This window comes from Nonomuraea sp. KM88 (assembly GCF_052245635.1).
In the GTDB taxonomy this organism is placed as follows: Bacteria; Actinomycetota; Actinomycetes; order Streptosporangiales; family Streptosporangiaceae; genus Nonomuraea.
The window spans coordinates 729,929-787,599 of record NZ_JBQQCC010000001.1; the positions used below are offsets into that span (position 1 = coordinate 729,929).

The window sequence follows — 57,671 nt, forward strand, 5'->3', positions numbered from 1 at the left end:
GGTCAGGAAGCCGATGAGGCCGGCTCCCACCTCCATGCCGGCCTCCGGGTAGGCGTGGTAGGTGGCGAGCGCCCGGCCGTCCAGCCAGGTCACCTGGCCGGCGGAGCCCAGCCGGTTGTCGCGCACGATCGACGTGAGCGCCGCGTTGTGGCGCCGGTGGGGGTGCGCGGGGTCGCGCGGCAGGATCACCTCGCCGGGGCTCCACGACTCCAGGTCCGGCGAGCGGCTCAGCGCGGTCTGGTAGCCGGTCCCGTCGAAGCCGACGTACGTCATCAGGTACTCGCCGCCGTCGGAGCACACGAACGGGCAGTCCACGAAGAGGCTGTCGAAGCGGCCGGGCTCGCGCGACGGCTCGACCAGCAGCCGGCCGGCCTTGTACGGGGTCCTCACGCGCGCCGGGTCGTACGCGTTCGCCGTCTCGTTCCCCGTCCCGCTCATCGGCCCGCTCATCGGCCCGCCCCGAACGTCCAGCGTCCGGCGGGCACCTCGTAGGAGCGGCCGCCGAGCGCGACGGCCCCGTCGGGGGCGATGTGCCGGGGCAGGCCGAGGTCCGGCAGCCGCACCTCGGCCGACGAGCCGGGCGGGACCTCCACGTCGAGCGCGAACCCGCCGTCGCGCCGCTCCCACGACACCGCGACCCTCCCGTAGGGCGTCGCGGTGCCCGCCCGCACCGCCTTCAGGTCGCCGGGCGTGGCCGGCTCGATCAGCAGCCGGCGGAAGCCGTTCGAGCCGGGCGCCTGCCCGATGCCGCCGAGACCCCGGTAGAACCAGGAGTCGATCGCGCCGAGCATGTAGTGGTTCTGCGACAGCCCGCGCGTCGGACCGTCCCACGCCTCGGTGAGCGCCGTGGCGCCGTGCCTGACCTGGTAGCCGTAGCTCGGGTTGCTCGTGGAGACGGCGAACTCCCACAGCGCGTCGTGCCGTCCAGCCCGGGACAGCACCCGGAACAGCGCGGGCAGCACGACCTCGCCGACCGTGATGCCGCCGGCGCGCACGGCCTCGCTCACCTGGTCGAGCATCTGGGGGACGAGGTCGCCGGGCACGACGCCCATGTCGAGCGCCAGGACCTCCGACGCCTGGGTGGCCTTGCCGAACCCGCCGGAGAAGGCACGGGTGAACGCGGCCGCGATCCCCTCCGCCAGCGCGCCGTAACGCGCGGCGTCGTCGTCGCGGCCGAGCACGCCGGCGGCGCGCGCCATCGTGCGGGCGGCCTGCCAGTAGCCCCACGTCGACACCAGCGGCACGGGCGTGCCGGAGTCGGGGGCGAGCCAGTCGCCGAGCCCGTGGCCGAGGATGCCGTCCTCCGACCGCCCGGTGAGATAGTCCACGTAGCGGCGCATCGCGTCGTAGTGGCGCTCCATCGCCGACGTGTCGCCGTACCAGCGATAGAGCTGCCAGGGCACGCGCACCATCGCGCCGCCCCAGTTGGGGTCGTCCCTGAAGGGGCCGTCGAACACGACGTACTCGGGCGCGATGTCCGGCACCAGCCCGTCGCCGGTCTGCGCCTCGGCGATCGTGACCAGCAGCTCGCGATAGTAGGCGGCCACGTCGTAGTTGTAGGCCACGACGTCGAAGAGCAGGTGGGTCTGCTCCAGCCAGCCCAGCTTCTCCCGGTGCGGGCAGTCGGTCAGGACGCTGTACATGTTGCCCCGCACCGCGCGGTCGATGATCCGGTGGATGTCGTTGACCAGCGGGTCGGACGTCTCGAACACCCCGGTGGGCGTGTTGTCCGCGCGCAGCACCAGCGCCGCCACCGCCTCGGGTCCGACGTGCTCGGGCAGGCCCTGCACCTCGACGTAGCGGAAACCGTCGTAGCGGAAGCTCGGGTGCCAGGTCTGCGGGCCGTCCGTGGTGACGTACGTGTTGAAGATCGGCGCGCCCGTCGTGGGCTTCGACTGGACCACGCGGCCGAAGCCGTCGAGCTGGTCGCCCGGCAGCAGCCGCAGGTAGCGCCCGGCCGGGAGGTCGAGCCGGAGCTCGGCCCAGCCGGCGACGACCGTGCCGACGTCGAACACCGCCGTGCCGTCCTTGGCGACCAGCTTCTCCACGGCGGGCAGCGTCTCCGTGACCCGGATGGGCGGGCAGGCCCGCGCGCGCAGCGAGACGCCCGGCTCGTCCGGCACGGTCACCGGCTGCCAGCGCGAGCGGTCGGCGCCCGGCGTGTCCCACCCGGCGACGGCCAGGCGGGCGTCGTGGTCCTCGCCGCCGAACCAGTGCGAGCGCGTGGTCGGGCCCTCGGTGGCCAGCCAGTCAGGCCCGGTGCCGAACGTGCGCGACGACCCGTCGGCGTAGTCCACCTCCAGCTGCGCGATCGCCTTCGGCGCGCCCTTGGAGCCGTAGAACTTCATGTAGCGGTCCTGGTGCGGGTACACGTGCGCGATGCCGGGGCCCAGCGCGATCCCGACCGCGTTCGCGCCTTCGCGCAGCAGCGCCGTCACGTCGTGCGTCGCGTACGCCACCCGCCGGGTGAAGTCGGTGTACGCCGGCTCCAGCACGGCGTCCGTCACCGGCCGGCCGTTCACCGACGCCGCGTAGACGCCGAGCCCCGCGACGTGCAGCCGGGCCCGCGCGACCGGCCCCGCCACGGTGAACTCCCCGGCCAGCAGCGGCAGCGGGAGCCCTTCGCCGGCGCGCGGGTTGCCCGGGTCGTGCCAGCCGGGGTGGGTGATCCAGGAGGCCGTCCAGTCGTCCGCGTCGAGCAGCCCCGTCTCGAAGCGCGCGCCGGGGCTCCACGCGGACCACGCGCCGCCGGCGTCGCGGACCCGCACCCGCCAGTGCACGACGGCCCGGCTCGGCGGTTCGGCGCCGCCGTACGTCACGCGCTGCCCGGCGGACTCGACCTCGCCGGTGTCCCACAGGTCGGCCGCTCCCTCCGCGGTGCCCGCCTGCACGTGGTAGCCGGTCTGCGCGAGGGCGCCGGTCAGCTGCCAGCTCAGCGGGGGTCGGGTGATCTCGATGCCGAGAGGGTCGGTCAGGTCGCACGTTCGCAGGTTGCTCACCAAGACAGGGGCTCCTCAGGTGACTTTGATCATGTACGCGGCCGTGGTGGGCGGCTCCGGCGGCAGGTCGGCGTAGAGGGCGTCGGGGGCCAGCCGCCAGCCGACGGGGCCGTGGCCGAGCAGTTCCACGGCGGCGGGGCGGCGCTCCAGCAACCCCGCCGCGGTGCCCAGGCCGGCGATCCTCGCCGTACGGTCGTCCGGCCAGGCGAGCAGGGTGGCGTACACGGCCTCGCCCTTGCGGGTGAAGCGGATGTCGCCCGGCCGGTACGCGCGCTCGGCCTCGTTGTAGCCCTCGTAGCCCTTGACCTCGCCCAGTCCCGTCGTGCCCTCGCTCGCGCGCAGCCAGGGCGTGGTGCCGTAGACGCCCTCGCCGCAGACCCGCAGCCAGCCGCCCACCTCGGCCAGGAGCGCGCGGGCGCGGGCGTCGACGGTGCCGTCGGCGTGCTGGGGGATGTTCAGCAGCAGGCAGCCGTTCTTGCTGACCACGTCGATCAGCGTGTGGATGATCTGCTGCGGGGTCTTGCGCGGATGGAACAGCGGGCCGTCGTCGGCGCAGTCGAACCACTCGCCGTCGCTGGTGTCGAACTGCCACGGGTGGGGCTGGGCCTCGTCGAGCTGGCGGCGCTCGCAGTCCATGACCACCGCGGTGCGGTCGGCGTCCGGCACGTCCTTGATCGTCACGATGCCGCCGGTCGGGCAGGTGTTGTAGTAGCGGGCCAGCAGCTCCAGCCCGGCCGTGCTGACCGGCTCCGACTCCACCACGCTGCCCGCGTCGAACGGCAGCCGGCCGTCGTCGAGATAGACCAGGTCAGGACGGTAGCGGTCGAGCGCCTCGCCGACCCGGGCGTAGAAGCGCTCGGCGACGTGCGCGGGCGGCCGGGCTCCCGGGTCGTGCCGCTGCGGGTAGAGGGTCGCGGGATCGAGGCCGTCCCACCAGGTGCCGGCGCCGTCGGCCCTGGTCAGCGCCCCGTCGTACGGCTCGCCCGTCTCGGGGTCGTTCCCGTGCGCCACGTCGAGCCAGCGCCACGTCCAGTTGTGGTGGAAGCTGAGGCCGAAGGGCAGCCCGGCGGCGCGGGCGGCCCGCTCCCACGCGCCGACGATGTCACGGCGGGGGCCGACGCGGGCGGCGGTCCAGTCGTGCTGCCGGGAGTCCCACAGGTCGAAGTTGTCGCAGTGGGTGGCCAGGGCGACGAAGTAGCGGGCGCCGCTGGAGACGTACAGGTCGATCAGCTCGTCCGGGTCGAAGCGCTCGGCGCGCCACCGGTGGAACAGATCCTTGGCGCCGCCCCCGCCGGGACGGGTGGGGCCGAAGTGGGCGCGGTGGTGGGCGTGCTGGCGCCCGGCGCGCCCGCGTTCCCACGGCTCCGACCAGGGTTGCATGCCGTAGAGGTGGCGGGCGTACCAGTCGCCGGAGCGGGCCACGGACTGCGGGCCCCAGTGCGACCAGATGCCGAACTTCGCCTCACCGAACCACGCGGGCACGCTGTGGCCGCGCAACGACTGCCAGTCCGGCAGGAAACCGTTCATGTGATCACCCGTACGTCGAAGGGGGCCAGCCGGAGCGGGCCCGGTTCTATCGGTTGGCGCCGGCCGGTGACCTCGACGGCCGGCCGGGTCACCGTCACCGCGCGCTCGCGCTCCGACCAGTTGTGCGCGAACCACAGCCGCCGGCCGCGCGCGTTGACCGCGGTGCGCACGGTGACCTGCGGCTGCGCCCCGGCAGAGATGAGGGCGGGGGACGCCCCGGCGGTGACCCGCGCGGCGATGCGCCGGAACAGGGCCGCCGCCGGCTCCCTCCCGGGCAGGGTGCCGACATAGGTCACCGTGCCGCGCCCGGCGCGGTGCTCGGTGACGGCGGGCCAGCGGCCGAAGTGGTGGTGCTCGTAACGGGCCAGCTCCTCGGCGCCCTCCAGCTCCAGCGCGTCCGCCCAATGGCGGGCCACCCCCTGCTCCCCGAGCCCGCGCACGGGAACGGGGTCGAGCAGCGTCGAGTACTCCAGGTAGCGCACCCCGGCCAGCTCGCGCAGCGGCCCCGGCGCCACCTCGGCCCGCGCCCGCGCCTCCTCGTCGGCGTACCCGGTGCGGAAGGTCAGCACCAGGTGCCCGCCGTCGCGCACGTATGCGGCCAGCGCTTCCGCCGTCGCGTCGGACAGGCAGTAGAGGGCGGGCGCCACCACGACGGGGAAGCGCCGGGCCCCGAACTGTTCGGGCGTCACGAAGCCCGCCTGCAGCCCCGCGTCGCTCGCCCCTTGGTAGAACGCCGCGACGATCCGCTCGTAGGAGTCGCGGTCGGGGGTGCGCCCGTCGAGCGTGAGCGGCGGCTGGAACGCCACCGCCCACTTGCTGTCGGGAGAGTGGAGGAACCCGGCGTCGGCGTCGGGGGTGAGCCCGGCGAGGTCGTCGCCCGCCCGGTCGAGCTCCGCGCCCAGCGCCGCGATCTCGTCGTAGATCCGGCCCGGCGTCATGGAGTGCCCGAGGATGCCGCCCCAGTACGTCTCGGCGCCGTCGTGCAGCGTGTTCCAGTGCCAGTACGAGATCATCTCCGCGCCGCGCGCGACCAGCGCCCAGGCCGCCTGGCGGAGCTGGCCGTCGTAGGGCGTGACGTTGAGCTGGGATCCGGCGATCGACGAGGCGTTCGTCTCGGTGACCCAGTAGCGGCGCTGCTTGGAGCCGTACATGCGGTCGGCCGCCTGGAACAGCGCGTCGGGCCCGGCGGCGAACCAGCCGATCTCGGCGGGCCGGTCCTCGGCGTCGCGCGTCAGCGCGTCCTGCGCCAGGTAGTAGGCGTTCCCGCTGGTGACGGTCAGGTGCTCGGACAGCCGTACGTCGTCCAGGGCCGGCCGCTGGTAGGCCAGGCACGTGGTGAGCGCGCGGTCGCCGGGCACCAGCTCCCGCACGAGCTCGGCCTGCCAGGCGATGAACCGGGTGGTGAGCTCGGCCTGGAAGCGCCGCCACGCGAGGTCGTACGAAGGGGTGGTGTTGCCGTCGGGGCGCCAGAGCTCGGCCCAGTCGCCCACGCGGTGCGACCAGTACGCCAGCCCCCATTCCTCGTTCAGCCGTCCGGCGTCGCCGTACCGTTCGGCGAGCCAGGCCGTGAACCGCTCGAACACCGGCTCGTTGTGGATGAGGTGCAGTCCCGGCTCGTTGTCGAGCTGGATCCCGATCACGGCGGGGTGGCCGCCGTGCCGGCCGACGACGGCGCGGATGACGCGCTCGGCGTGGCGCAGGAAGGCCGGCGAGGTGAAGTCGACCTCCTGGCGCGCGCCCCACGGGATGCGGGCCCCGCCGGCGCGCACGATGGCCAGCTCGGGGTGCTTGCGCTGCAGCCAGGGCGGGATGGCGTACGTCGGGGTGCCCAGCAGCACGCCGATGCCGCGCTCGTGCGCCGCGTCCAGGACCGGCGTCAGCCAGTCGAGGTCGAACTCGCCGTCGCGGGGCTCCCAGGTGGACCAGACGGATTCGCCGACGCGGATGGTGTCGATCTTCGCCTGGGCCATCAGGTCGAGGTCGCGCTCGGGATCGGGGGCGCGGAGGTATTCGGGATAGTAGGCCGTGCCGAATCGGATGCCGGGGCTGCGGGTGGGGGGCGGTGGAGTCATGAGCTCCCCGAGGTCGTGACGGACCAATGGCGATCTTAAAACGATTTACCAGATGATATATTTATTCACGCCCTCATGTCAATGCCTTGAAGGTGCTTCGTTGCTGTCCCGTTTCCTGTGGCCCGTGTCCGGACGGCAGATCATCGAAGGCAAGAGAGGGATGGTGCCGGTGGAACGCCGCATATAGGCTTAAAACGTTTTGTCTCACGGAGGGACGTTCGGATGGTCGACTTCCACGAGGACCCCGGGCCCGGTTCCGGGCGGCGGGCGGCGCGCGCGGACTTCGTCTCCGACGCGCCGCGCCTGTCGCTCAACGGCCTGTGGCGCTTCCGCCTCTCGGGCACCGCCGCCGGAACGGGGCCCGCGCTGCCCGACCCGGCGCTCGACGACAGCGGCTGGGACACGATCAGGGTGCCGTCGCACTGGGTGCTGGAAGGGCACGACCGGCCCCTCTACACCAACACCGCCTACCCGTTCCCCATCGACCCGCCCCACCTGCCCGACGACAACCCGACCGGCGACTACCGGCTCCGCTTCGACCTGCCCCCGGATTGGCCCGCAGGCCGGACCGTGCTGCGGTTCCAGGGCGTCGACTCCTGCGGCACGGCGTGGCTCAACGGCGAACTGCTCGGGCACTCCAAGGGCAGCAGGCTGCCGTTCGAGTTCGACGTCACGGGGCTCGTGCGGGCCGGCGGCAACCTGCTCGCCGTACGCGTGCAGCGCTGGTCGTCCGGCAGCTACCTGGAAGACCAGGACATGTGGTGGCTGCCCGGCATCTTCCGCGACGTGGAGCTGCTGGCCAGACCCGAGGGCGGCGTCGACGACCTCACCGTCCGGGCCTCCTACGACGCCGCCACCGGCTCCGGCGCGCTCCTGGTCACCGCCGACGCCCCGGGCCTGGTCGAGATCCCCGAGCTCGGCATCGCCGTGCCCACGGGCGAAGAGGTCACGGTCGCGCACGTCGAGCCGTGGAGCGCCGAACACCCCCGCCTCTACCGCGGCACCCTGCGCGCCGCCGGCGAGACGATCGACCTGCCCGTAGGCTTCAGGACCGTCGAGATCGCCGGCGGCCGGCTGCTCGCCAACGGCAGGCCGGTGCTCTTCCGCGGCGTCAACCGGCACGAGCACGACCCCGTACGCGGCCGCTCGCTCGACCGCGTCACCATGATCCGCGACATCGAGCTGATGAAGCGGCACAACGTCAACGCCGTCCGCACCGCCCACTACCCGCCGCACCCCGAGTTCCTGCGGCTGTGCGACGAATACGGCCTGTGGGTCGTCGACGAGTGCGACATCGAGACGCACGGCTTCATCTACTCCGGCTGGGAGGGCAACCCGCCCGCCGAGCCGATGTGGCGCGACGCCCTGCTCGACCGCGCCCGGCGGATGGTCGAGCGCGACAAGAACCATCCCAGCGTGGTCATCTGGTCGCTCGGCAACGAGAGCGGGAGCGGGGCGGCGTTCGGCGACATCGAACGCTGGATCCGCGAGCGCGACCCCACCCGGCCGTTGCACTACGAGCGCGACCCGAGCTACCGCCACTCCGACTTCTACAGCCTGATGTACCCGTCACTCGACGACCTGGAGCGGATCGGGCAGCGCAAGGAGGAGACGCCGGACGGGGTGAGCGCGGAGTCGCCCGACGACGTGCGGCGGCGCGGGCTGCCGTTCCTGCTGTGCGAGTACGCCCACGCCATGGGCAACGGGCCCGGCTCGCTGGCGGACTACCAGACGATCCTGGAGTCGTACGAGCGGTTCTGCGGCGCGTTCGTGTGGGAGTGGATCGACCACGGGCTGGCCGGGACCGACGAGCACGGCCGCCCCTGCCACCGGCACGGCGGCGACATCGACTACCAGCCGAACGGCGGCCGCTACTGCCTGGACGGGCTGCTGTTCCCCGACCGCACGCCTTCGCCGGGCCTGGCCGAGCTGCGCGCGGCCATCGCGCCCGTGGGGATCGCGGTGGACACGGTCGCGGGCGAGGTGGCGGTCACCAACAAGCACGACCTGATCGACCTGGCCCACCTGTCGTTCCGCTGGTCCGCGGAGGTGGACGGCGAGCCCCGGGACGGCGGGACGCTCTCGGTGCCGCACTGCCCGGCCCGCGAGACGGTGCGCGTTCCCCTTCCCGCCGTGGAGATGGGCGCGGAGATGGGCGCGGAGATGGGCGCGGAGGGCGAGACCTGGCTCACCGTCGAGGCGTCGCTCGCCGCCCCGGCCCGCTGGGCGCCCGCCGGCCACGTCATCGCCTGGACCCAGGCCCGGCTCGGCAACGCCTCCCACCGCCGCCCGCCTCACGCCCGGTCCGCGAGCGTTCCCCCCTCCGCGGCCGGGGTGGTGGCCCTGGGCGGGGCCGCGTTCGACGCGAGGACCGGGCGGCTGATCGGGCTGGGCGACGCCGAGCTCGACGGGCCGGTGCTGGACGTGTGGCGGGCACCCACCGAGAACGACCGCGGCCAGGGCCCCAGGAACGCGCTCGCCGCCGACTGGGAGGCCGTCGGCCTCGACCGGTTCCTGCACCGCACCGCGAGCGTCGAACGCCCGGACGACCGCACGCTCGTGGTGCGCGGCCGCAGCGGCCCGGCCACCCGTACCCTGGGCTTCCGCACCACGTACACCTGGCGATGGGGCCATGGCGCGCTCCACCTGACGATCGAGGCCGAACCCGTCGGCGACTGGCACGACACCGCCTACGGCCACCTCACCGTCACCCCGCCGCGCATGGGCGCCAGGTTCGCCCTCCCCGGCGGCTACACCGACGTCGCGTGGTTCGGCCGCGGCCCCGGCGAGTCGTACGCCGACAGCCTGGCCGCCGCCCGCGTCGGCCGCTTCGCCCGGCCGATCGACGACCTGCAGACCCCGTACGTCTTCCCGCAGGAGAACGGCAACCACGTCGAGACCCGCTGGCTGGAACTGTCGGGCGACGGCCTGCCGGCGGTGCGCGTGGACGGCGAGCCGCACCTCGACTTCACCGCCCGCCGGTGGACCAGCGAGGCGCTGGCCGCCGCGCTCCACCCGCACGACCTGGCCGACTCCGGCCGGGTCTGGCTGAACCTGGACCACGGACAGCAGGGCCTCGGCAGCGCCTCCTGCGGCCCCGCCCTGCCCGAGCGGTACCGGCTGCCGGTCCGCCGCTTCACCTGGTCGATGACGCTGAGCTCCCCAGAGCCCTCGCGAAGGAGTTACCGATGACGTCGAAGTTCGACTTCTGCCCGTGGCTGTACTGGGACCACGCGACCGACGAGGACCGCCGCGCCCAGGAGGACCACCTGGCCGGGCTGCGCGCCAGGATCACCGTCGAGGCCGCGGAGAAGGTCTTCGTCTCCCCGCTGGCGGCCGTGCACGCCGACCGCCTGCGCATGGGCGACCACAGCTACATCGCCGCCCACGCCTACGTCACCGACACCCTCGTCATGGGCGACGACTGCACGCTCAACCCGTACGCCGTGGCGCGGGGCCGCGTCGTGTTCGGCGACGCCGTACGCGTGGGCGCCCACACGTCCCTGCTCGGCTTCAACCACGGCGTCGAGCCCGACCGGCCGGTGTTCCGCCAGCCGATCAGCTCGAAGGGCATCACCATCGGCGACGACGTGTGGATCGGCTCCAACGTCGTCGTCCTCGACGGGGTCACCATCGGCGCCCACGCCGTCGTCGGCGCGGGCGCGGTCGTCACCAAGGACGTGCCCGCCTGGGCCATGGTCGCCGGCAACCCGGCCCGCCCCATCCGCGACCGCCGCACGGGGTCACGTCCGGGGGACGACCTGGAAGGGCTGCTCGCCGCCTTCGCCGACCGTGCCAGGGACCAGGCGGAGGCGGTGCTGGCCCGCTGCTGGACGGGCGAGCGGTACGTCGACCGCCCGGACGCCCCGCCCACCGTACGCGCCTGGTGCGACGCCGTGGAGATCGCCGACCTGCTCCTCGGCGGCCCGCCGCCGGTGCCCGCGCGCGAGGAGATCGTCGCCTTCCTGCGCGACCGCCAGGACCCCGCCACCGGCCTGATCCCGGAGATCGGTGCCCCCAGCTCGCCGGAACGGGCGGGGGAGCCGGGAGGCGCCGGGCCGGAGCTGGAGGGTGTCACGGCCTACCACGTGCTCTGCGCCGGCTACGCGCTCGACCTGCTCGGCACCGGCTTCCGGCACCCCGTGCACGCCGTCCACGACCTCGCCGGCAAGGACCTGACCGCCGCGCTCGACGCCCTCGACTGGGACCGCGAGGCATGGACGTCGGGCTCGGTGGTGGACGCCGTCGGCACCGGCCTCTACCGCAACCTCGCCGGCTTCGGCCTGCGCGGCGACCTCGAGACCCTGTACGGCTGGCTGCTCACCCGCTGCCGGCAGGGCCACGGCATGTGGGGCGAACCGGACTCCGACGCCGGCTGGCTGATGGTGGTCAACGGCTTCTACCGGCTCACGAGGGGGACGTACGCGCAGTTCGGATTGCCGCTGCCCTACCCGGAACGGGCCGTCGACACCGTGCTCGCCCATGCCCGCGACCCCCGCTACTTCCACGGCGACACCGGCAACGCCTGCAACGTGCTCGACGTCATCCACCCGCTGTGGCTGGCGGGCAGGCAGACGGCGCACCGCCGCGAGGAGGGCGAGGCGTGGGCCCGGCGCCACCTGCGCCGCGCGCTGGGCGGCTGGCAGGACGGCGCGGGCCTCAGCTTCGCCCTCACCGGCGGCACCGGCGCGGCCCGCGTGCCCGGCCTGCAGGGCACGGAGATGTGGCTCGCCATCATCTGGCTGCTCGCCGACCACCTGGGCCTCTCCGGCGCCCTCGGCTACCGCCCCCGAGGCATCCACCGCCCCGAACCGGCGATCCACCTCCCGAACCGCTGACACGTCATTCCGGCGGCTCGTCCCGCGCATCACTGCCGGCCCGGCAGCGTGGCGGTCGTCCTGGCATCGGAGGTCAGCTGGTCGTGGGTGCGGACGGCGATCACGCACACGATGCTGATGACCGCCGCGAGCCCTCCGTACAACGTGACGGGCAGCCACGAGTCCATCCCGTTGAACAGCGCGGTCGTGACGAAGGGCGCGATGCCGCCCGATGATGCCGGAGAACTGGAAGCTGAACGACGTGCCCGTGTAGCGCGTGGCTGGTGGGAACACCGACGAGGCGGCCTCCCGCCCGCCCTCCTCGTCGCTGGCGTCTTCGGGTGTGGTGTGCATGAGAGTCGGCCGCGCCGCTGGGACGTGTGGTCAGGCCTCGGTCGTCGCGTCGCGCACCGGAGCCAGGGCCCGGCTCCACACGGTGACCTCCTCCACCAGCTTCGCCAGGTCACCGGCGTGGCGCTCTGCCGGGGCGAAGACGCCGGTGACGGTGGGTTCGGTGATGTCGATGCCGGTGTAGTCGAAGTCGGTGAAGGTGTTGAGCGTGACCTGGGCGGCGACGTCGGCGAGCTTGAAGTCGGCGGCGATCTGGCGCAGCTGCTCCACGGCGCGCACGCCGCCGACGGTCCCGTAGCTGACGAACCCGATCGCCTTGTGGTTCCACTCGTAGTACAGGTAGTCCAGTGCGTTCTTCAACGGACCGGGAACCCCGTGGTTGTACTCAGGGGTGACGATCAGATACCCGTCGAAGGAGGCGACAGTCTCGGACCAGCGCTTGGTGTGGTCGTGGGCGTAGACGCCCCAGGCGCCCGAGGCGGGCTCGTCGAGGACGGGGAGGTCGAAGTCGGCCAGGTCGACCAGCTCCAGCTCGACCCCCTCGGGGGCGGCCTTGCGGGCGGTGGTCAGGGTCCAGTCGGCCACGGCCTTGCCGCGGCGGTGGGTGCGGGTGCTGCCGATGATGACGGCGATGCGGGGCATGGGTTCTCCTCGATCAGATGGTAAAGTACAACGACGACTTTACATCAGTGCAACGGCCAGAAAGAACGAGGAGTCATCGTGAGTCCAGAGGCAGATGCGCCCGGCGAGCCAGTGAGCAGGCTGCGGCCGGCGAAGCACGAGGCGATCATGGCCGGAGGCCTTGAGGTCTTCGCTCGCGACGGTTTCGCGCGGGCGAGCATCGATGCGATCGCGACCGCGTCGGGGGTCTCGACGCGCACGATCTACAAGCACTTCGCCGACAAGCCCGCGGTCTTCGCCGCTGTGATCGTGGATTCGGCAGGCCGGGTCGCTGAGGCTGAGATCGCACTCATCGACCGTCACCTCTCACCTGTGGAGACCGCAGAGGAGGTCGAGTCGGCACTACGGGCATTCGCCCTGGACTGGCTCGACGACGCCGGCGACTGGCTGGCCGGCATCCCGCACTCCACCGCGCACCGGGCCCTGATCGGCCAGGTCCGCGCCGAGGCCGGGCACCTGGGCACCGACGTCATCGCCGAGTGGTGGCAGGCCGGTGCCGGACGGGTCCGCGCCGAACTGTCCCGGATCTTCGCCGGGTGGGCTGAGGCCGGACTGCTGCGCATCGCCGATGCCGAGCGCGCCGCGGTGCACTTTTCCCGACTCGTCTCGGCCCTCCCAGGCCCGCCGGCCTCGCCCGTGTCAGCCACCGAGCGCGCGGCATGGATCGCCGAGGGTGTGGCCGTGTTCGTCCGCGGACACCAGCCATGACGGGAAGCGAGACCTCTCACGCCGCCGGTCCGGACCTGGGATCGCTTCGGCCATGGTCTTCACCATGGATCGCAACATGTCGGGGTCGTCGGTCTCGATCTGCTTCGCCAGCCACTGCGCGGGAGTCGCACTGCTGTCTGCGGCCATCGACCGGTTCTCCTTCGATCTTGATCTAGCTACTCGAAGGATCACTCGATGGCCGTCTTCATTTCACGACGCCACGCCTGTGACCAGGCCGAACTCGTACACCACTCCCGTGGACGCAACCCTCCCACCGCAGGGGGAGACCTGGCCAGCAATTCACCCTCACAGGGGAGGACGCGATGTGCAGGACGCATGTCGACTTGTCACATGGGTTCCCTCGTGTTCTCTCGTCATCGTGCCGCGGCTCCCGTGCGACCTGGCACTCGTATCGTCGTGACCGCCCTGCTGGTGGCCTTGTGCTGCGTCGGATTCGCCGTCGTCAACGTCATCTTCGAGCTGACCGGCCGTTTCGACGGCGGCCCCTACGCCGCGTACGCATCAGGCCTTCTCGTGATGAACTGGCTCGTCGTCGTGCTGAAGCTGGTGGGCGCGGGTGCGGCGCTGTCGTCGATCGCCAACCGTCCCACGATCCTTCCCCCGGCGGTTCTGGGCGTGGTGTTGTGGAGCGCGTTCGCCCTGCTGTCCTTCTACGCTCTCGGCGCCGTCGTTCAGGCGTTCGGCATGGCGCTGGGCCTGATGGGTTCGGCCGATCAGATCACCCTGGCCGGAGTCGGTTACGTGCTGTTCTTCACGCTGATGGCGATCGGATTCGGCGCCCTGGCGATCTCCTACTCGCGGCGCTTCGAGATCCGCAAGGGCGTTATCGCCCTCGGCGTCGTGGGCGGGCCCGTTGCGCTGGGGCTGCTCCTGCTGGCCGTGCCGATGCTCCTGACCGCCCTCGGCGTCATGCCCGCCGCCTGATGGGAGCTACCGGGTCCGTCGTTCGGGCGACTCTGTGCCTGGTAGCCGCCGGGGTGAGCACTCCCGCCGCCCGCCCGGGGCGTCTGGTCTGGAACGTCAAGTGAGCACCAAAGGAACTAAAGTAGGCAAAACGTCAGTCCCTTTGCCCTCAACGGATTGTCGTGCTTAACTGTGGGCAGAAATCTTCTACAGGTGCCTAGGGGCTTGGCTCCGAACACCACATCCTAAGGCCGTCCCCATGGGGCGGCCTTAGCGCTATGGTGCCCCATGCAGATCTGCTACCTCGACGAAGCGGGCGGCTGCGAGGCACCTGATAGAAACAGCTCAGCAACACCCGTCATGGTGATCTCCGGGCTTGTCGTGGATGCCGCCTCGATCCCCGCTCTCACGCGAGACTTCCTTGCGCTGAAACGGTTGCACTTCCCAGGCCGCTTCGCTGCTGGGCGTGCCCTGGACCACATCTTGATAGAGGTCAAGGGCAGCGAGATCCTGCAGATGACGAGAGCGCAGTCGCGGAATAAACGCCGCCAGGCTCATCGCTTCCGATCGGAACTCTTGGACCTAGTCGAAGAACATAGATGCCGCCTTATAGGGAGAATCTGGATCAAAGAGCCAGGAAAGGCCATGAGACCAGAAGGGAGCTACTGTTATGCCATCCAAGACATAAGCGCGCACTTCGCCCAATTACTGGCGGCGCAGAACAGTGTTGGCATCGTCATCGCGGATGGACGAAATCATCACACCAACCGCAATGTGGCCCATTCAATCTTCACGCAGAAGTGGCGCACTGGCGGCGATCCCTACCCCGCCCTTCGCGACGTACCTCTCTTCGCTGCCAGCGACCACTTCGGAGGCAGACTGCAGAACCTCCAACACAGGTACAAGAACGAGGCCGGACGCTGGCGAGGAGGTTTGGTAGTCAGCGATCCGATCGGGCATCGTCCGGGATCGCTGCTGTTCAAGCCGCAGGAGGTGACCACGAGCACGTCGGCTCAACCGGCTGCGGTCGCCGAGCAGGCGCTGACGGGCTCGGCACATCAGCCCTGATCCACAAGCGCCGCACCTGCCCCACGTCGGTATCGCGGACGCCTCCACGTTGGGGAACGCCTCGCCGAAGTCATTCGGGACAGGTTAGACAACCCTCCTGGAGGGTTCTGGGTGGGCGAGTGAACGGGTCAGGCGGCCCCGCCCCTGATCGATGCACCCGTCTCGACTGCGGCGGCCATCGCCCGGTGGCCGGCCGCGCTCGGGTGGAGGTGGTCGCCGCAGTCGTGGCAGGGGAGCAGGCGGGCAGGGTCGGCGGGGTCGCGGAGGGCGGCGTCGAAGTCGGCCACGCCGTCGAACGCGCCCCCGCGCCGGACGTACGCGTTGACCTGCCGCCGGGCCCGTTCCCCCTGCTCGGTGTGGTATTCCGCGCCCGCGAACGGGGTGAGCGTGCCGCCGACCACGCGGACCCCGGCGGCGCGGGCTGTCGCTGCGATGCGGGCGTACGCGGCGACGAGGTCCTCGGCCCGCGCGCCCGCGCCGAGGTCGTTGAGCCCGGCCAGCAGGATCACGGTGCCGATGCCCGGCTTGGTCAGCACCTCGGCGGCCAGGCGGGCCTCGGCGGAGCGTCCGGTGCCCGCCGCCAGCACGCGGCCGCCGGAGACGCCCTCGTTGACCACGGCCAGCGGGGGAGACCCGCGTACGGCCGGGTCGGCGAGGAGGTCCACCCAGCCGTGGCCGGTCTCGGAGCCGACACCGGTGGCGATCGAGTCTCCCAGCACCGCCACGGTCGACACGGGGGCGGGCGCGGTGACCGTCAGCGCGTCCAGCCAGTGCCAGACCGCCACCTCCTCGGTGAACGCCCCCGAGCCCTCGTCGGCGGCGTGATCACCGGGGATCGACCGGTAAGCCGGCGCGGTGGCGGGTTCCGTCGGCCGCTCCATGCCGGTGCCGGGCGGCGGGTAGGCGGGGGCGGTGGCGCGGTTGCGCCCGGTCAGGACGCCGGCCTCGGCGCGGACGTGCAGGCTGATGGCGAGGCGGCGGCGCGGGCGCACCCGTACGGGGAGCGGGTCGCTGAGGGCCGTCGCGCCCGGTGCCACCGTCACCTCGGGACTCCCGCCGAACGCCAGCATCCGGTTCGACCCCGGCTCCAGCGCCGCCCCGGCCAGCGGGACGCCCACGTGGACGTGCCCGAACGTCACGGGCCGGTCCCCGAAGGCGTTGGTCAGCCGGACGCGCAGGCCGCTCCCGCCCACGGTGGTCCGCACGACGTTGCGCACGGTCAGGTCACGCAGGCCGCCGCCGAGGCGTTCCGCGGCGGCGGCCCACGTGGTCACCGGCCGGTGCGTCACCGTCCCCACGACGCGGTGAACGTGTACCGGCCGGAGCCGACCCGGCACACCGAAGCGGCTTCGGTCGACTCGATCACGTCGATGCCCGCGGCGGCAAGCGGCGCGCCGGACTCGCGGACCGACGACGGGTCCGTGGTGGGCACGTGGACGGTGGCGAGCGCGCCCGGCGGGACGCGCACCTCCAGCGTCAGCTCGCCGCCGGAGATCTCCCACCGGCTGCTCAGCCGCCCCAGCGGCGTGTCGTACGCCGCCGCGGCCCACCGCAGCCGGCCGCCGGGCAGCGGCCGGACGAGCGGCCGCCGGTATCCCACCGAGTCCTCCTCCTGCCCGATCCCCGCCACCCCGCTGTACAGCCACTCGCCCACCGAGCCGAGCGCGTAGTGGTTGAAGGAGTTCATGGCGACGGGCCCGAAGCCGTTCTCCTCCGTCCAGCCGTCCCACCGCTCCCAGATCGTGGTGGCTCCGCGCTTGATCGAGTAGCCCCAGGACGGGTAGCGGTCGTCGTGCAGCAGGTCGTAGGCGAGGTCGTGGTGCCCGTACGCGGACAGGACGGGCCCCAGCAGCCCCACGCCGGCGAACCCGGTGGTCAGCCGCCGCCCCCGCCGCTCCAGGTCGGCCACCAGGTGTCCCACGGCGGCGGGCACCAGCTCGTCGGGGACGAGCCCGTGCGCGAGCGCGAGCAGGTATCCCGTCTGCGTGTCGCCCGAGACCCGCCCGTCGGCGGAGACGAACTCGCCTGCGAACGCCTCCCCGATCCGCGCCCGCAGCCCCGCGTACCGTTCGGCGACGTCCGCGTGACCCAGCACGGAGGCGGCCCGGGCGGTGAGGCCGGCGCTCAGCGCGAAGTACGCGGTGGCCATCACGTCGCGGGAGGTCCGCACGCCCGCCTGCAGCCAGTCGCCGTAGTGGCTGCCCACCCGGTCGCGCCAGATCAGGCCGGGGTTGTGGCGTTCGACGTGGTCGACCCACCGGCGCATGCTGGGCAGGCTGTCGCGCAGGATCCGCTCGTCGCCGTAGACCCGGTAGAGGTGCCACGGCACGACGGTGGCGGCGTCGCCCCAGCCGGGGGCGCCGTGCCGCTCCGTCATCACGTGCGGCACCACGTCGGGCACCGCGCCCTCGGCGGTCTGCGCGCAGCGCAGGTCGGCCAGCCAGCCGGTGAAGAACGCGGCCACGTCGGCGTTGTAGCAGGCGGTGCGCAGGAACACCTGCGCGTCGGCGGTCCAGCCGAGCCGCTCGTCCCGCTGCGGGCAGTCGGTCGGCACGGACACGAAGTTGCCCCGCTGGCTCCACCGGATGTTGCTCGTGAGCCGCCGCACCATGTCGTCGGAGCAGGAGAACTCGCCGGCGACCGGCGTGTCCGAGTGCATGGCCCGGCCGACCAGGTCGACGTCGGCGTGCCCGGTGACCTCCACGTACCGGAAGCCGTGGACGGTGAAGCGCGGCTCGAACGTCTCCTCCGGCCGTCCCGCGGCCACGTAGTGGTCGGTCGCCTCGGCCGAGCGCAGGTTGGCGGTGTAGAGGCCGCCGCCGTCGTCGAGCGTCTCGCCGTGGCGCAGCGTGACGCGGGTGCCGGCCGGGGCGCCGCGCAGCGTCAGCCGCACCCGGCCGGCGATGTTCTGCCCCAGGTCGACGATGGTGCGGCCGTCACCGTCCCGCCGGGTCTCGACGGGCACGAGGTCCTCGGTGACGCGGACGGGCTCGGCCGCGGCGGGCACGAGGACGTCGTGGCGGGTGTCGACGACGCGGGCGGGGGCCCACGACGAGTCGTCGAAGCCGGGCAGGTCCCAGCCGGGCTGCTCCAGGCGGGCGTCGTACCACTCGCCCATCAGCAGGTCGGCGTAGCGCAGCGGCCCGGTGCTCTCCCGCCAGCTCCCGTCGGTGCCGACGACCGTGCGCGAGCCGTCGGCGTGGTCGGCCACGAGCTGGACGAGCAGTTCGGGACGTCTGCCGTAGCGCTGGGCCTGCTGCCGGCCGTCCCAGCCGAGGCTGCCCGACCACCAGCCGTCCGCGAGCACAGCCCCCACGCAGGCGGGGCCGTCGCCGATCAGGTCGGTGACGTCGTACACCTGGTACGGGACGCGGTAGCGGTAGTCGGTCCAGCCGGGGGTCAGCTCGCCGTCGCCCACCCGGTGGCCGTTGACGCGCAGCTCGTACAGGCCGCGGGCGGTGCACGCGACGCGTACGGCGGTCACCGGCGACAGGTCGACGACGCGCCGGAAGTAGCGGGGCGCGGGCAGCGACCCGGTGCGTACGCTGCGGGGCTCACGGTCGTCGGCGGGCGGTTCGAACGGCGGCAGGGTCTCCGGGTCGTGGCCGATCCAGGCGGCCGCCCACTCGTCCGGGTGCAGCACGCCGGTGCCGAACCACGACTCGGCCGCCGCCGTCCCGCCATCCGCGGAGCGGACCTGGACCTGCCAGGTGTAGCGGGCGAACGACGCCAGTGGCGCGCCTCCGTAGCAGGCGCTGGTGTCCTCGCCGTCGATCCAGCCGCTGTCCCAGGCGGGAGCGCCGCCGGCGCGGACCGTGATCCGGTACGCGGCCTGCGCGTCGCCGCGCCGGTCGGATGCCAGCCGCCAGCTCAGCCTGGGCGCGCGGGTGGCGATGCCCTGCGGGGTGGCGAGGTGCTCGCAGCGCAGGTCGTACGGGTGCAGCGCGGCGCCGGCGGGAACCGCGGGGAGAGTCCATCCGTTCACGGCGCTCATCAGGGTGCTCACCAGGCCCATTCCGTGGCCGGCCGGGCCAGCGTGTAGTCGCGCCGTGGCGCGGTGGGGTGGATCTTGCGCCCGCTGTACATCGGCCGGGCGGTGCCCTCGGGGCTGATGCCGATCACGTCGTCGCCGCGCCAGCGCACCTGGAACTCCCGGCCGGAGGCGACTTCCGTGCTCGTCGACTCGGGTACGGGGAACGTGACGGTGATCCGCTCGCCCCGCCTGGGCGCGCGGACGGACAGGTAGCCGTCGGGCGCCCACGCCCCCGTCTCGGTCCCGCCGAACCCGTCGCCGTCGCGGGTCACGCGCACCTTGGCGTACCCGGCCCATTCGGGCACCCGCATCCGCAGCTCGCGCAGGTCCTGGTGCACGTCGAGGTCGACGCGGCCCTCGTGGGGGAGGTGGCTGAGCACGGTGACCCGCTCGGTGGCCCGGGTGAGCAGCAGGTTGATCCGCACGTCACGGTCGTCGCCGGTGACGATGGAGTTCCACCCCCAGAACAGCCCGCGCAGGCCGGAGCCGACGCAGCAGGCCTGCACGTCGGCGGTGTGCCCGCGGCCCAGCTCGATGTCGCAGACGTAGTCGTTGGGCGCGCCGTACCCGGCGAAGGCGCCGCGCACCCGCTCGCCCACCCGCACGTGCGTCACCCAGCCGGGCTCGTCGCCCGAGGTGTCGGGGGCCGACTCGACCCAGCTCAGGTCGAGCAGCTGGGACTCGACGAGGTGGTTGCGCAGGAACCGCTCCACCACGCCCCAGTAGGCGGTGTGCCCTGACCGGGCGAGCGTGACGCCGGTGCCGATCAGGTCGACCAGTGAGCAGCTCTCATGCTCGTAGCGCTGGCCTTCGAGGTCGCCGGGCGTCCAGCCGAACCTGGTGGCCTGGGTGAGCGCCCAGTCGTAGGAGCGGCGTACGAACGCGGTCAGCTCGTGGTCGCCGGTGTGGCGGGCGTAGCGGGCCAGCCCTTCGAGGGTGCCGAGGCGGGTGTGGAAGTGGCCGCTGCGGTAGGCGCGGGCGGCGTTGAAGCTGCCGTCCTCGTGGTAGACGCCGCTCTTGTGCACGATCAGCCGGGCGAACCAGCCGCACAACTCCAGCGCGTCCTCGTTGCCGGTCGCCTGGTGGTAGCGGAGCAGCGGCATGATCAGCCGGCCGCTGAACGACGCCGGGTCGGGGGCCAGGTGCAGCGCGATGGCGTTGGGGGAGGGCCAGCCGTCGGGGGTGTACTCGGAGGCGGGGTAGAACCAGACGTCCCGCTCCTTGATCGCGATCCGCTTGAGGGCGGCCACGTGCCGGTCGGCCAGTTCCTTGGCCCTGGGGTCGCCGTCGGAGACGTACCACGTGGTGAGCGACAGGAGCACGGCCCGCTGGTCGATGAGGTTGGCGTTCGGGGCCCAGCCGGCCTCGGGGCGGGCCCGCCGGTAGCTCAGCCCGTCGGGGCCGAAGAAGCTCGTCAGCCGGCGCCGGAAGCCGTCCTCGACCTCCCGCCAGGTGTCCTTGCCGGTCATGTGCCTGGCGAGCAGGCACGCGTCGAGCAGCCGGCCGTGGCTGGAGCCGTAGTCCCAGTCGCCGTGCCGCAGCGCCGCGGGGCGGGCGAGCAGGTCGGCGCTGAAGTACGGAATGCCGTCCATGCCCGTGTCTGGGTCCGTGTCGGGCAGTCCGGCTACCGCGTTCATCGCCAGCTCGGCCCGCTCTTCGAGCAGCACGGTGTCGGGGATCTCTGGCATGGCCATCCCTTCGTCGCACATAAATATTCAACTGTGCATAGATGTCGCATTCAGCCTGCTTCGCCGGTTGACTCGCGTCAAGGCGTGCATAAATATTCGTATCTTGTTGGATATGTATCGCTGGGAGAGGATGGTGGCATGAGCGTTGATCCGGTGGTGCGGCCAGGTGCTGGTGCGGCGGTGACCCTGCGGCCCGTGACGGGAGCCCGCCTGCGGGACGGGTTCTGGGGGGCGCGGCAGCGGGTCAACCGCGAGGTGACGATCCCGCTGGGCGGCGAGCGGGTGCACGAGTCCGGCGCCTTCGACAACCTGCGGCAGGCCGCCCGCGGTGGCGGAGGGGAGCACCCCGCCGAACACAGCGGGAAGATCTTCGCCGACTCCGACGTCTACAAGTGGCTGGAGGCGCTGGCCTGGGAGCGGGGCAGACGCGAGGACGACGGCCTCGCCCGGTCGTACGCGCAGGCGTCGGAGCTGGTCGCCGCCGCGCAGTGCGCCGACGGCTACCTCCACACGCACACCCAGCTCACCGGCCGGCGACGCTATTCCGACCTGGCCTCCAGCCATGAGCTCTACTGCGCGGGCCACCTCATGCAGGCCGCCGTCGCGGGCCGCCGCGCCACCGGCGACGAGACGTTGCTCCGGGTGGCCGCCCGCTTCGCCGACCACCTGGCCAAGGACCTCCCCGCCGACGCGCTCGACGGGCATCCCGAGGTCGAGATGGGCCTGGCCGAGCTGCACCGCGAGACCGGCGTGCCCGCGTACCTCGATCTCGCCGCCCGCCAGGTGGCCGCGAGGGGCCGCTCGCTCATCCAGCTGAAGGGCCACCACGGCCCCGGCTACCGGCAGGACCGCGTGCCGGTGGCCGAGGCCACCACGGTCGAGGGGCACGCGGTGCGCGCGATGTACCTCGCCGCGGGGGCGACCGACGTCGCCGTCGAGACCTCCGATCTCGACCTGCTCGCCGCCCTCCACCGGCAGTGGCGCGACATGGTGGCCACCAAGACCTACCTGACCGGCGGTCTCGGCTCCAACTGGTACGGCGAGGCGTTCGGCGGCCACCACGAGCTGGCGCCCGACACCGCGTACTGCGAGACCTGCGCGGCGATCGGCAGCATCCAGTGGTCGTGGCGGATGTTGCTGGCGACCGGCGACGCCGCGTTCGCCGACCTCATCGAGCGCACCCTCTACAACGCCGTGCTGCCCGGCGTCTCGCTCGACGGCGAGCACTTCTTCTACGTCAACGCGCTGCGCGTGCGCGCGGGCGCCGACCCCGACGACCTGCGCGCCCCCGCCCGGGGCCGGCAGGGATGGTACGGCACCGCCTGCTGCCCGCCGAACGTGATGCGCCTGTTCTCCTCCCTCGACCACTACCTGGCCACCGGCGACGGCGACGGCGTCCAGCTCCACCTGTACGCGCCCGGCACCGTGCGCGCCGGCGGCGTGCTGCTCGAGGTGGAGACCGGCTACCCGTGGACCGGCCGCGTCGAGATCGTGGTCAGGGAGACCCCCGACCAGCCGTGGACCCTGTCGGCCCGCATCCCCGCCTGGGCCGATGCGGCCGGGATGGACGGGCGGCCGGCCGAGCCGGGCGGCTACCACCGCGTGCGCAGGGCGTGGCGGCCGGGCGACCGGGTGGTGCTCGACCTCGGGATCCGGCCCCGGCTGACGGCCGCCGTGCCCCGGCTCGACGTCGCCCGCGGCCAGGTCGCGGTCGAGCGCGGGCCGCTGGTCTACTGCCTGGAGCAGGCCGACCACCCGGGGGTGATCGTCGACGACCTGTGCCTGGCCGCGGCGGACCTCCGCGACGCGAGCGCGGTCGCCGGGCTGCCCGCCGACGTGGTGCCGGTCACCGCGCGCGGCCGGGCCCACGTGCACCGGGAGGACGACGGCGGTTTCCCCTACCGCACCGCCGCCGCCCCCCAGGAGCCGGAGCACGCGGGCCCGGCCGATCTGACGTTCGTCCCGTACTACGCGTGGGCCAACCGCGGCGCCGGGCCGATGACGGTCTGGACGCCCATGCACCGGGCCTGACCCGCGTGCCGCGAGCGCGTCCGGCCGGACGCGCTCGCTCGCACGGCCGGCTCAGGCAAAGGAAACGTCATGATCTGTGATCACAGGTGGAAAACGGGTATGTCGTAGCGGCTGTTCGCGATGACTTCCGTGTGCGCCCGATGCAGAGCCCGAGAGCGGAGGCGGCCCCGGTGGAAGCGGTGGACGGCGGGATGTGATGATGTCCCCAACGCTACGGGGAGGAAGCGATCGTGGGGTCCCTCGCGGGCAGCGGGCTGCCCCCGGATGACGTCGTCGTCTCCGCTCTGCGGGCGGGCGACGAGGAGATGTTCGCGACACTGCTCGACACCTGGGCGCGGGGCATGTTGCGGGTGGCCCGCTCCTACGTCTCCACCGACGACTCCGCGGAAGAGGTCGTGCAGGACACGTGGCTGGCGGTGATCGGCGCCATCGACGGTTTCGAGGGCCGCTCGTCCGTGAAGACCTGGGTCTACCGCATCCTCGTGAACACGGCGAAGAGGCGCAGCGTGCGCGAGAGCCGTACACTGCCGTGGAGCGCCTTCGAGCGGGACGCCGGCCCGGCCGTCGATCCCGCCCGGTTCAACGGGATCGACGCGGCCCTGCCGGGCAGCTGGAAGGAGGCACCCGCGGTCTGGCCGACGCCCGAAGGGCAGGCGCTCGCCGCGGAGGTGCGGGGCCTGATCGGCGAGGCGCTGGCGACGTTGCCCCCGCGGCAGCGCATCGTGATCACGCTGCGCGACGTGGAGGGATGCACCTCCGAGGAGGTGTGCGAGATCCTGGAGATCTCCGCCGTCAACCAGCGGGTGCTGTTGCATCGAGCGCGTACGGCGGTCCGCGAGTTGTTGGAGAGTTACTTCGAGTCGGTGAAGCAGCCAGAATAGGTGAAACGGTTCAATACGCAGAAGGTAAGGCGGTTAACGTCGTGAAGCGGTTCACGTGCGGCGAACTGGTTGAATCCATCACCGCTTACCTCGACGACGCCCTCGACCCGCCCGCTCGCGCCGCATTCGAGGCCCACGCGGCCTGCTGCGACGACTGCCGGCGCTACGTCCACCAGTTCCGCGTCACCATCCGGGCGGTCGGCGACCAGCCCCCGGAGAAGCTGTCGGGCCGCACGCGCGAGCGGCTGATGTCCGCCTTCAAGCAGCGCCGACAATCCTGACAATTCCCCCGTAACGCTCGCGCGGCCGGCGGCTCTATAGAGCTATGTGCCACGCGAGGGCAAGACGATGATCGGGCTCACGGCCGAGGGCTCGCCGCTGAGAGACGCCTCGGAGGTCGGAGACTACGCGCGCCGGTGCTTCCGCTCCACCGGTGACGACCGGGTGGGCGTGGAGCTGGAGTTCCTCGTCTTCGACCGCAGGTCGGCCACCCGCCACGTCCCGATGGACCGGGTCGAGCGGGCGCTGCCGCCACTGCCCGGCGGGAGCCGGGTCACCTTCGAACCGGGGGGCCAGCTGGAGCTGTCCGGCCCGGCCGGCTCGCTGACCAGCGCGATCGCCGGCCTCACCGCCGACGTGGCCGCCGCCCGCCAGGCCCTGGCGCGCGACGGCATGGTGCTGGCGGGCGTGGGCCTCGACCCGATGCGCCCGGCGGTGCGGCAGTTACAGCAGCCACGCTACGACGCGATGGCGGAGTTCCTCGGCAGGCCGTACGGCGCGCTGATGATGTGCTGCACGGCGTCCATCCAGGTCAACCTGGACCTGGGGGAGCAACCCCGCACGCGGTGGGAGCGGGCACACCTGCTCGGCCCGGTGCTGACCGCCGCCTTCGCCAACTCGCCGCTCAGCCGGGGCCGTCCGTGCGGATGGATGTCGGGCCGCCAGGCCGTGTGGGAGCACCTCGACCCCACCAGGACGGCGCCCGTACCCGCATCCGCCGACCCGGCGGACGACTGGGCCCGCTACCTGCTCGACGCCCGCGTCATGCTCGTGCGGGAGGGCGAGGAACGCTGCCGCACGGTCCGCGACGGCTCGACCTTCCGCGACTGGCTGGGCTCGCGCGAGCGCCCGCCCACCGCCGAGGACCTGGCCTACCACGCCACCACGGTGTTCCCGCCCGTGCGGCCCAGGGGCTGGCTGGAGATCCGCTTCCTGGACGCGCAGCGTCCGGCGGACTGGCCGGTGTGCGTGGCCGTCACCCACGCCCTGATCAGCGACGACCGCGCCGCCGACGCCGCGCTCGCCGCCGTCGAGTCCTGCCTGGGACCCCGGTGGCGGCGGAGGGCCGGACCGGAGCGCGCGACGTGGGCGGCGGCCGCGCGCCGCGGCCTGTCCGACCCCCGGCTCGCCCGCGCCGCGGACGCCTGCTTCCGAGCCGCCATCGAGGCGCTGCCCCGCCTGGGCGCTACCCCCGCCCTGATCGGCGAGGTGGCGGCCTTCGCCGACCGGTACGTGACGACCGGCCGCTCCCCGGCGGCCGACCTGATGGATCTGGTGAGAGAACCGGGGCGGCGCCTGCCGGCCTGGCTGACCGAAGAGGGACGAGGATGAGCGACTTCAAGGAACGCATCGCAAGCGATCTGCTCGCGGTGCGCAGCCGGTCCCTGGCCTACACGGAGGCCGACGACGACCTGCTCCTACGCCAGCACTCACCGCTGATGTCGCCCCTGGTGTGGGATCTGGCGCACGTCGGCAACTACGAGGAGCTGTGGGTGCTGCGCGAGGCCGGCGGCATCACCCCGCTCAGGCCCGAGATCGACGACATCTACGACGCCTTCAAGACCCCGCGCAAGGACCGCCCCAGCCTGCCCATCCTCGGACCGGCGGAGGCCCGCCGCTACATCGAGGGCGTGCGCGGCCGCGTCCTCGACGTCCTGGACGCCGTCGACTTCGACGACCCCGCGCCGCTGCGCCGCGACGGCTTCGTCTTCGGCCTGGTCATCCAGCACGAGCACCAGCACGACGAGACCATGCTGGCCACGCTGCAACTGTCGAAGGAGCCCGGCGTGGTACGCGACGGGGACCTGCCGCCGGCCCGCACCACCGGACAGGACGAGGTGTACGTGCCCGCCGGCCCCTTCCTCATGGGCACCGACACCCAGCCGTGGGCCTACGACAACGAGCGCCCCGCCCACCGCGTCGACCTGCCCGGCTACTGGATCGACCGGCTGCCCGTCGGCAACGGCGCCTACGCCGCGTTCATCGAGGACGGCGGCTACCACGACCCCCGCTGGTGGACCAGGGAAGGCTGGGAGTGGCGGCAGCGGCAAGGCGTCTTCGCCCCGCTGTTCTGGACCAGGGACGGCGGCGCCTGGCACCGCATCCGCTTCGGCCGCACGGAGCCCGTGCCCATGGATGAGCCGGTGCAGCACGTGTCCTGGTACGAGGCCGACGCCTACGCCCGCTGGGCCGGCAAGCGGCTGCCCACCGAGGCCGAGTGGGAGAAGGCCTGCGGCTGGGACCCCGAGGCGGGCCGGGCGCGGAAATACCCGTGGGGCGACCACGAGCCCACCCCCGCCCTGGCCAACCTCGGCCACCGCGCCGCCCGGCCCGCCCCGCTCGGCGCCTACCCGGCCGGCGCCGGCGCGTACGGGACCGAGCAGATGATCGGTGACGTGTGGGAGTGGACCGGCACGTGGTTCGACGGCTACCCGGGGTTCCGCAGCTTCCCCTACCGGGAGTACAGCGAGGTCTTCTTCGGCCAGGAGTACCGCGTGCTGCGCGGCGGCTCGTGGGCGGCCGACCCGGCGGCGATCCGCACCACGTTCAGGAACTGGGACTACCCGATCCGCCGGCAGATCTTCACCGGCTTCCGCTGCGCCCGTGACGCGGAGCGGCCCTAGTGTGCCGGCACGCGGCCTGGCTCGGCGCACCCCGCGCCCTGGCCACGCTGATCCAGGAGCCCGAGCACGGCCTGCTCGCCCAGTCGTACGCGCCCCGGCGGCAGCGGCACGGCACGGTCAACGCCGACGGCTTCGGCATGGGCTGGTACGACCCCGCCCGCGCCGAGCCCGTCCGCTACCGGCGCGCCATCCCGATGTGGGCCGACGCCAACCTGCCCGCGCTCGCCCAGGTCGCCCGCTCGGGCTGCCTGCTGGGTGCGGTCCGGTGCGCCACCGTCGGCATGCCGGTCGAGGAGAGCGCCACCGCGCCGTTCACCGACGGCCGGTGGATGCTCAGCCACAACGGCCGCGTCGAACGGGACGCGGTCAGGGCGCTCGCGGACGGCGCCGAGAGCGCCTGCGACTCCGCCTGGCTCGCCGCCGCCGTCTTCCAGCGGCTGCGCGCCGAGCCCGACCTCGGGGAGGCCCTCGCGGAGGTCGTCGGCCACGCCGGGGAGAAGGACCCCGGCGCCCGCCTGAACCTGCTCGCCTGCGACGGCGCGTCCATCGCCGCGACCGTCTGGGGCGACACGCTCTTCGTCCACCGTCACCAGGACGGCGTGGTCGTGGCGAGCGAACCGCTCGACGACCTGCCCGGCTGGCGGGCCGTGCCGGACCGCAGCCTGCTGCTCGCCTCGTCGGAAGGCGTGCGCGTCCAGCCCATGTGACCCTTTCCTTGAGGAGGCACCGTGCCCGTCAGCCATTCGACCGTGCGCCTGATCAACCACCTCGACCTCGACTACCTGCGCTCCTCCCTCGAAATCGATGTCAGGATCGGCCTGACATCGATGCCGAAGTCCCTGCCGCCCAAATGGTTCTACGACGAGACAGGCAGCGACCTGTTCTCGCAGATCACCAGGCTGCCCGAGTACTACCCGACCCGGCGCGAGCTGGCCATCCTGCGGGCACGAGCCGCCGAGCTCGCCGCCGCCAGCGGCGCCGACACGCTGGTCGAGCTGGGATCGGGCACCAGCGAGAAGACCGTGCTGCTGCTCGACGCCCTCACCGAGGCCGGGACGTTGCGCGGCTACACGCCGGTCGACGTCGACGCGGTCACGCTCGCCGCGGCGGCGCAACGGCTGGCCGAACGCCACCCCGGGCTCGCCGTACGCGCGGTGTGCGCCGACTTCGAACGCCACCTGCGGCTGCTGCCCCGCACCGGCCGGCGCATGGTGGCCTTCCTCGGCGGCACGATCGGCAACCTCGAACCCGACGCCCGCCGGGTCTTCATGAAGGAGCTGCGCGGCACGCTCCGTCCCGGGGACACGTTCCTGCTCGGGGCCGACCTGGTGAAGGACAGGAAGCGGCTGGTCGCCGCCTACGACGACACGGCCGGGGTGACGGCCGCCTTCAACCGCAACGTGCTGCACGTCATCAACCGGGAGCTGGACGCCGACTTCGAGCCGGACGCGTTCGACCACGTCGCCCGCTACGACGAGGAGCACGACTGGATCGAGATGCGGCTACGGGCGTCCCGGGCCATGCGGGTGCACGTCGCGGCGCTCGACCTCGACGTGGACTTCGCCGAGGGAGAGGAGACGCGTACGGAGATCAGCGCCAAGTTCCGCCCCGACGGGCTGCGCGCCGAGCTGACCGCGGCCGGCTTCACCGTCATCCGCTGGTTCACCGACCCCGCGGACGACTTCGGCCTGGTGCTGGCCCAGGCATGATCGGCCAGGCGTGATCGGCAAGACGTGGCGGGCGGCACGATCCGTCGTGCCGCCCGGCCACCTCGACGCGGCCGGCTGCAACGTGCCCAGCGACCAGGTGTTCGACGCGGTCGTCGGGCACCTGCGGCTCGAACGCGGGCGTGGCGGCTACGCGGTCGCGCCCGACCTCACGGAGGCCAAGGCGTCCCTGACCACCCTGATCACCGCGGACGGTCAGACCCCCAGCGTCGGCTCCCTGATCGGCGCGGACGGCCGGGGAGGCGGGGACGGCGCGTCTCCCGGGGATGTGGCGTTCGTGGAGAGCGGCACGGCGGCCATGGCGGCGCTGCTCGGCGGCTGGCGGCTCCCGCCGGGCAGCCGCGTCGGCTTCGCCCGCACGGAGTACGGCAGCACGCTGATGCTGCTGCGCCGCCTGGCCGCCGGCCGCTCATGGACGCTCGTCGAGCTGCCCGTGGACGCCGACTCCCGCCTCGACCTCGACGGCCTCGGATCCGCGCTGGCCACGGGACTGGACCTGGTCACCCTGGTCCACATCGCCTCCCACCGGGGCGTCGTCCAGCCCGCGCGGGAGGCCGGCGCGTTGTGCCGCGCCGCCGGGGTCCCGCTGGTGCTGGACGCCTGCCAGTCCTTCGGCCACACGGACGTGAGCGGGGCCGGCGCGACCGCCTACGTGGGCACGTCCCGCAAGTGGCTCGCCGGCCCGCGCGGGGCCGGCTTCCTCATCGTCCCGGGGCTCGCGGCGGAGATGGACGCCGCCGCCCCCGCACTCGGCGGGCACGTATGGGCGGACGACGTTCCGGAGCCGCTGCCCGGGGCGATCCGCTACGAGAGCTCGGAAGGAGCGATCGCGTCGCGGGTGGGACTCGGCGTCGCCGTACGGGAGTACCAGGAGCTCGGCCCCGCGGACCTGCACGAGCACATGGCGGACCTGGGCCGCACGGCCCGGCACCTCCTGCACGGCGCCGGCGGCTGGCAGGTGGCCGAGCCGCTCGACGAGCCCTCCGCCATCGTCACCCTCCGGCCTCCGGCGGGCGACTCGGTGGAGGCCGCAAGGGCCCGCGCCGCCGGGGCGGGACTGCTCGTGGGGGCCGCCCCCGTCGCCAGAGCGCCGCTGGACCTGCGCGAGCCCGTGCTCCGCGTCTCGCCGGCCCCGGGCACGGAGCCGGAAACCCTGCGCACGCTCGCCCGCGTCCTCAGCGCACCGTGAGGACCGACCCGGCCGCCCGTTCACGGCCGAGAAGCTGACACCCCCCTGGCCAGGTAACGCCCGCGTGGCGCCCCGACGACCTCGCCGGCTTCCAGCACCCGCTCACCGCGCAGGAACGTGTCGGTGACCTTGGCGTTCAGCTCGAAGCCCTCGAACGGCGTGTACTCCTGTGCCGACTCGGAGTCGGCGGCTCTGACGGTCCAGGTGTGGTCCGGATCCACGAGGCAGAAGTCGGCGTCGAAGCCCTCGGCGATGTCGCCCTTGGTGCGCAGCCCGAACCGCCTGGCCGGGTTCCATGCGGTCAGCTCCGCGATCCGGTGGTACGGCAGGCCACGGCGCGCACCCTCGGAGATCAAGCCGGGCAGCAGGTATTCGGCGCCGCCGAAACCGGACTTGGCCACGAAGACGTCGTCGCGGGGTTCGCCGAACTTCACCTCGTCGCGGCAGCAGGCGTGGTCGCTGACGACCCAGTCGATCTTTCCGTCCAGCACGTACTCCCACAGGGCCTCGACGTCCTCGCGAGGCCGGATCGGAGGGTTCACCTTGGCGCCGAGGCCGTTGGCGGTGTCGATGTCGGCGAGGAGGTGGCCGATCGTGACCTCGCGGCGAAAGTCGATGTGCGGGAAGGCCTGGGACATCCGGACGGCGGCGTCGACGGCCTTGCGCGAGGAAAGGTGCAGCAGGTTGATCGTCGGCAGGCCGGTCTCGTGGGCCAGGTAGGAGGCGATGCTGACCGCCAGCCCCTCGGAGTGCGGCGGCCGGGAGGCATGGTAGGCGGCGAGCCCCGACAGCGACCCGTCCTCCTCCACCATCCGGGTGTACGCGTTCATGATCTCGGCCGTCTCGCAGTGCAGCGACAGGGATATCTCGCCGGCCAGGTCGGGGAAGCGCTCCCGAGCCGCCTGCACGCCGCGCATCACGAACTCGAAGTGCGCGTAGTCGTACCGTTCGTCCTCTGGGATCATCAGGAACCGGCTCTGGTCGGCCGACCGGCCGTGCAGGCCGTGGCTGCCGTAGAACATGAAGACCTTGAACGAGGTGACGCCGTGCTTCTCGACCAGCTCGGGGATCTCGGTGATGTGCTGCTTCGACATCGGCGCGAGGTGGAAGGCGTAGTCGACATAAGCCCGATCCGCGGTGGCGGCGAGCACGTCGGGGAAGAAGTCGGCGTAGGCACCGCCCCGGTTGAGGTAGTACTGCCCGGTGCGCATGTACGTGATGGCCGAGGTCACCCCGCCCTGGGCGGCCGCCCGGCTTTCCGAGGCCGCGTCCTCGTCAAGGGGGTTGTAGATGCCCCAGTGCTGGTGCGCGTCGACCACGCCGGCGAAGGCGAGCTTGCCGCCCCCGTCGACCACGGTGCGGGCCGGTGCCGGGTCGATGCCGGCGGCGACGCGGACGATGCGGCCGTCGCGGACGGCGATGTCAACCTGCCGCGGCTCGGTCCACGCGTGCCGTACGACGCGGACGTTCGTCACGAGGACGTCGATGGACGTCATGCGTTCCTCCGGAGTGTGTGTGAGTTGGATTCCAGGCGGGCCAGCGGCCGGAGTATCTCGTCGACGGAGCCGAGGTCGTCCAGGCGCAGAACGAGGCCCTCGACCTGCCGCGCGCGCTCGGCGGTGAGGCGGCCCGCGACGTTCTCCCGGAACTTGACCGCGAGTTCGTCGTCCGTGAGCGGGTGCTGCGGACCGCCCCGGTTGACCGGCACCTCCTCCGTCCACTCGCGGCCGTCGTCGGCGCGGACCGTGACGATCGCCGGGAACTGGTACGGGAAGATGGCGTCGCAACGCGCGTCGGCGACGACGTCCACCATGGCCATCAGCGCGCGGCGGCGCGGGTCGCGGGCCAGCTCGTCGGTGTAGTCGGCCAGCCCGACGCCGAGCCCAGAGCCACCGAGCAGGCCGGCGACGACGGCGTACGGCCCGGAGAACTGCGCCTGGTAGCCGGTGTCCGGCGCCCGCTTGACCTCGATCGGCTGGCCGATGGTGCGGATGACCGCCGTCGGCACCCGCAGCTCGATCCGGGCGATCCGGTCCACCGGCACGCCACGTTCCCGCAGCCGGAGCCCGGCGTCGATCGCCGCGTGGGTGAAGTGGTTGGCCGGGTAGGGCTTGAAGAAGATCTCCGGCACCGACCAGCGCTCGCCCAGGCGGTCGGTGAGCTGGCCGGGGTCGGCATCGTCGCGCAGGAACGCGCGGAAGAAGCCGAACCGTCCCTCCAGGACGGTGGGCGGCCCGGTGAAGCCGCGGCGTACGAGTTGCGCCGCGGTGACCGCGGAGTGCGCCGCCCAGCCACAGTGCAGCCGTTTCACGGTGCCACCTGTCCGGTTCGCCTCGATGATGCCGGAGGCGAACGAGGCGGTCAGGCCGAGGGCGTGCGAGACGCCGTCGGCGCCGAGCCCGAACAGCAGCGCCGCGGAGGCGGCGCCTCCCATCGCGCCGCAGATGGATGTGGCGTGCTGACCGTGCTCGAAGAAGACCGAGTTGCCCAGCTCCCGGTCGTAGCCGGCCATGCCCAGCCGGACGGCCAGTTCGAGCCCGACCGCGATGGCGGCGACCGTCTGCCCGCCGTTGGCGCCGGCCGCCTGCGCGGCGGCCAGCGCGGCCGGCACCACGCCCGCGCTCGGATGCAGCACCGACGGGAGGTGCGTGTCGTCGTAGTCGAGCGAGTGGGCCAGGACACCGTTGGCGAAGGCGGCCTGCGCCGCGGGCACCGCGGCGGGCAGGCCCACCGCGTGCGCCTCGGACCGTCCGCCCTGGTCCGCCACGAACTCGACCGCCGCGGCGCTGGTGGGCAACCGGTGCGCGGCGACGCAGAGGCCGAGCACGTCCAGCACCCGCTGGCGGACGCTGTGCCGTACGTCGTCCGGGGGCCCGGTCCTGGCGGTGGTCGCGGCGAACGCGGCGACGCGCTCGGCCAGCGCGGGCTCAGCCATGGCCGATCATCGCCAGCGGGCGGACCGGTGAGCCGGTCGCGCCGAAGAGCGGGAGCGGCGCCAGCACGAAGGTGAACTCGTGCACGCCGGCGGCGGCGAGTTCGTCGAGCGCCATCGCCTCGATGATGTAGACGCCGTGCTCGACCAGCAGCACCCGGTGCGCGGGCAGCACGCTGTGCGCCGCGCCGGGGCGCAGGCACTCGAAGGCGATCGTGTCGGCGCCGGCGGCGTGCACTCGGCGGCCGGCGAGCCATGTCGCGCCGGCCTCGCCCACTCCGGGCACGCCGGACTCCAGCCCCATGTAGACCGTGCGATCGGGGTGGTCGAAGAAGCGGCCCCAGCCGCTGCGCACCAGGGCGACGTCTCCGGCGCCGATCGGCGTGCCCTGTGCCGCTTCGGTGGCCGCCAGGTCGTCGGGGGTGATCTCGTAGCCGGCCCCGCAGCCCTCGCCGGCGCCGATGGCCCGGGGCACGTCGAGCAGCACGCCACGGCGCACCATCGGCGCGATCGTGTGCGCGCCCAGTTCCACGTATCGCCCGCCCTGGCCCGCTTCCACGGCGTCCGCCCCGCCGTGCAGGCGGCCGAGGTGCGACACATGGGCGAGCGCGTCGATGTGGGTGCCCACGTGGGTGCCCATGGTGATCATGTCGTTCGCGGCCGAGCCGCCGTCGGACCTGACCATGTCCCCGTGCCGTCGGGGAAGGGAGTGCCAGTACGCGGGATGGTTAGGGGACTGCGGCATCCCGACGGAGAGCCGGCGCCCCAGGTCGTAGACGGTGACCCCGCGCCGGACGGCCGCGAGGAGCGGGTCTCCGGCAGAGGCGTTGGTCGAGGGTGTCACGGGTAGGCTCCTGTTCGTCCTGTGTGGCCTGCGGTCATCCGGTCCACAGCCCGCCGTTGACGTCGACGGTGGCCCCGTTGACGTAGCTCGCCCGGTCGCTGAGCAGGAAGGCGATCGTCTCGGCGACCTCCTCCGGATCAGCGGCGCGGCCGAGCGGTACCTGCCCGACCAGGTCCGCCATCTCCGGCGCCGGGAGACGCGCGGTCATCGGCGAGCGCACGGGGCCGGGAGCGACCGCGTTGGCCCGGACGCCCCGGCCGCCGAACTCCTTCGCGATATTGCGGGTCAGCGCCAGCACGCCCGCCTTCGCGGCGGCGTAGGCGGGACCGGACAGGGTGTTGCCCCCGTTCCGCCCGTTGATCGAGCTCATCAGCACGATCGCGCCGGCGCCGGCGGCCAGCATGCCGGGCAGCACGGCACGTACCACGATGAAGGAGCTGGTCAGGCTGTCGGCCAGGACGTCGCGCCACTGCTCGGGCGAGACGTCCAGCAGCCCGCCGTAGCCGACGGACCCGGCGACGTGCGCCAGGCGGGTCGGCGCCGCGGGCAACGCGTCCAGGAACTCCTGGACCTGTCGCGGGTCGGCGGCGTCCACGCCGTCGGCCCGGTCGAGGACGTGAACGGTGTCGCCGTCCCTGCGCAGGGTTTCGGCCACGGCCGATCCGATCGCCCCCCGGCCACCCACCACCAGCGCGGTCATGACCGGCGGGTCTCGGTATTGACGCCGGTCAGGTCGGCGGCGGGCGCGACGCGGCCGGAGTCGACGGCGGCCAGCCACAGGTCGGTGGCCCAGAGCAGCGCGTTCGCCCCGCGCGGCAGCAGCAGATAGCTGATCGCCTCGGCCACGTCGCGTTCCTCGACCCCGGCCGCGTACAGCCGGTCGAGGTGGTGCAGGAACGGGTCCTCCTGCTGGTGCACCGCGTGCACCACCACCGCGATGAGGTCGACCTCGCGCTCGGACAGGCCGGGGGCGGCGGCGGCGAGGAGTGCGGCGTATCGTTCGTGGCCGTCCATCGGCAGGGCGTGCGCCCAGGATCGCGCGGCGAAGAAGATCGGCCGCCACGCGGCGACGGCGCCGGCCACGGCGACGGCCTGCGCCATCTCGTCGGTGGTCAGGCCCGCTTCGAAGCCGCGCTCGACGTGCAGGGTGCCCACCGCCTCCTCGTCGGCGACGAGGAGACCCACCCAGATCAGCTCCCGCTCGCGGGCGGAGAGGTGGCGCGCGTCGAGGGTGAAGCTCCGGTAGAGCCGGGTGTAGGCGTCGAGGAATCCGGGCTCCGTGCGGGCGTAGATCTCGTGGTACGACAGCGTGTAACCGCGCTCGGCCCGGATCCTGGCGAGCTGGTCGGGCGCGCTCATCACAGCCCCGGCGTCAGGCTGGGCGTCAACGAGGCGTCGTGGTCGTACAGGGCTGGTATGAGGGTGTTGAGATCGTGTCCTGGCAGCGGCTCGCGGTAGTCGGTGCTGCCGAAGTCGTTCTTCCTGATCAGGGACAGGTTGCCCGTACGGCTGTAGAGCGGGCCGTGCCAGGTTTGCGGGCTGCGGAAGAAGTAGCCACCGGGTTTGACCACGCCCCTGCGCCCCAGCATCAGGTCGCCGGCGATCTTGAAGGACTCCTCGTAGACGGGGTGTTTCTCCTCGTTGACCGCGGTGTAGCCGGGCAGCATGCCGACGAGGAAGACGATGCCGGCCTCGTCGCGGCGCAGCCACCGGATGCGTACGTCCGCGGGCTGCGGCTCGTCCCCGCGCCAGCTCATGGAGACCCACTCGTCACGGGTCTCGGGCAGCGTCGTGAGCTCGCCGGCCCCCTGACCGGGCGCGAAGTCGGGCGCGCCGTGCGGCCCGAAGTAGAGCACGGTCCGGCCGGGGCCGGGCACCCAGTCGAGCTCGGTCAGGGGCTGGGCGTGCAGGTACGTGCCAGGGGCGTACGGCTGGTCGTTGACCGTGCCCCGGCCGGTGAGGACGAAGATGTCGCACGCGCTGCGCAGCACGCCCCGCTGCCGGTTGGTGAAGGCCAGCAGTTCCGTACGGGCGCCGTTCTCCACGTCGGCGGACAGGGTCTTGCGCAATCCGCCGCCGTGGTCCGCGCCGAAGTGCCCGGGCGACACCGGGGTCCACGGCAGGTCATGGGTCGATATGAAGTCGACGTCCGGACGGTTCCACATGTCAGGCTTCGCACCTTTGCCTCGGAGTTCCCGGAGAGCAGCCTCGATCGAAATTGTTCCGTTGAAGCGAACGGCGGTTCCCCAGGCGGAATCAAACGGATACTGTCGTGCGACGGCCCGGGCTGTCAACGGCCCGGCCGAACGTCGCGGATTCATCCCAACTGGATGGCGGGTGGTTGTCATGGGTATCGAGCCGGATCCGACCGGCGCGGCTACGGGCGAGAAGAGCGGCTGGGGCGGGGTCGGTGCGCTGGTCCCGCCGGAGAACCCGACCGTCGCGGCCGAGTTGCGCGCCCTGTTGCCGCGCGGTCTGCCGGTCCACACCGCACCGCTGCCGGTGATCCCCGGAGCGCTGAAGGAGCGGCTGCTCGGCTACAACGACGCCCTCACCGCCACGGCGGAACTCCTGCGCGGACAGCGGCCGGACGTCGCCTACTTCGCCTGTACGGGCTCTTCGTACCTGGTGGGGCCCGATCGCGACGCCGCGCTGCACGACGCGATCGACGCGGCCGGCGCGGGGCGCGGCCTCACTGCCGCCCGCGCGATCCTGGAGACCCTCGCCCAGCTGCGCCGGCGCAGGGTGCTGGTGGTCTCGCCCTACCCGGACTGGTTGACCGACCTCGCGGTCGCGCACTGGAGCGCCGCCGGGCTCGCGGTGGGGGGAGTTCGCAAGGTGCCGGCGCCGGACGGCATCTACGCCATCGCCCCGGACGAGGTCACGGCACTGCTACGTGACCTGCGGCCCGACCGGGATACGGCGGTGCTGCTCAGCGGAACGGGGATGCCGACGGTCGAAGCGATCGCCACGGTCGGCGACGAACTGGGCGTGCCGGTGCTTTCGTCGTCCCTGGCGGCCGCGTACCGCGCCCTGCTCCGTGTCCCGGTGCCGGCGGCCGAGGCTTCGTGCCTGGCCAACGACCTGATCGGCCGCTGGCGGTGACCGGGTCCTGTCGCTCGCGCCGGCTGTGTCACGACCCTTGACGGTTCTCGGGGCCAGCCATTACCGTCCCGGGTATTCCAAGGGAACGACGTTCCGCAGAGGCGAACGAATCCCGCTCCCTCAGCTCGCGTCCCGTCCGGGGCCGCCAGGAGGTGACAACCATGCACGGCTGGCGAGCCCGTATCGGATTAATCATTCCCCATGTCAACATGACGATGGAGCCCGAGATCAACTCCGTGCTGCCCCGGGGCGGATCCGCCCACGCGGCGCGGATGGTGATCCCGCGGCTCGACCCCGACGGCCTGGTCCAGATGGCCCACGACTCGCTGCGGGCCGCCGGGCAGCTCTCCGAACTGGACGCCGACGTCGTCGTCTTCGGCTGCACCTCCGGCAGCTTCGTCGGCGGTCACGAATACGAATCCGACCTGGTGAACCGGATCGCCGAACGGGTCGGCTGCCCGGCGCTGTCCGCGTCGGGCGCCGGCGTCACGGCACTCCGGGCGCTCGGCGTCACCAGGATCGCCGTCGCCACCCCCTACGACGACACCATCAACGAGCGGCTACGCGCCTTCTTCGCGGCGCACGGTCTCGACGTGGTCAGCCTCGTCGGCCTCGGCCTGCGGGAGCGTACCGAGCACTTCCCCCTCGCCCGCACTCCCGTCTCGGCCATCGCGCAGCAGTCGGAGGAGGTGGTCTACCGGCTCGCCCGCGCCGCCGCACATCCCGATGCCGAGGCGCTCTTCATCAGCTGCACGAACCTGTCGACCCTCGGGCTCGTCGCGGAACTCGAACGCGACCTCGCCGTACCCGTGGTCACGGCCAACCAGGCGAGCATCTGGGCGGCCTTCCGGGCGGCCGGCCTCGGCGAGTCACCGGCCGCGTTCGGCTCCCTCGGCCGGCTCTGAGCCCGCCACCACGCTTCCTCCGGCACTCACCCTTGGAGCAGCAAGCATGTCACACCGAACCCACCTCTCCCGCCGCCACCTGATCAGACTCGGCGCGCTGGCCGGAGCCGGCGGCCTGCTGGCCGCGTGCTCCCGCCCTCCTGGCGCGCCGACCGCGGGAGGTGACGACGGCGGGGCCTACTCGACGATTCGCTCGACCGCCGTCTCCTACATCTGGGCGCCGTTCCTCGTCGCCGAGACGAATGGCTACTTCGCGGACGAAGGGCTGAACCAGAAGGGCAGGGTCGCAGGGCAGGGCGTCGTGGCCAACATCGTGCTCTCCGGCGACGCCGACTTCGTCGTCGGAGCACCGATGGACACGATGAAGTCCACCGCGGTGGGCCAGCCGCTGATCAGCTTCTGCAACATGCTGACCACGCTCGCCACCAACGTCGTCATCAGCGCGGAGGCGTTCGAGAAGGCCGGCCTCACCGAGGCCAGCACCGCGGAGCAGCGGGCCGCGGCCATGCGCGGCATGCGACTCGCGTCCACCGGCGTCGCCGGCACGCCGGACCTGCTCATCCGGTACGTCTCCCGCAACCTGGGCAAGCTCGACCCCAACAAGGACCTCAAGATCGTGCCCATTCAGGGCGGCGGATCGGCGATGCTCGCGGCGGTCCAGAACAAGCAGATCGACGGCATGGCGATCTCGTCGCCGATCTCGGACCAGGCGATTGCCGACCTCGGCATGAAGTACCTGTTCGACATGTCGACGGACCCGGTCGAGCCGCTGGTCGGCTTCCCCTACATCGTGGCCTCGTGCAAGCAGGAATTCCTGGAGCGGAACCCGGACGCCATCGGCGCCTACTGCCGGGCGATCCAGCGCTCGCTCAACTTCATCAAGGCCGAGAAGGACGCGTTCCGCGACCTGCTCGCCGGTCTCTTCACCGACATCAGGCCCGAGGTCTTCAAGACGGCGTTCGAGGCGAACTACCCGATCTACGCCGACAGCGTCGTCCCCACCCAGCCCCAGTTCGAGCAGGCCAGAGAGTTCGTCGTCACCGCGTTCGAGATCAACGGCAGCGTCAGCGAGGCGGCCGCGGCCAAGAAGATCGGCTTCGAGGACAGCTGGAACGCCAAATTCGCGCAGGAGGCCCTCGACAAGGTCGGCACCTCCACCTGACCGCACCCACCCGTAGCCGGCCCGGCGTCGGCTTCCCGAACAAGAGGCGAACGTGACTGTGGTACCAGGGGTGAACTCCACCCATATCAAGAACTTCGGGGATCTCGAGGCCGCCGCCCGCAATGGGGCGCGCCGGGCCGTGTGGGACTTCCTGGAGGGCGGCGCCGGCGCCGAGCGCAGTGTCGCCGCCAACACCGGCGAGTTCGACCGGTGGACCTTCCGGCCGCGGATCCTCTCCGGCAGCAAGCCGCCGTCGCTGGAGACGACCTACCTCGGCTGGCCGTTGCGGCTGCCGGTGGCCACCGCGCCGTTCGGCGCGGACGGCGTGTTCCACCCGGAGGGCCAGCTGGCCGTGGCGGGGGCCGCGCAGGACGCCGGCGCGCTCGCCCTGGCGCCGCACGTCTCCACCCACCCGCTGGAGAAGATCCGCGAGGTGGCGCCCGACGCGGCGCTGATGTTCCAGCTGCATCCGGTCGGGAGTCTCACCAACTTCCGGCGGCTGGTCCGCCGGGCCGAGTCGGCCGGCTACCGCGGCCTCGTCATCACCGCCGACTGCCCGACCGCGGGCTACCGTGACCGCAACCTCGCCAACCAGTTCGTGTACGAGGACGTCATGCGTGGCAACTACCGCGGTGAGGAGGAGCACGCGGCGGAGATGTTCGGCGAGTTCCGCGCCATGACCCAGCCGGTGTGGACGTTCGACTACCTGGCGGAGGCGCTCGGCGAGACCTCGCTGCCGGTAGTGATCAAGGGCGTCATGACCGGCGAGGACGCCCTCCTCGCCGCGGAGATGGGCGCCGACGGCGTCATCGTCAGCAACCACGGCGGACGCCAGCTCGATTGCACGCCCGCCACGCTGCGGCAGTTGCCTGAGGTGGTCGAGGCGGTCGGCGGCCGGATCAGCGTCGCCGTCGACGGCGGCATCCGGCGCGGCACCGACGTGCTGAAGGCCCTCGCCCTCGGCGCCGACCTCGTGGTGATCGGGCGCCTGGCGGCCATGGGGCTCTGCGCCGGCGGCCGGGACGGGGTGCGCCTGGCCCTGGAGATGCTGGCGGCGGAGATGGTGAAGTCGCTCGCGCTGCTCGGACGGTCGAGCGTGGCCGAGGTCGACCGGTCCATGCTCCAGCCGGCCTGACGAGCGGAACCCAGGGAGATGCGGATGCACGCAGAACAGCCGGGACAAGCCCCTGCCGCCGTCGTGTCGGCGGAGGGCGTGTCCATGACCTACCACGGGCGCCGCGGCGCGGTGAACGCCCTGTCCCATGTGGACTTCACGCTCAGGCAGGGCGAGTTCGTCGCGCTGCTGGGCCCGTCCGGCTGCGGCAAGTCGACGCTCCTGAACATGGTCTCCGGCCTGATCGCGCCGACCAGCGGGACGCTGACCTACCGCGGCGAGAGCATCGACGGCCCGAACACCAGCATCGGGTACATGACCCAGCGGGACTCGATCCTGCCGTGGCTGACCGTCGCGGAGAACATCGAGCTCCCGCTGCAGATCCGTCACATGCCCGCGCGGGAGCGGCTGGCAAGGACCGCCGCCTATGTCGAGATGGTCGGACTCAAAGGCTTCGAGAAGACCTACCCGGCGGGTCTGTCCGGCGGCATGCGCAAGCGGGTCGGCCTCGCCCAGGCACTCGTGTACGAGCCGGAGACGCTGTTGCTGGACGAGCCGTTCGGCGCGCTCGACGCGATCCTGCGGCTGCGCATGCAGGCCGAGCTCCTCGCCCTGACGGAGAAGCTCGGGGCGGCGGTCCTGTTCGTCACCCACGACATGGACGAGGCCATCACGCTGGCCGACCGGGTCGTGGTGATGAGCGCCCGCCCCGCCCGCATCATCGACGAGATCGAGGTCGACCTGGCCCGGCCGCGCGACCTGGAGCAACTGCAGTTCACGTCTGGGTACCAGGAGGTCCGGCGCCGGGTCTGGCAGAACCTCGGGCAGGAGATCCACGCCGCTGACAAGGAGATGGCCAACGATGAGTGACACGGAGACGCTCGCCAAGAGTGTCGTGGCCGACCCGCCGGCCGGCTCGCACCCACGTCGCAAGCTCAGCCCGAAGGTCACGATCGCCCTGGGGCAGATCGTGGTGGTGATCGTCTGGCTCGGTTCCTGGGAGTGGCTGTCCGGCCGGGTGATCGACCCGTTCTTCTCCAGCTCGCCCAGCGCCATCGGGCAGCAGCTGGCCGAATGGTTCAGTACGGGCTCAATCTGGGTGCACCTGTTGATCACGTTGCAGGAGTTCGGCGCCGGCCTGCTGGTGGGCAGCGTGGTCGGCGTGGTCGTGGGCTTCACCCTGGGCCGGCTGCCGACCACGGCGGCCATACTCAACCCGTTCGTCACGGTCGTCTACAGCATGCCGAAGCTGGCCCTCGCGCCGCTGTTCGTGCTCTGGTTCGGCATCGGGTTCGGGTCCAAGATCGTCCTTGTCGGTTTGATCTCGTTCTTCCTGGTCTTCTACAACACCTTCACCGGCGCGCGTGACGTCGACCCCCTCTACATCGACTCGCTGCGGATCATGGGAGCCAACCGGCTGACCATCTATCGCCGGGTGATCATGCCGTCGGCCGCGGTGTGGGTGATGACCGGTCTGCGCATCGCCGTGCCCCAGGCCGTGATCGGCGCCGTCGTCGGCGAGCTGATCTCGTCCAACCAGGGCATCGGCTACATCATCGCCAACGCCGCCTCCTTCTTCAACACGACCGGCGTGCTGGCCGGCGTCGCCCTGGTCGCGTTCGTGTCGGTCCTGCTCTCCCAGCTGATCATCATGGTGGAGCGCTGGGCGACCCGGTGGAAGCAGGGCTGACATGCATCCCACCGCATACCTCGCCCGCTGGGCCGCCGGCGTACGGTACGACGCGCTGCCGCCCGGCGTGGTGGACCGCGTACGCGGGCTGCTGCTCGACCACCTCGGGGTGGCGGTGCTCGGCAGCACCCGCGAGCACCACCGGCGCTGGGCCGCGGCCGAGCTCGGCCTGGCGGGCGGCGAGCCCGGTGTGAGCACCGTGACCGGCACCTCGCTGCGCGTCGCACCTGACCGGGCGGCCTTCCTCAACGGCGTCGCCGGCTCGTCCGGCCCCAACCTCGACGACGTCTGGCACGGCTCACTCGGGCATCCGGGCGTCGGCACGTTCCCCGCCCTGCTCGCGCGGGGCGAAGAGGTACGGGCGCCCGGCACGGCACTGGTCGAGGCGGCCGTGGTCGGCTACGAGGTCGCGATGCGGATCGGCTCGGCCCTCGGCCGCTCCGCGTTCGACCGCGGCTGGCATCCCCGCGGCGGTTGCAACACCGCCGCCGCCGCCGTGGCCGCCCTCAAGGTCGCCGGCGAGCAGCGCGCCGACGTCTACCACGCGGCCTTAGGCCTGGCCGTGAACGCCGCGGCCGGCGTGGTCGGCGCCGCCTACTTCTCCGACGCCTGGTACGCGCTCTCAGGCCAGGCGTCCAGAGAAGGGCTGCTCGCCGCGCTCGGCGCGCAGGCCGGGCTGAGGGCCACGGACGAGCCGCTGGCGGCCGAGCGCGGCTACCTGGCAGCGGCCTCGGACCGGATCGACCTCGGCGTCCTCACCGATGGCCTGGGTGGCGAGCCGATGCTGATGCAGTCGGGCCAGAAGCTTTTTCCGTCCTCCGGCGCGACGCACGCCGCTCTGGAAGCCGCGGTGGCCGCCCGCGGCGAGCTCGGCTGCGACGCGGCGGAGATCGTTGCGATCGACGGCTGGGGGTTCCGCGAGATGGTCGACGTGCTCGGCCGGAGGCACCCGGCGACGGCGCTGGCGGCGAGCATGAGCACGCCGTACGTGATCGCGTGCGGGGTGCGCGACGGGGGATTCGACCTCTCGCACCTCGATGCCGAGCAGATCGCCGACCCGGAGCTCCGTCGCCTGCAGTCGGTGACCCGGCTCGTTGTCGACGACCGGCTCGACCGCCTGCCGCCCCGGCATCTCGGCGCCCGGATCCGGCTCACGGCCCGCGGCGGGAGGCAGGCCACCGTCGAGGTGCTCGCCGCGAGCGGGCACGCAGGGAACCCCCTCGGCTTCGATCGTGTGGCCGGCAAGGTGCGGCGGCTGCTGGCCGGCGTCTGGCCGGAAACACTCGTCGACCGGCTGATCGACGAGGCGGCCGCTGTGCCGGAGACAGATGTGGACAACCTGATGCGGACGGTGCGGTCGTCCGATTAACGTGTCTGCTCGATCTTTCGGCACCATTGGTGTCGACCATCGTGTGAAGGAGGTTGTGAGATGACCGCGTCGAGCATCGTCCCCACCGTCGTGGACGCGGTCGCGCAGCCCCAGCCGCCGGTCGGCGCCGATCCCGAGGCCGCCGGCCGGGCTCGGTCAGGGCTGGCCCGGACGTTTTCGATCATCAATCTGCTCGCCTCGAAGGCACCGGAGGCGCTCGGGGTGTCGGCGATCGCGCGTGACCTCCAGATGCCCAAGACGGTTGCCCACCGGATTCTCAAGGAACTGGCGGCCGACGCCTTCCTCGCCTTCGACACCACGACCAAGCAGTACCGGCTCGGCCCGGGCGCGCTCACCGTGGGGCTTGCGGCGCTCCGCACACTCGACGTGCCCAGAACCGCCCGCCCCCACCTCGCGCGCCTGGTGGAGGCCAGTGGCGAGACCGCCACGCTCTCCATCCGCCAGGGCTGGCAGCGGGTCTACGTCGATCAGGTGCTCTCCCCGCACGAGGTGCGGATGTCGGTGGCGCTCGGCCGGATGTACCCACTGCACGCGGGATCTTCGTCGAAGGCGATCCTGGCCGTGCTGTCCGACGAGACGATCGAAGAGTTCCTCGCCCAGCACGCGCGGGCCAGTTTCACCTCGCGGACGATCACGTCGGCCGACGCGCTCCGCGACGACATCGCCGAGATCCGCCAGCGAGGGTACGCGGTGAGCTACGGCGAGCGCCAGGCCGGCGCGGCCAGTGTCGCGACGGCCATCCGCGACGCGTGGGGCGAGGTCGTCGGCTCCATCTCGCTGTGCGGGCCGCGGGAGCGGTTCGCAGAGCACATTCTGCGTCACGGGGCCGCGGTGGCCGAGGCGGCCCGCGCCGTGTCCCGCGAGATCGGGCACGGGAGTGCCCAGTCCTAGCGGACGTTCAGGCGAGGGAAGAGGATGGATGAACGCGCGTTCCGATGCGGGCGACCGCCTCACCGCTCTGGGCACGCAGCTGCTCGAGGTGCACATCTGGCTGCGCGAGATGCTGGACGACCTCCAGGACGGCATCGACGACTACTTCGACGGCAAGGGGCTGCCTCGCCGCGACCTGCGCGCCCACTGCTTGTCGTTCTGCACGGCGCTGACCCGCCACCACGCCGGCGAGGACAAAGGCGCCTTTCCTGCGATCGCCGAGGAGTTTCCCGAGTTGCGCAAGGTGCTCTCCGACCTGCGCAGCGACCACAACCAGCTCGACTGGCTCATGGGAAACCTGCGCAAGCTGCTCGAGTCGCTGCCCGAGCATCCGGACCCGGCCACGGCCGTCAAGGTGCGCGAGGAGGTGGGGGCGCTGTCGGCGGTGATGCAGACGCACTTCGTCTACGAGGAGAAGAAGCTGATCTCCGTGCTCAACTCGATGGACGTGCCCGAGTGGCGCGACAGGCGGCCCGACTTCCTGCTCAGCGACGACGACGCCTGACCTCCCTGTTCTCCGGGGCCTTTACGGATCCGCCACCGGTGAGTAATTTCGCAACCGTGATGCCCCGGAACGTTCTCGACGCGGCGCGTGCGCCTTTCGCCGGCTCCGAGTGAGCGGTCAACCGGAAACAGAGTTACCAGCCCGTACGCACGGCCGGCACGACGGCCCGGCGCCGGAGGCGGGAGCCGGTGCACGGGAAGACGTGGCCGCCGGCGTGCGGAGGCTGTTCGGCGAGCGGATGCGCCTGCTGCGGCTGTCGCTGGAAGACCGGCGCGCGAGCGCCCTGCTGGTGCTCGTGCACGCCTGGACGGCGGTCGTGCCGATGGCCACCGCCGTGTCCACCGGCTGGCTGGTCGCCGCGCTCACCGGAGCCGCCGGCGGCGGGGAGCCCGTCGCGGCCATCGTCTGGCCGCTGGCCGCGATGGCGGCGCTGCTGGTGGCGGCGGAGGTGTTCGAGGCGCTCGGCGGCGCCGTGGAGCAGTACGTGGCCGGCCGGGCGGACGCCCGGGTGATGCGGCAGGTCCGTCGCCGCGCGCTCGCCCCCGCCGACATGACGCACCTGGAGGATCCGGAGTTCGCCGACAACGCCTCACGCGCGTCGGACGCGGGCTCCGGCCGGGTGCGGTCCCCGGGAACGGCGGCCGTGGGCCAGTTGCGCCTGGTCTTCCGGATGCTGGGCGCGCTGGCCTCGGCGGCGGTGGTGGCGGTCCAGTTCTCCGTGCTGCTGGCGGTGGCACTGACGGTGACGGCCCTGACCCAGCGGGCGCTGATCCGCCGCTGGTGGGTGGACCTGTCGCGGGTGGCCGACGCCCGTGAGGACCTGCGGCGCCGGGGGGAGTACTGGTCGGACATCGCCTCGTCCGCACCGGCGGCCAAGGAGATCCGCCTGTTCGGGCTGGGGGACTGGGTGGTACGCCGCCGTACCCGGGAGGTGCTGGCCTGGGCGGAAGTCATCTGGGCACGCAGGCGCGGCATTCTGCGGCAGCAGTGGCTGACGGCCACGCTGGCGGCGGTCTCCGCCTGCGCCGCCCTGCTGTTGCCCGGGCTGGCCGCCATCGACGGGACGTTGTCGCCGTCGGAACTGGTGACCGTCCTGGTGGCGGCGTTCAACATCTTCGCCATCAGCTCCATGGGCCACGAGGCGTTCGACATCGAGTACGGGTTCGGCGCCGTCCTCGCTCTCGACCGGCTGGCCGGCGCGACGGCCCGTACGGGCGGCGGCGGGGCGCCCGGAGACGGCGCCGGCGCCGGCGCGACGACCCGCGGCGGCACGGGGGCCCCGCCCCCGATCGAGATCGACCACCTGGTCTTCCGCTACCCCGGCGCGGACCGCGATGTCGTCGACGGGGTCCGGCTGGCCATCCGTCCCGGCGAGGTGCTGGCCCTGGTGGGGCACAACGGCGCGGGCAAGACCACGCTGATCAAGCTGCTCGCGGGCCTGTACCTGCCCACCGCGGGTCGGCTGCTGGTGGACGGCCGGCCGCTCGGCCCCGCCGACCTCGAGCACTGGCGCCGCCGCGTGGCCGTGGTCTTCCAGGACTTCAACCGGTACCCGCTGCCGGCCGCCGACAACATCGCGATGGCGGCGCCCGGACACCGCGGAGACCTCGAGGGGATCCGCGCCGCCGCCCGCCGCGCCGGCATCGACGCCACGATCGAGGCGTTGCCGGCCGGCTACGACACCCCCCTCGCCCGCGACCGCGCCGGCGGCACCGACCTGTCCGGAGGGCAGTGGCAGCGCATCGCCATCGCGCGGGCCATCTTCGCCGTCGAGCACGGCTGCGACGTGCTCATCCTGGACGAGCCGACGGCCCACCTCGACGTCGAGGCCGAGGCGTACTTCTACCGGCGGGTCGTGGCCGAGGTGCCGGGAACCACGGTGCTGCTGATCTCGCACCGGCTCTCGACCGTGCGCCACGCCGACCGGATCGTGTTGTTGCGGGCGGGCAAGGTCGCCGAGGAGGGCGGCCACGACGACCTGGTGGCCGCGGACGGCGCCTACGCGCACCTCTTCCGGCTGCAGGCGGCGCGCTTCGCCGCCGGCGAACCGGACGGGACGGTGACCGGCGGATGAGGCTGCGCGTGGGACCGGTTCGTCACGTGTTCGCCCTGGCCTGGCGGGCGGATCCGGCGGTCGTCACGATGGTCGCCGCGTTGTCCGTCGCCCAGGCCGTCACGACCGCCCTCATCGCCCTCGGCCAGCGCTGGGTCGTGGACGCCGCGGGCGCGCACGCCGTCGGCGCCCTCGTGACGGCCGTCGTGGTCGGCACCCTCGCCCACGCCGTGCTGGCGGCGGGCGGCCGTACCCGCTCCAACTACCAGGACGACCTGGTCAACCGGGTCGACATCGAGATCAACCGGGAGATCCTGCACGCCGCGGCCGCCATCCCCACCCTGGAACACCTCGAACGCACCGACTACCTCGACCGGCTGGCCATGCTGCGCCGCCACACCCACGCGCTGGCCGGGTCCTGCTGGGCGCTCGCCGACACGGCCGTCTCGGTGGTCAGCGTCGCATTGTCGGTGTGGCTGCTGGCCTCGGTGCATCCGGCGCTGGCCGCCCTGGCCCTGCTGGCGCTGCCCCCGCTTTGGGCGGCCAAGCGCGCCCAGCGGCACCTCGCCGACGCCCGCATCGCCACCGCCGAGGACGCCCGCCTGGAGCAGCGTCTGCACCGGATGTGCATCGAGCCGGACACCGGCAAGGAGATCTACGTCTCGGGAGCCGGTCCCGTCCTGGACGAGGCGGCGGGGGACGCCCGCGACCGGGTGGTGAACGCGGTGCTGCGGGCCCGCATCGGCGCGATCGGCTGGCAGCTGACCGGATGGTTGTGTTACGCCGCCGGGTTCGTCGCCGCGTTGTTGCTGATCGCGCTGCTCATCCGGTGGGGCGAGTCGAGCCTCGGCGAGCTGATGCTGGTCATCAGCCTCGGTACGCAACTCCGCTTCCAGGTGTCCGGCACCGTCTGGGGCTTCAGCCGGATCGCCGACGCGGGCCACGCCACCGGCCATTACCTGTGGCTGCGCCGCTACGCGGAACGGGAACACCCCACGGGCACCCGTCCGGCGCCGGACACGCTGGAGCACGGCATCGAACTCCACGACGTCGGCTTCACCTACCCGGGCTCGGCCGAACCCGTACTGTCCGGCGTGGACCTGACGCTGCGGGCCGGCTCGACCGTCGCTCTCGTGGGCAGCAACGGCGCGGGGAAGACCACCCTGGTCAAGCTGCTCAGCGGCATGTACCGGCCGACCGTCGGGCACATCACCGCCGACGGCGTGCCGCTCGCCGACCTGGACCTGGAGGCCTGGCGGCAGCGGCTGACCGGCGTCTTCCAGGACTTCGTCAAGTTCCAGCTTCCGGTACGCCGTACCGTGGCCATCGGCGGGCTGCCTGCGGCCGGCGACAGCGTGCCGGAGGCCGTCGCCAAAGCCGGCGCCGACCCGATCGTGGATCGGCTTCCCGACGGGCTCGACACCCAGCTCGGCCGGCTGTACGAGGGCGTCGAGCTGTCACACGGCGAGTGGCAGCGGCTCGCCCTGGCCCGTTCCCTGATGCGTCCCGAGCCGCTGCTGATGGTCCTGGACGAGCCGACCGCCGCCCTCGATCCGCAGGCCGAGCACGAACTGTACGAACACTTCCTGCGCCACGCGGCCGCCGACCGCGGCCGGATCACGCTCCTCGTCTCGCACCGTTTCTCCACGGTGCGCAACGCCGACCACATCATCGTCCTGGAGGACGGCCGCGTCACGGAGCAGGGCTCCCACGAGGAGCTGATGGCCCTCGCCGGGCGGTACGCCACCCTCTACAGCGCCCAGGCCGCCGCCTACTCATGACGTGGGGTCCCGCTCATCGCGCTTTTTCGAGCTGTCATCCCGACGAGAGCGCGGGAGCGGACGTCCACACCGCCCGGGATGCTCGATCAGCTGTCAGCCGCACTCGTACTCGTCGAGTTTCTTCCGCCTGGCCTGCGCCTTGTCGCTGTACACCGGGTCGGTGACGTCCCGGACGTTGCTGTCGGTCGACAGTTTGCCAGATGACTTGCGAACGGCCTTCACCTGGCTGTGAAAGGCGTCGGCGATGTCGGGCGGCACGCTGTCCTCCATCGCCTTGCCGTACTGGGCGATGAGCCGGGCGATCCTGCGGGCCTCCTTGAAGTCCACCGGCTGGTCCACAAGCGCCTTCCCTACCTCGGCGGCGTACATCACCTGCGCGATTCCTATGGGGTGGCTGTCGCACGGGCAGCTGTGGGGCTCGCGGCCGGTTCGGCCGTGGCGGAGACGCTCGCCTGCGGACTGGCTGGTTCGGGTCCGGCGGTGGGTTGTTCTCCGCCGCATGACACGAGCGCCGTCGCCGTCAGAGAAGGAGGGCGCAGCGCACCAGGCGGACTCGCATGGTTCCTCCATGACCGTCGGTTGCCGCGACCCTAGCCCACCGAGTCCGGGAGCCCTCCCCGCCGGCCGCCTCATGAGTCCTCTTGCGCTCCATGGTTCCGGGACTCGATGGTCGTCACGTCGTGCCGGTGGGCCCGAAGGAGGACGGAGGGCACGGCCTCACGAGGTTGTCGCGGCCCGTTCAGACTCGCTGCGAAGGACGCAGAAATCGCGCGAGGTCTCGGGACGCAGGCAGAGGTGGAGCCGATTCTTGATCGTCTTGCGCTCCGGCACTTGGTTGAAGTGCAGGAGTGGCCCCTGCGGTAGCAGGACCTGTGTCTCCTCGTCTCCGGGCCAGGCCAAGCGGCTGTGGGAGGACCTCCTCGACGGCCGCGCCCGTTGACGGCGGCGACACCCCGTGGATCTCTTCAGCCGTGTTACCTGGTGTTCAGACTTGCGGGTCCACGTTCGATGGGCGGACTATCATGACGGCATGACCGCTCCCCAGCGCCGCGCGCACATCGCCGGACGCGTCCAGCATCTGGAATCATGGGCTTTCACTGCGGGTGGCGAGATCGCGGACATCAAGGCTGCGATTGATCAGCTTCCCACGGTGATCCGCCAAGAAATCCTGGAGTACACCGAGCCGGTGTTCGGGGAGATCATGGCCGGTCGCGCCACCCTCGCGACGCGGCAGGACCTGGAAGCCCTGGAACGTCGGCTTACGGACCGCCTGGATGGTCTTACGGACCGCCTAGATGGTCTTACGGGCCGTGTGGATGGTCTTACGGGCCGTATGGATGGTCTTACGGGCCGTGTGGACGTTCTTACGGACCGCCTGGCCGGTCTTGAGGGTACGGTGGAACGTCGCCTGTCCGGTGTGGAGTCGCGTCTCGATCGGGTCCTGGCCGCCCTCGCCAAGCCTGAAAGCTGAAGGGACGGCGTTCGGGCTGACGGTGGCCGGTGGCGAGCAACGGGTGTGGCTGGGCAGCTTCCCCACTGATCCTGCCCAGGCGGGTCGCGGTGGTTCGATTGCCGTCGGCCGTCATCACGGTGGTGCGGCCACCTTGACGTTCGCGAGGGTCAGGCCGGTTATGTCGGCGGCCACGTCCGCGCGCTGCACGTGGGCGAACGTGCTGTCCCTGATCGTGACGTCCCGCAGCGGCTGCTCGGGATACCCCCGCAGCAGGTACGCGCTGCGCGTGCGGTCGCTGCGCAGCCCCGCCACGTTGATGTTGCGGATGGGGGGCGGGTCGTCGCCGTTGTGGCCGTCGCCGTGGTAGAGGTCGATGGAGACGGCCTCCTTGGTCAGCTCGCTGATCTCGACGTCCTTGACGAAGACGTTCTCGACGTATCCGCCCCGCACGGAGTTCGTCTTGATGTAGAGGCCGAAGTAGAGCCCGGGGCCGCCCCAGCGGCAGCGGCGGACGAAGACGTTGCGGATGCCGCCGGTCGTGTCGGTGCCGATGGCGACCGAGCCGTACCGGTAACGCATGTCGCAGTCCTCGATCAGCACGTCCTCGCACGGCACCCCCACCCGCCGCCCGTCGGGACCGCGGCCGGCCTTGATGGCGATGCAGTCGTCGCCGACGTCGAAGACGCAGCCCGAGATCACCACGGAGCGGCAGCTCTCCGGGTCGCAGCCGTCGTTGTTGGGCCCGCGCGAATAGATCGACACGTTCCTGACCAGGACGTTCTCGCACCGCACCGGATGGATCTCCCACATGGGGGAGCGCACGATGCGCACACCCTCGACGAGCACGTTGCGGCACAGGTACGGCTGGATCATGTTCGGCCGCAAGTAGTGCCCCGCGCCGAACACGCGCTCCTCGACCGGCACCCCCTCCGCGGCCATCCGCTGCAACGCGGCCCAGTCGCCGGCCTCGTTCGGCATGCCAGGCTCCCAGCCGAAGGCGGGCGTGCCCACCCACCACCACCAGTGCTCGGGCCCGGCCCCGCCGTCGAGCGTCCCGGCGCCGGTGATGGCGATGTTCTCCTGGCCGTGGGCGTAGATGAAGGGGGAGTAGTTGTAGCACTCGATGGCGGAGAAGCGGGTGAAGACGGCCGGGAGGTAGTCGGCGGGGTCGGTGCTGAACAGGATCGTCGCGCCCTCCTCCACGTGCAGGTCCACGTTGCTGAGCAGGTGGATCGCGCCGGTGAGGTAGGTGCCGGGCGGCACCCGCACGTGCCCGCCGCCGCTCTCGTGGCAGGTCTCGATCGCGGCGCGGAACGCCCCGGTCCACGTGTCCCCGTCCCCGAAGCCGGTGACGTCGAACCACCGGTCGGGGAACTCGGGCGGCCGTACCCGCTCGCGCAGCTCGTCCGCGTACCGCCACGCCTCTTCCTCGTTCATGACACCTTCCTTGCGTGCAGGGCGTGGTGGAGGGGCAGGGCGATCACCCAGGACGGGTTCCACGTGTTCGCCTCGCCCTTGCGCTGCCAGTTGGTCTGGAAGAACCCCTCGCCCTGCTCGCCGGGCACGTCGAAGCCCCAGTCGCCGGGCTCCGTGCAGATGCCCTGCCCCATGGCGTGCAGGATCGTCTCGGCGCGTTCCGCGTAGTGCGTCCTGCCGGTCATCAGGCCGAACTCCATCAGCTCGGACGTCGGGAAGAACACGTCGAGGTGGTGGTTCTGCACGCTGACCGAGGGCCAGCCGCACGCCTTGAAGCCGCGCCGCTCGAACGTGCTGCCCGCGTCGAACTCGGGCGACCACACGTAGACGAACGTCAGCAGCCAGTCGGCCGCCGTCTCCGCCCATCGCGCGTACGTCTCGCGCCCGGTGAGGCGGTAGAGCTCGAAGGCGGCCTGGAAGTAGTACATCCCGGCCTCCTTGTCCTCTCCGCTGGCGTCGAGGGTGGCGTGGGCGAAGGGCCGCTCGAACGTGGCCGCGTGCAGCCGGTGGTAGCGGCCCAGCAGTTCCTCCGCGCGCCGCAGCCACACCTGCTCGCCGCTCAGCCGGTACGCGCCCAGCAGGGCCTGCACGCACGACACCCCGGCCGCGGTGATCATGGGGGAGAACGGGACGCCGCCGGGGGTCCAGCCGAGCGGCACGATGCCCTCGGGCAGCCGGGTCCGCCAGAAGAACGCGGCGGCGTCCTCCACCGCCTCCTCCCAGGCCGGCGGCGCCGTCAGGCCCGCCTCGCGGAACCGCAGCGCGAGCTCGGCCAGGTCGGCGACCGTCTCGCCGTGGGCACGGCTGGAGAAGAAGGCGGCGCCGTCCTTGCGGAACGTCTCCCACCGGTCCTCGTCGAGCAGGTAGCGGCCGTGGCGCAACCCGCGTACGGAGGCCGTGCTGCCCTCGACGTAGAAGCCGGCGGCGCGGCGGGCGCGCCCGACCCGCTCCGGCTCGTCGCGGCCGAGGCCGAGCTCGGCGTCGCAGCGGGCCAGTTTCATGCACTGGCCCGTCCAGCCGTACAGGTACGACCGGGGCTTGCCCGGCCGGGGTCTGTCGTAGGCGAGGTAGCCGTCGCCCGCCCAGCGCGCGTCCATGGCGTTCGTCTTGAGCCGCACGATCTCGTCGCGGGACAGCGGCCTGGCGCCCCGGCCGTCGTAGAGCCCCGTGCGGAGGAGTTTCGTGAAGCCGAGGCCGCGCGGCTCGACCGGGCCCCAGTCGAGGGTGTGGCGGGTGGTGACGGTCTCGCCGGGTGCCAGGTCGCGGTAGCCGACGGGCCGGTCCGCCACCTCCGCCTTGCTGACGTAGCAGACGTCCGGCCTGCCGTCGAAGGCGATCACGCCGGTCATGGCCGCGACGGTGAGGCCCGGCGACCGTACGACGCCGAGCGAGCCGTACGCGACCGTTCCGTCGCCGAGCCTGGTCGCCGCGGGATGGGCGAACAGGCTGACGTAGCGGCCGTCCCAGGCGGCGTTGACGGCGGGGACGGGCAGGCGGTGCTCCTCGCTCACGAACCCCTCGCGGGGGACCTTCTTGCGCGGGTCGGACGAGGGGTTGCCGTTGTAGAGGACGCCGGGCATGGTGACGTGCGCGTCCGTGGTGGGGAGGGGCAGCAGGAGGCCGGCCGCCACGTCGGCGACCTCCTGCTCGGCGTCGTTGCGCCAGGTGGTGGTGAGGGTGAGCAGGCCGCCGGGGGCGAAGGCCAGCTCGAGCCGGGCGCTCAGCGGCCCGAGCCCGGCCGTGACCACGATGGTCCCGCCCGCCGAACGTACGCGGACGGAGTCGCCGAAGGCGGGCTCGATGCGCCACGGGCGGCCCGTGGACGCGGTGAGCATGCCGCTCAGCGGGGCCCGCAGGTGCGGCCCGTCCACGTCGCGGCGGCGCAGCACCAGTTCGGGCCCGCCCGAACCGGCCACCACCTCGACGACCTTCCCGCCCGGCTCCTCGACGGCCATGAGGACGCCCGCCGTCATGGGCGCCGCCGGATCCTGACGGCCTGGCCGACCGTCCCCGGCAGCGGCACCGCGATCGTCCCGCCGTCCAGCACTCCGAGCGGCGTGACGGTCATCTCCCACGTGTCGATCACCTCGACCTCGTACCGCCCCTCCGGCACCTCGTACGTCCTGTCGGGGAAGCGGTGCTCCCCGCAGTACTCCAGGTAGAACTCCCCGGGCACCTCCAGCATCGGCGCGTCCCGATCCCGGTAGCGCGCCTCGTCCGGGGTCCCGGCGATGACCTGGCGCAGCAGCGCGAGCCTGGGCACGGCGGCGCCGGTGAGCGTGCCGCCGTCCTGCGACCAGGTCAGCCCGTCGTCGTCCGCGTACGACTCGCCGTGCGTCAGGTAACGCCGCCGTACCGACCCGTCCCAGGCCATGGTGACGACCTTCTCGGGCGGCAGGCTCAGCGACGGGTCCTCGCCGTCGCCCTCGTACCCGCACGCGTCCATCAGCACCTGCTTGTGGTGGTCGCGCGTCGGCACCCACGCGTCGCGCGGGCTGGGCGCGCGGACGCTGCCGTGCGTGAACGTGCGCCGCCACAACAGCGGCGAGTCCGCGGGGACGGTGATCGAGCGCGGGTGGTGGCCGGGGTCCTCCTCGGCCACCAGGTCGGCCAGCCGCACCCAGTCGTGCTCGGTGAACGCGGGGAACGGCGACGGGTCGGCGGCCAGCGACCACCACACGTTCGGGTGCGCGGCCAGGCGGGGCACCACGTCCCGCACGTAGCGGCAGGCGGTCTCGACGTCGGACACGCCCTCGCCGGGATGCATGAGCACCAGCTCGGCGGTCACGCCGATCCCGGCCAGCTCCGCCACCCGCTCCTCCAGCGCGTCGAGCGAGCAGCGGGTGGCGAACGCCGCCATCCGCACCCGGTCGAACGGCGACGACTCCAGCGAGGCGAGGGTCCGCGTCCGCCGCTTCTCGTCGTGCAGGTGCCAGCCGAGCGCGGTGGTCGCCATCGGCCCGATGCTCATCGGTCTCCCACTCTCGTCATCCGCAGCGCCAGGTACGGCCTGCGCGGCAGGCCGACCCGCACCTGTTCGCGGTGCACCCCGTCGATCGGGGTGATGGTCATGTTCCAGGTGTCGATCAGCTCGACCTCGTAGGCTTCGCCCGCCGGCAGGTCCACCGTGACCTGGGCCGGTTGGCGCCGCCCCAGGTAGCGCAGGAGGGTGCCGTCACGGCGCTCCTCCATGATCGTGCGCAGGAAGGCGATCCTGGCGGGGCTCTCGCCGTACAGGCCGCCGCCGTTGCCGATCCACGCGCGGTCCTGGAAGCCGGCCAGCGACTCGCCGTGGCCCACGTAGCCGCCGCGCGTCATGCCCTCCCAGAACCGGTCCATCAGCTCCTGGCCGGTGACGTTGCCCCAGCGTTTGCCGATGTTGCCCTCGTAGGAGATCTCGTCGATCACGACGGGCTTGGGGCAGGCCGCCAGCCAGGCGTCGGTCGGGGTGGCGTCCCAGTGCTGGATGCTCTGGTGCGTGATCCACGGCCTGGTGAAGTCGTACATCGACGCGACCTCGAACATGCGCGTCCCGTTGTGGATGGAGCGCAGGTGCTCGTACGGGTCGTGCCGCACGATCGTGCGGAGGATGTCGTCCCAGTCGGCCACGGTCTTCGACCGGTTGAAGTCGTACTCGTTGGCGGCCGACCACCACACGTTGCGGTAGGCGGCCAGGCGGGCGATGACGTAGCGCACGAAGGCGTGGTCGACCTCGCGGCCCATGTCCTGGAAGCCGCGCACCCCGCCGTCGTACGGGTGGAAGAGGATCACGTCCGCCTCCACGCCGAGGTCGCGCAGCTCGCGGACCCCCGCCTCCAGGTGGCGGAAGAACACCGGGTTGAACCGGGTCAGGTCCAGCCCGTCCGGGTCCTTCCCGGCGAACGGCACCTCCGGCGGCGCCATCGGCCCTGTCGGCAGCACGCACATGCGCAGCTTGTTGAACGGCGACGCCTTGAGCGTCCGCAGGGTCTGGCGTTCCCGCTCCTCGTCCATGTCGTGCGTCCAGTGGTACGCGGTCGTGCCGAACGGCAGGTACGGCGTGCCGTCCGCGTATTCGAAGCCGGTGCCGGCGGCCCGCACGGGGCCGTGGTTGCCCGGGCCGGGCGGCCCCACCTCGAAGCCGCCCGAGCATCCGTCCAGCTCTTCCACGTTGCTGACAGTCGTGAACCGCCACGGACCCACCGCGTCCGGCATGAACCGGACGCGGTAGACGCCGTCCCCGTCGTAGAAGCCCTCGGCCTCGACGACGCGGTTGCGGTACTGGTACCGGGCCGACAGGCGAACGTCCGCGAAGGGGTTGCCGCCGGTCGGTCCGGCCAGTTCGATCTCGTGGACGCCCCAGCGTTCCACGGTGGTGGAGAAGGTCACCAGTCCTTGCCCGCTTCCGCCTGTGCCTTGATGTAGTTGGGGATGTCCTGCTGCTGGGACAGGCTCAGCGCCTGCTCGGGCGTCCCGCCGTCACGCAGGATGTGCTGGCGGTAGACCGACCACAGCGGCAGGTCCCAGTACTCGGTGTTCTGGTAGTTCGAGATCACGGCGTTCTCACCCCAGTAGACGGCCGAGGCGTCGATCTTGGCCAGTTCGGGGATGGCCTTGCCGAAGCTCTGCACGACCTTGTCGGTCTGCAGGACCGCCTTGACGCCGTGGCTGGAGAATTCGGTCTGGCCCTCCTCGGAGACCAGCCACTTCACGATCTGCAGCGCCTGGTCCTTCTTGGGCGAGGACGGCGGGATGAACGCGGCCCGCGTGTTCGGCTGGTAGATCGTCTTGGCGCCCTTCTCGAGCACCGGGATCGAGCTGACGCCGATGTCGACGCTCTTGGCCTGCTCGGCGAAGGCGGCCTCGTCGCCGTCCTCGATGAACAGCTCGCTGCCGGCGTACATGTTCAGCCGCGACAGCGTGTCGACCGCCATGGCCAGGTGGCCCGGCTGGCTCATGTCGCCCTTGAAGTAGTCGGTGACGGTGGTGAAGTCGTTGCGCGGGATCTCCAGGAAGCGGTACAGGTTGTCGACGTACGTCTTCCAGGCGTCGCTGCTGATGTCGACCTTGACGTCCTCGGGCGCGGGCTCCTCGCTCGTCGTCGGCAGGAACGGGTAGAGACCGGCCTGGTTGAAGTCCAGGTACTGGTCGGGGTGCTGCATGTAGCCCTTGTAGTGATCAAGGCCGTCGTCCTTGGTCAGCTGCTTGGCCTTCTTGAACGCCTCGTCGTACGTCATCCCGGGCTTGGGGTGCTTGACGCGGAACTTGTCGAAGATCTTCTTGTTGTAGAGCAGCACGTGCTCGTCGATGAACAGCGGCACGCCGTAGATCCCGCCGTCGGAGCGCGACCTGGTCAGCTCCACCGCGGACTTGTTCAGCGTGTCCAGGTCGATGCCGGCCTTCTCGAGGTCGGGGGTGAGGTCGCCCACCCAGCCCATCGGCTCGAGGTCGCGGTCGATGCGGTTCTTCGGGTCCTCGATGACGATGTCCGGGGTGACCCCGGCCGCCTTGAGGTCCTCGTACCGCACGGGGTAGTCCCACGTCGCGTACTTGATCTTGACGTCGGGGAACGCCTCGCGCAGCTTGTTACCGATGATCTCGTCGAAGACCCTGGTCGCGGCTCCCTGCTCGTTCTCGACGGTCGACTCGAACGGCTTGTAGTTGGCGGCGAAGATGAACAGCTCGTCGTCGCAGACGCTGAACGGCAGGTCGTACCTGTTGGGCACGTCCTTGCAGGCGGCCGACGGTTGGGGTGAGGCGTTCGCGGCGGCGGGGACGGCGGTGGTCACGGCGAGGGCGAACGCGAGCAGCGCGAAGCCGCGGGACTTCTTCATGTGATCTCCCTGAGACTGTTTCGCGAGGGCTATTTCGCGGGCGAGTAGCTGCACCGGCGCACCACGTTGCGCCGGACGCCGTTCTTGAACTCGGTGATCGTGTGCTCGGGCCAGTTGGACAGCAGGCCCACCGCGTCGCGGAGGTACGGCTCGTTGAAGACCACGTGCCGGATGTTGTTGCGGTTGTAGGAATAGACCATGTGGATGAAGCCGTCGCTGCTCTGCGTCAGCACGGGATAGGTGAACTGCGGCCCCGACTGCGCCTCCACGTCGACGGAGTTCTCCCACGTGCGGCCCTTGTCGGGCGACAACGACAGCCGCATGGGGGAGCGGTGCTCGACCCACGGGTTGTAGGCCAGCACGAGCTTGCCGTTGTCGAGCTTGAGCGCGGCGACGCGCGAGTTCGGGTTGCCGATGGGCTCGGCCACGGGCGTGCTCCACGTGCGCGCGAAGTCGGTCGAGTCGCTCGTGTAGATGGTGCCGTCACCGGTGCGCATGTAGGCGCGCAACCGTCCCGGCTCGACCTCCACGACGGTCGGCTGGATCGACCCCTCGGGCGTGCGGATCCAGCTGCCGTGCTCCTCCGGGTACGCCTTCCACGACGACATGTCCTCGCTGAAGACGTAGAAGCCGGAGCTGGAGCCGCCCTCGTCGTAGATGGGCAGCAGCACCTCGCCGTTGGACATGCGGATCGGGTTGGTGCCCACCATCCATCCCCACTCCTTGCGGATGGTGGTGGGTTCGCTCCAGGTCTTCCCGCTGTCGTCCGAGGTGATCAGCCGGATCGGGGCCTGTTCCCAGCCGTGTCCCTCGATCGTCACGAAGAACAGGTAGAGCCGCTTGCCGTCCGACCACAACACGGGGTTGCCGTCGGCCTTGTCCGCCTCGTCGAACACCACCGCGGGCGCGGACCAGGCGT

Annotated in this window: 47 protein-coding genes and 1 pseudogene (2 of these 48 running past the window's edge); 25 read left to right on the forward strand and 23 right to left on the reverse strand. The window is 72.0% G+C overall.

The genetic code is table 11. The features are described 5' to 3' along the window. The 4 genes in view from ACTWPV_RS03420 to ACTWPV_RS03435 are tightly spaced (at most 15 nt apart) and all read right to left on the reverse strand, a layout consistent with a single transcriptional unit that may run on beyond the window. Positions 1-438: the beginning of a hypothetical protein gene (locus ACTWPV_RS03420; RefSeq protein ID WP_443150548.1), read on the reverse strand. 579 nt of this gene lie to the left of the window's left edge; 438 of the gene's 1,017 nt are visible here — the first part of the coding sequence; the start codon lies at positions 436-438; its stop codon lies beyond the left edge, outside the window. 8 nt (positions 439-446) lie between these two features. Then, the gene (locus tag ACTWPV_RS03425) at positions 447-2,999 is read right to left on the reverse strand and encodes a family 78 glycoside hydrolase catalytic domain (protein ID WP_443150549.1); all 2,553 of its coding nucleotides are present in this window, start codon (positions 2,997-2,999) and stop codon (positions 447-449) included. Between the two features lie 15 nt (positions 3,000-3,014). Continuing rightward, entirely contained in the window at positions 3,015-4,526 is a 1,512-nt protein-coding gene (locus ACTWPV_RS03430) for an alpha-L-fucosidase (protein WP_443150550.1), read from the reverse strand. Continuing rightward, the gene (locus ACTWPV_RS03435; RefSeq protein WP_443150551.1) at positions 4,523-6,598 is read right to left on the reverse strand and encodes a beta-galactosidase; all 2,076 of its coding nucleotides are present in this window, start codon (positions 6,596-6,598) and stop codon (positions 4,523-4,525) included. The genes ACTWPV_RS03430 and ACTWPV_RS03435 overlap by 4 nt, the downstream gene beginning before the upstream one ends. A gap of 222 nt (positions 6,599-6,820) precedes the next feature. Between ACTWPV_RS03435 and ACTWPV_RS03440 the strand changes: the two genes are divergently transcribed. Next, on the forward strand, positions 6,821-9,790 hold the full coding sequence (locus ACTWPV_RS03440) for a glycoside hydrolase family 2 TIM barrel-domain containing protein (RefSeq protein WP_443150552.1): 2,970 nt from the start codon (positions 6,821-6,823) through the stop codon (positions 9,788-9,790). Next, entirely contained in the window at positions 9,787-11,436 is a 1,650-nt protein-coding gene (locus ACTWPV_RS03445; protein WP_443150553.1) for an acyltransferase, read from the forward strand. Before ACTWPV_RS03440 ends, ACTWPV_RS03445 begins: the two co-directional genes overlap by 4 nt. Positions 11,437-11,465: 29 nt before the next feature. Here the strand turns inward: ACTWPV_RS03445 and ACTWPV_RS03450 are convergent, their stop codons facing one another. Both ACTWPV_RS03450 and ACTWPV_RS03455 read right to left on the reverse strand, forming a co-directional pair. Then, positions 11,466-11,603, reverse strand: a complete 138-nt coding sequence (locus ACTWPV_RS03450) for a hypothetical protein (protein WP_443150554.1) — start codon at positions 11,601-11,603, stop codon at positions 11,466-11,468. Between the two features lie 196 nt (positions 11,604-11,799). Continuing rightward, positions 11,800-12,408: an NADPH-dependent FMN reductase gene (locus tag ACTWPV_RS03455; RefSeq protein WP_443150555.1), complete on the reverse strand. Its 609-nt coding sequence runs from the start codon at positions 12,406-12,408 to the stop codon at positions 11,800-11,802. A 78-nt stretch (positions 12,409-12,486) separates the two neighbouring features. Here ACTWPV_RS03455 and ACTWPV_RS03460 point away from each other — a divergent pair, with 78 nt between their 5' ends. The 3 genes from ACTWPV_RS03460 (at position 12,487) to ACTWPV_RS03470 (ending at position 15,147) form a co-directional block, all read left to right on the forward strand. Beyond that, positions 12,487-13,155: a TetR/AcrR family transcriptional regulator gene (locus ACTWPV_RS03460; RefSeq protein WP_443150556.1), complete on the forward strand. Its 669-nt coding sequence runs from the start codon at positions 12,487-12,489 to the stop codon at positions 13,153-13,155. A 417-nt stretch (positions 13,156-13,572) separates the two neighbouring features. Further along, the gene (locus ACTWPV_RS03465) at positions 13,573-14,100 is read left to right on the forward strand and encodes a hypothetical protein (protein WP_443150557.1); all 528 of its coding nucleotides are present in this window, start codon (positions 13,573-13,575) and stop codon (positions 14,098-14,100) included. A 267-nt stretch (positions 14,101-14,367) separates the two neighbouring features. After that, entirely contained in the window at positions 14,368-15,147 is a 780-nt protein-coding gene (locus ACTWPV_RS03470) for a DUF3800 domain-containing protein (RefSeq protein ID WP_443150558.1), read from the forward strand. Positions 15,148-15,275: 128 nt separating this feature from the next. Here ACTWPV_RS03470 and ACTWPV_RS03475 read toward each other — a convergent pair whose 3' ends face one another. From ACTWPV_RS03475 to ACTWPV_RS03485, 3 genes are read right to left on the reverse strand one after another with little or no spacing between them, the layout of a single operon-like run. After that, on the reverse strand, positions 15,276-16,421 hold the full coding sequence (locus ACTWPV_RS03475) for a GDSL-type esterase/lipase family protein (protein WP_443150559.1): 1,146 nt from the start codon (positions 16,419-16,421) through the stop codon (positions 15,276-15,278). Positions 16,422-16,432: 11 nt separating this feature from the next. Beyond that, complete coding sequence (locus tag ACTWPV_RS03480) at positions 16,433-19,153, reverse strand: family 78 glycoside hydrolase catalytic domain (protein WP_443150560.1); 2,721 nt, start codon at positions 19,151-19,153, stop codon at positions 16,433-16,435. Next, positions 19,150-20,868 carry a hypothetical protein gene (locus ACTWPV_RS03485; protein WP_347642037.1) on the reverse strand — a complete coding sequence of 573 codons (1,719 nt, stop codon included), beginning with the start codon at positions 20,866-20,868 and terminating at the stop codon, positions 19,150-19,152. The genes ACTWPV_RS03480 and ACTWPV_RS03485 overlap by 4 nt, the downstream gene beginning before the upstream one ends. Positions 20,869-21,006: 138 nt before the next feature. Here ACTWPV_RS03485 and ACTWPV_RS03490 point away from each other — a divergent pair, with 138 nt between their 5' ends. The 8 genes from ACTWPV_RS03490 to ACTWPV_RS03525 all read left to right on the forward strand — a co-directional run bounded on the left by ACTWPV_RS03490 (position 21,007) and on the right by ACTWPV_RS03525 (position 29,599). Further along, a complete protein-coding gene (locus ACTWPV_RS03490; RefSeq protein ID WP_443150561.1) occupies positions 21,007-22,899 on the forward strand; it encodes a glycoside hydrolase family 127 protein in 1,893 nt (630 codons plus the stop codon). Positions 22,900-23,129: 230 nt separating this feature from the next. Next, entirely contained in the window at positions 23,130-23,780 is a 651-nt protein-coding gene (locus ACTWPV_RS03495; protein WP_347642039.1) for an RNA polymerase sigma factor, read from the forward strand. Between the two features lie 41 nt (positions 23,781-23,821). Beyond that, positions 23,822-24,061: an anti-sigma factor family protein gene (locus ACTWPV_RS03500; RefSeq protein WP_347642040.1), complete on the forward strand. Its 240-nt coding sequence runs from the start codon at positions 23,822-23,824 to the stop codon at positions 24,059-24,061. A gap of 67 nt (positions 24,062-24,128) precedes the next feature. Beyond that, positions 24,129-25,391, forward strand: coding sequence for an ergothioneine biosynthesis glutamate--cysteine ligase EgtA (gene egtA / locus ACTWPV_RS03505; RefSeq protein WP_443150562.1), 1,263 nt, complete (start codon positions 24,129-24,131; stop codon positions 25,389-25,391). Next, the gene (gene egtB / locus ACTWPV_RS03510) at positions 25,388-26,683 is read left to right on the forward strand and encodes an ergothioneine biosynthesis protein EgtB (protein ID WP_443150563.1); all 1,296 of its coding nucleotides are present in this window, start codon (positions 25,388-25,390) and stop codon (positions 26,681-26,683) included. The genes egtA and egtB overlap by 4 nt, the downstream gene beginning before the upstream one ends. Beyond that, on the forward strand, positions 26,683-27,390 hold the full coding sequence (egtC, locus tag ACTWPV_RS03515) for an ergothioneine biosynthesis protein EgtC (RefSeq protein ID WP_443150564.1): 708 nt from the start codon (positions 26,683-26,685) through the stop codon (positions 27,388-27,390). The genes egtB and egtC overlap by 1 nt, the downstream gene beginning before the upstream one ends. 21 nt (positions 27,391-27,411) lie before the next feature. Continuing rightward, positions 27,412-28,392, forward strand: a complete 981-nt coding sequence (egtD, locus tag ACTWPV_RS03520) for an L-histidine N(alpha)-methyltransferase (RefSeq protein ID WP_443150565.1) — start codon at positions 27,412-27,414, stop codon at positions 28,390-28,392. Positions 28,393-28,402: 10 nt separating this feature from the next. Beyond that, positions 28,403-29,599: an aminotransferase class V-fold PLP-dependent enzyme gene (locus ACTWPV_RS03525; RefSeq protein ID WP_443150566.1), complete on the forward strand. Its 1,197-nt coding sequence runs from the start codon at positions 28,403-28,405 to the stop codon at positions 29,597-29,599. Between the two features lie 20 nt (positions 29,600-29,619). Here ACTWPV_RS03525 and ACTWPV_RS03530 read toward each other — a convergent pair whose 3' ends face one another. Genes ACTWPV_RS03530 through ACTWPV_RS03555 form a run of 6 tightly spaced genes read right to left on the reverse strand, consistent with a single transcriptional unit; the run spans position 29,620 to position 35,540 of the window. Beyond that, positions 29,620-31,095: a dihydroorotase gene (locus ACTWPV_RS03530; RefSeq protein ID WP_443150567.1), complete on the reverse strand. Its 1,476-nt coding sequence runs from the start codon at positions 31,093-31,095 to the stop codon at positions 29,620-29,622. Then, complete coding sequence (locus ACTWPV_RS03535) at positions 31,092-32,534, reverse strand: MmgE/PrpD family protein (RefSeq protein ID WP_443150568.1); 1,443 nt, start codon at positions 32,532-32,534, stop codon at positions 31,092-31,094. Before ACTWPV_RS03535 ends, ACTWPV_RS03530 begins: the two co-directional genes overlap by 4 nt. Next, positions 32,527-33,375 carry a cyclase family protein gene (locus ACTWPV_RS03540; protein WP_443150569.1) on the reverse strand — a complete coding sequence of 283 codons (849 nt, stop codon included), beginning with the start codon at positions 33,373-33,375 and terminating at the stop codon, positions 32,527-32,529. The genes ACTWPV_RS03535 and ACTWPV_RS03540 overlap by 8 nt, the downstream gene beginning before the upstream one ends. A 34-nt stretch (positions 33,376-33,409) precedes the next feature. Beyond that, entirely contained in the window at positions 33,410-34,075 is a 666-nt protein-coding gene (locus tag ACTWPV_RS03545) for an SDR family NAD(P)-dependent oxidoreductase (protein WP_443150570.1), read from the reverse strand. Further along, a complete protein-coding gene (locus ACTWPV_RS03550; protein ID WP_443150571.1) occupies positions 34,072-34,734 on the reverse strand; it encodes a carboxymuconolactone decarboxylase family protein in 663 nt (220 codons plus the stop codon). The genes ACTWPV_RS03545 and ACTWPV_RS03550 overlap by 4 nt, the downstream gene beginning before the upstream one ends. Further along, positions 34,734-35,540 (reverse strand): hypothetical protein, encoded by an 807-nt coding sequence (locus ACTWPV_RS03555; protein WP_347642050.1) that lies wholly within the window; start codon positions 35,538-35,540, stop codon positions 34,734-34,736. The genes ACTWPV_RS03550 and ACTWPV_RS03555 overlap by 1 nt, the downstream gene beginning before the upstream one ends. 181 nt (positions 35,541-35,721) lie before the next feature. Between ACTWPV_RS03555 and ACTWPV_RS03560 the strand changes: the two genes are divergently transcribed. The 11 genes from ACTWPV_RS03560 (at position 35,722) to ACTWPV_RS03610 (ending at position 48,010) form a co-directional block, all read left to right on the forward strand. Then, on the forward strand, positions 35,722-36,480 hold the full coding sequence (locus ACTWPV_RS03560) for a maleate cis-trans isomerase family protein (protein ID WP_443150572.1): 759 nt from the start codon (positions 35,722-35,724) through the stop codon (positions 36,478-36,480). Positions 36,481-36,641: 161 nt separating this feature from the next. Further along, a complete protein-coding gene (locus ACTWPV_RS03565) occupies positions 36,642-37,385 on the forward strand; it encodes a maleate cis-trans isomerase family protein (RefSeq protein ID WP_443150573.1) in 744 nt (247 codons plus the stop codon). A 46-nt stretch (positions 37,386-37,431) separates the two neighbouring features. Then, a complete protein-coding gene (locus ACTWPV_RS03570) occupies positions 37,432-38,547 on the forward strand; it encodes an ABC transporter substrate-binding protein (RefSeq protein WP_347642053.1) in 1,116 nt (371 codons plus the stop codon). A 52-nt stretch (positions 38,548-38,599) separates the two neighbouring features. Further along, positions 38,600-39,682 (forward strand): alpha-hydroxy acid oxidase, encoded by a 1,083-nt coding sequence (locus ACTWPV_RS03575; RefSeq protein ID WP_443150574.1) that lies wholly within the window; start codon positions 38,600-38,602, stop codon positions 39,680-39,682. 24 nt (positions 39,683-39,706) lie between these two features. Further along, positions 39,707-40,531, forward strand: a complete 825-nt coding sequence (locus ACTWPV_RS03580; RefSeq protein ID WP_347642055.1) for an ABC transporter ATP-binding protein — start codon at positions 39,707-39,709, stop codon at positions 40,529-40,531. Further along, a complete protein-coding gene (locus tag ACTWPV_RS03585) occupies positions 40,524-41,351 on the forward strand; it encodes an ABC transporter permease (protein ID WP_347642056.1) in 828 nt (275 codons plus the stop codon). The genes ACTWPV_RS03580 and ACTWPV_RS03585 overlap by 8 nt, the downstream gene beginning before the upstream one ends. A gap of 1 nt (position 41,352) precedes the next feature. Beyond that, complete coding sequence (locus ACTWPV_RS03590) at positions 41,353-42,720, forward strand: MmgE/PrpD family protein (RefSeq protein WP_443150575.1); 1,368 nt, start codon at positions 41,353-41,355, stop codon at positions 42,718-42,720. A 60-nt stretch (positions 42,721-42,780) separates the two neighbouring features. Next, positions 42,781-43,632: an IclR family transcriptional regulator gene (locus ACTWPV_RS03595; RefSeq protein WP_443150576.1), complete on the forward strand. Its 852-nt coding sequence runs from the start codon at positions 42,781-42,783 to the stop codon at positions 43,630-43,632. 28 nt (positions 43,633-43,660) lie between these two features. Beyond that, positions 43,661-44,176, forward strand: coding sequence for a hemerythrin domain-containing protein (locus ACTWPV_RS03600; RefSeq protein ID WP_443150577.1), 516 nt, complete (start codon positions 43,661-43,663; stop codon positions 44,174-44,176). Positions 44,177-44,390: 214 nt separating this feature from the next. Then, the gene (locus ACTWPV_RS03605; protein WP_443150578.1) at positions 44,391-46,250 is read left to right on the forward strand and encodes an ABC transporter ATP-binding protein; all 1,860 of its coding nucleotides are present in this window, start codon (positions 44,391-44,393) and stop codon (positions 46,248-46,250) included. 8 nt (positions 46,251-46,258) lie between these two features. Further along, a complete protein-coding gene (locus tag ACTWPV_RS03610; RefSeq protein WP_443150579.1) occupies positions 46,259-48,010 on the forward strand; it encodes an ABC transporter ATP-binding protein in 1,752 nt (583 codons plus the stop codon). 93 nt (positions 48,011-48,103) lie between these two features. On the opposite strand, the gene ACTWPV_RS03615 is transcribed toward ACTWPV_RS03610, so the two are convergent. After that, entirely contained in the window at positions 48,104-48,349 is a 246-nt protein-coding gene (locus ACTWPV_RS03615) for a hypothetical protein (protein ID WP_443150580.1), read from the reverse strand. Positions 48,350-48,727: 378 nt separating this feature from the next. Continuing rightward, positions 48,728-48,901: pseudogene (locus ACTWPV_RS03620) on the reverse strand (VOC family protein); the annotation flags it as partial. A gap of 139 nt (positions 48,902-49,040) precedes the next feature. Between ACTWPV_RS03620 and ACTWPV_RS03625 the strand changes: the two are divergent. Further along, a complete protein-coding gene (locus ACTWPV_RS03625; RefSeq protein ID WP_443150581.1) occupies positions 49,041-49,481 on the forward strand; it encodes a hypothetical protein in 441 nt (146 codons plus the stop codon). 114 nt (positions 49,482-49,595) lie between these two features. On the opposite strand, the gene ACTWPV_RS03630 is transcribed toward ACTWPV_RS03625, so the two are convergent. The 6 genes in view from ACTWPV_RS03630 to ACTWPV_RS03655 are tightly spaced (at most 29 nt apart) and all read right to left on the reverse strand, a layout consistent with a single transcriptional unit that may run on beyond the window. Then, positions 49,596-50,900, reverse strand: a complete 1,305-nt coding sequence (locus ACTWPV_RS03630) for a glycoside hydrolase family 28 protein (protein WP_443150582.1) — start codon at positions 50,898-50,900, stop codon at positions 49,596-49,598. After that, positions 50,897-52,912, reverse strand: coding sequence for a hypothetical protein (locus ACTWPV_RS03635; RefSeq protein ID WP_443150583.1), 2,016 nt, complete (start codon positions 52,910-52,912; stop codon positions 50,897-50,899). The genes ACTWPV_RS03630 and ACTWPV_RS03635 overlap by 4 nt, the downstream gene beginning before the upstream one ends. Next, entirely contained in the window at positions 52,909-53,910 is a 1,002-nt protein-coding gene (locus ACTWPV_RS03640; RefSeq protein WP_443150584.1) for a DUF5605 domain-containing protein, read from the reverse strand. The genes ACTWPV_RS03635 and ACTWPV_RS03640 overlap by 4 nt, the downstream gene beginning before the upstream one ends. Next, complete coding sequence (locus tag ACTWPV_RS03645) at positions 53,907-55,307, reverse strand: DUF5060 domain-containing protein (RefSeq protein ID WP_443150585.1); 1,401 nt, start codon at positions 55,305-55,307, stop codon at positions 53,907-53,909. Before ACTWPV_RS03645 ends, ACTWPV_RS03640 begins: the two co-directional genes overlap by 4 nt. Further along, complete coding sequence (locus ACTWPV_RS03650) at positions 55,304-56,752, reverse strand: ABC transporter substrate-binding protein (RefSeq protein WP_443150586.1); 1,449 nt, start codon at positions 56,750-56,752, stop codon at positions 55,304-55,306. The genes ACTWPV_RS03645 and ACTWPV_RS03650 overlap by 4 nt, the downstream gene beginning before the upstream one ends. Before the next feature lie 29 nt (positions 56,753-56,781). Beyond that, positions 56,782-57,671, reverse strand: the 3' portion of a protein-coding gene (locus tag ACTWPV_RS03655; RefSeq protein ID WP_443150587.1) for a sialidase family protein. The gene runs 271 nt beyond the window's last position; the window shows 890 of its 1,161 coding nt (coding positions 272-1,161); its start codon lies beyond the right edge, outside the window; the stop codon is at positions 56,782-56,784.

Bases quoted from the DNA above. Each gene is read 5' to 3' on its own strand.
- ACTWPV_RS03490 (WP_443150561.1), top strand. From the start codon at position 21,007: ATGAGCGTTGATCCGGTGGTGCGGCCAGGTGCTGGTGCGGCGGTGACC.
- ACTWPV_RS03430 (WP_443150550.1), bottom strand. From the start codon at position 4,526: ATGAACGGTTTCCTGCCGGACTGGCAGTCGTTGCGCGGCCACAGCGTG.
- ACTWPV_RS03440 (WP_443150552.1), top strand. From the start codon at position 6,821: ATGGTCGACTTCCACGAGGACCCCGGGCCCGGTTCCGGGCGGCGGGCG.
- ACTWPV_RS03535 (WP_443150568.1), bottom strand. From the start codon at position 32,534: ATGGCTGAGCCCGCGCTGGCCGAGCGCGTCGCCGCGTTCGCCGCGACC.
- ACTWPV_RS03585 (WP_347642056.1), top strand. From the start codon at position 40,524: ATGAGTGACACGGAGACGCTCGCCAAGAGTGTCGTGGCCGACCCGCCG.
- ACTWPV_RS03530 (WP_443150567.1), bottom strand. From the start codon at position 31,095: ATGACGTCCATCGACGTCCTCGTGACGAACGTCCGCGTCGTACGGCAC.
- ACTWPV_RS03565 (WP_443150573.1), top strand. From the start codon at position 36,642: ATGCACGGCTGGCGAGCCCGTATCGGATTAATCATTCCCCATGTCAAC.
- ACTWPV_RS03445 (WP_443150553.1), top strand. From the start codon at position 9,787: ATGACGTCGAAGTTCGACTTCTGCCCGTGGCTGTACTGGGACCACGCG.
- ACTWPV_RS03650 (WP_443150586.1), bottom strand. From the start codon at position 56,752: ATGAAGAAGTCCCGCGGCTTCGCGCTGCTCGCGTTCGCCCTCGCCGTG.
- ACTWPV_RS03600 (WP_443150577.1), top strand. From the start codon at position 43,661: ATGAACGCGCGTTCCGATGCGGGCGACCGCCTCACCGCTCTGGGCACG.
- ACTWPV_RS03590 (WP_443150575.1), top strand. From the start codon at position 41,353: ATGCATCCCACCGCATACCTCGCCCGCTGGGCCGCCGGCGTACGGTAC.
- ACTWPV_RS03595 (WP_443150576.1), top strand. From the start codon at position 42,781: ATGACCGCGTCGAGCATCGTCCCCACCGTCGTGGACGCGGTCGCGCAG.
- ACTWPV_RS03485 (WP_347642037.1), bottom strand. From the start codon at position 20,868: ATGCCAGAGATCCCCGACACCGTGCTGCTCGAAGAGCGGGCCGAGCTG.
- ACTWPV_RS03450 (WP_443150554.1), bottom strand. From the start codon at position 11,603: ATGGACTCGTGGCTGCCCGTCACGTTGTACGGAGGGCTCGCGGCGGTC.
- ACTWPV_RS03580 (WP_347642055.1), top strand. From the start codon at position 39,707: ATGCACGCAGAACAGCCGGGACAAGCCCCTGCCGCCGTCGTGTCGGCG.
- ACTWPV_RS03625 (WP_443150581.1), top strand. From the start codon at position 49,041: ATGACCGCTCCCCAGCGCCGCGCGCACATCGCCGGACGCGTCCAGCAT.
- ACTWPV_RS03435 (WP_443150551.1), bottom strand. From the start codon at position 6,598: ATGACTCCACCGCCCCCCACCCGCAGCCCCGGCATCCGATTCGGCACG.
- ACTWPV_RS03550 (WP_443150571.1), bottom strand. From the start codon at position 34,734: ATGAGCGCGCCCGACCAGCTCGCCAGGATCCGGGCCGAGCGCGGTTAC.
- ACTWPV_RS03570 (WP_347642053.1), top strand. From the start codon at position 37,432: ATGTCACACCGAACCCACCTCTCCCGCCGCCACCTGATCAGACTCGGC.
- ACTWPV_RS03455 (WP_443150555.1), bottom strand. From the start codon at position 12,408: ATGCCCCGCATCGCCGTCATCATCGGCAGCACCCGCACCCACCGCCGC.
- ACTWPV_RS03635 (WP_443150583.1), bottom strand. From the start codon at position 52,912: ATGACGGCGGGCGTCCTCATGGCCGTCGAGGAGCCGGGCGGGAAGGTC.
- ACTWPV_RS03470 (WP_443150558.1), top strand. From the start codon at position 14,368: ATGCAGATCTGCTACCTCGACGAAGCGGGCGGCTGCGAGGCACCTGAT.
- ACTWPV_RS03560 (WP_443150572.1), top strand. From the start codon at position 35,722: ATGGGTATCGAGCCGGATCCGACCGGCGCGGCTACGGGCGAGAAGAGC.
- ACTWPV_RS03640 (WP_443150584.1), bottom strand. From the start codon at position 53,910: ATGAGCATCGGGCCGATGGCGACCACCGCGCTCGGCTGGCACCTGCAC.
- ACTWPV_RS03545 (WP_443150570.1), bottom strand. From the start codon at position 34,075: ATGACCGCGCTGGTGGTGGGTGGCCGGGGGGCGATCGGATCGGCCGTG.
- ACTWPV_RS03555 (WP_347642050.1), bottom strand. From the start codon at position 35,540: ATGTGGAACCGTCCGGACGTCGACTTCATATCGACCCATGACCTGCCG.
- egtA (WP_443150562.1), top strand. From the start codon at position 24,129: ATGATCGGGCTCACGGCCGAGGGCTCGCCGCTGAGAGACGCCTCGGAG.
- ACTWPV_RS03630 (WP_443150582.1), bottom strand. From the start codon at position 50,900: ATGAACGAGGAAGAGGCGTGGCGGTACGCGGACGAGCTGCGCGAGCGG.
- egtB (WP_443150563.1), top strand. From the start codon at position 25,388: ATGAGCGACTTCAAGGAACGCATCGCAAGCGATCTGCTCGCGGTGCGC.